Source organism: Solibacillus sp. FSL W8-0474 (assembly GCF_038004065.1).
Classification (GTDB): Bacteria; Bacillota; Bacilli; order Bacillales_A; family Planococcaceae; genus Solibacillus; species Solibacillus faecavium.
Genome location: NZ_JBBOQJ010000001.1, coordinates 2,821,687 through 2,879,357, shown reverse-complemented (window position 1 = coordinate 2,879,357; position 57,671 = coordinate 2,821,687). Strand labels below are relative to the sequence as shown.

Sequence of the window (57,671 nt, the reverse complement as noted above, 5' to 3'; positions counted from 1 at the left end):
TACAGGGGCATATACTTTAGGTGATATCGTTTATTCGACATTATTATCAAGTTTATTGCTCTACTTTCTTTCTACAGCTTTATCAGCGGGTGTTTTGACACTATCAGCAAAAGCATTCGGCGGGATAGGTAAGTTTAAAGAAATGTTCCGCATGATTAGTGTAACGATGATTCCTTATATTTGGATATTACCGATACTATTGTTTTGGATGCAATTTGCGCCGCAATCTTTTTTTAATATTACTTATATTGAAACATCATTAAGTGATTTAATCTTACAGTTTGTATGTGGTACGTTTATAATTATCGCCAGTTTATGGACATATGTTATTACAGTAGTTGGTATTTCAGAAGTGCACCGAATTTCAACATGGAAAGCATTTTTCGCTTCCTTTATTGTGATAATAGTATTAATGGTAAGCGCTGGTTATTTATTGTTTTAAAAAAAGACATTCACATTGTAGCATCTTGTGAATGTCTTTTTATTTTGTAAAGTAAAACATTAAGACGGGTTAATCACATCTGGATTATTGCCATTTTGAATATGACTATTTGATCCGGTAATGTCATAAGCAATTAATGTTACGTTCAACTTTTCTTCCAGTTGTTTGATTGCACTAAGTTTTTCACTATTCAGTTCGGCAAATTTTGCATCTTCCAAAAAAATCACATCCTTTATTAAATTATAAAATAAGTATGAGGGATATTTTAATATTTATCCGTTTGCAGAAATGTGTTATTGGGGTATACAAATAGTAACGCAAGATAAGTTATGTGAAGTAAATTATTCCCGCATCAATACAAAAGTTTGATGTTTTTCTCTGAAGTTGAATAAGAAAAAAGTAAACTTATCAGAGTAATAGCTTGTCCTTAGGTTTCTTATTTGCGTGCAATTGTAGGTAGAAGTTGGGAGGTGTAACAATGGAATCTTATAATGTTTCTATTTTAATAAATGAATCAGATAAAAAAGTTAAAGACAATATAAAACTTGATTATCAAACATTAGATTTAATAGTCAAATCTAATGGAGTATGGTTTGATGACAAAGGACATTCAGTTGTAAGTGTTCATATAGGTTTAGAAAATGATGCAACAATTTATATTTCTGAATAAAATATATTTCGTTCAGCTACTTAAGTAATATAAAAAGTACAATAAAAAAGCCCTAGAAACATTGATTTAACAAGTTTCTAGGGCTTTTTAAGTTACTCTTTGCAGAGTCAACTACTAATTAACGAGAGTAGAACTCGACGATTAATTGTTCGTTGATTTCAGCAGATAATTCAGAGCGCTCTGGCATACGTACGAAAGTACCTACTTTAGAGTCTGCATCGAATGATAAATATTCTGGTACGAAGCTGTTAACTTCTACAGATTCAGCTACTACTGAAAGGTTAGCTGATTTCTCACGTAATGAGATCGTTTGACCTGGTTTTACTGAGAATGATGGGATATCAACGCGTTTACCATCCACTAAAATGTGGCCATGGTTAACTAATTGACGAGCTGCACGACGAGTGCGAGCTAAACCTAAACGGTATACTAAGTTGTCAAGGCGAGTTTCAAGTAAGATCATGAAGTTTTCACCTTGTACACCTTGTAATTTACCAGCTTTAAGGTAAGTGTTTTTGAATTGACGTTCAGTCATACCATACATATGACGTAATTTTTGTTTTTCAGTTAATTGTAGACCGTACTCTGATTTTTTACCGCGAGAGTTCGGGCCGTGTTGACCTGGTGCGTAAGGGCGTTTTGCGATTTCTTTACCTGTGCCGCTTAATGAAATACCAAGACGACGAGATAGTTTCCAAGATGGACCTGTATAACGAGACATAATTGTGTCTCCTCCTTTAAATTTGGTTTTTGTTGTAAAAGAAAAAACCAGTTGTACCCGACATTAAACGGTATTCTATTTTCATGTATCTTCGCCCATGCAGCCGAGAGGGTTACACAATACACCATTCTAATAAGTTAGAAGGAACAAAATACACGATTAAGTTATACAACTACTGCATTCATTTTACACAAAGGCTATTGTATCTTTTTTTTAACAGCACGTCAACAATTAGTACTATTTCCGTGAAGTAGTAAATGTTAAGTATGAATTATTAGAAGAATAAAAGAAGTAAATGGGTGATAAAACATCAATTAGTAGAGGTAAACTACCGGAAAAATTAATGTTAGGTAATTATACATATAAGGGAAAATGGTGATGAGACAGAAAATAATCGTTTTTCTAATAAAAACGATACTATTAGGGGTGTTTATTAGAAAAATATTACATAAATAAATAGTCAAATAGGCACGATGAGTGTATACTTGATGATAAGTAATAAGAAACTGACAATGGCAATAGCGAAAGAAAAGGTGATTTAATGGTGGAAAATCAACTAAAGATTGATCAATTTAAATCTAATATCCTGAACCTTTGTATGAATTCAAATATACAGCAAAATAAACTTCATGACTATTTTCTGCTATTGGAAGAGAGCCTGGCAGATTTTTTCAAAATGGAAGATTGTTTTTTATTCCATTTGATTGATAACAACCTAAAGCCGGTAACCAACCTGAATTATTATAATATCGATTTTAATTTATTAGTCCCTTATCTAAATGGAAATAAGGTTGTAGAGTTACCCAAGTTTTTAAAGGAACTTTCGTATTTCAGAAACCATACAAATATAATGCCACTTATGAGTAACAATAAAATCGATGGAATCATTGTTTTTAAATATAAAAAAACAACTCCCCCTTTCGAAATACAATTAACAGAAGATATTATAATTAATATCTCCTCCGTTCATAAATATTTAGTGCAAAATTATGAAGTACATTCAAATGAGCAAAAATATCGTAAACTTTATGGAATGACTGACCTTTTTCACTCCACGATGGATATTGATGTAATTTTGCAAAATGTACTGATTACGATTGAAGATAACTTTTCAGATTTAGAAGTAGAACTGATATTATCAAATGATCAGGATCGTCAAACGAAAATCCAAATAAAACCTTTTGATTACTTGTCAGAGCGACCTTCAACAATCGAGGCGTTTGTATCTGGAGAGTTAAAAGAGGATATAGCCATAGAATTGGACTGTCGTTTATTAAACGTACCTATTAAAGGTAGGCAAGCAATTTACGGCATATTACAGGTAAAAGCACCTATTAATTATTCCTTTACCAATTCAGAAAAAGAGTTTATAAAAATGCTTGCCCAGGCATCAGGGAATGCATTGGAAAATGCCAAACTCTATCACCAATCACATCGACTAATCAGCGATTTGCAGTTAATTAACGAAACTTCTCATCGTTTGAATATGAAGTTGACGATTAACGAAATGCTTTTATTTTTACAAAAACAATTATTAAAGTCATTCCAACCGATGGAAGTCGGGTTTTTATTTAAAGGGAAAGATCATTATGAAATGACGGAAGTCTGTACTCCGTATTTTAATCAAGATAAATCTCTAGCATATATTCATTATGTAGAAAAGCACTTTAAAGTAAAACAGGATCCGTTATTTATCGCTGATTTTAGTCGTCTTATTGCGGAGGAAATTGAATATAAATCAGTGATGGCTATTCCAATGATTGTGGAAGAAAAGATTATTGGATTTAGCATTGTATTGCATCAGGAACCGTATTTCTTCTCCTTTGATAGTTTTAAGTTGATGCAATCGCTTATTCATCATTCTTCTTTAGCTATTTCCAACTCTGTTTTACGGGAGCAATTACAGGAAATGGTGGATCGTGATCATTTAACAAAGCTTTATGCCCGTAGTTACTCTGATACTTATGTAGAAAAATCAATTCAAAAAGATGACTCAGGTATGTTTCTTCTAATTGATATTGATAACTTTAAAAAGGTTAATGATACGTTTGGACATCAGGTTGGGGATAAAGTGCTCGTTCAAATTGCTGTTCAATTAAAAAAGAAAATTGGTTTAAGAGGGATCTGTTCAAGGTGGGGCGGTGAAGAGCTCGCAATTTATATTCCGAACATTCTAGAAGATGAGGCAATGAAAGTTTCGAAAGAGCTAGTGGATCTGATACCAAAAGTAACGAAACCTTCTGTCACAATTTCGGCCGGAATGGTTACATGGTATAAAGGAAAGCGACCGGATTTTCAACATATCTTTTTACAGGCGGATACAGCTTTATACAATGCTAAAAGTAACGGGAAAAATCGCGTTTGTGTGTTTGAAAGTTCAATGGAACTAAAATGTTAAAGGGAGAACCTGAAAATTAATTCAGGTTCTCCCTATTTTCTATTTAAATATGTTTTAAGAGCACACTGACAAATCGCTCTAATCCTGCTTTATCTTCCAATGAAAAACGAGCTTCATTCGGGCTATCAATATCCAAAACGCCAAATACTGTTCCATTTGCAGTTAAAGGAATGACGATTTCCGATTTAGATGCTGCATCACAGGCGATATGTCCAGGGAAAGTATGTACATCATCCACCATAATTGTTTCATTGTTTTCGACTGCAGTTCCACAAACACCGCGTCCAACAGGAATGCGCACACAAGCAGGTAATCCCTGGAATGGACCAAGAACTAATTCGCCATCCTTCATTAAATAAAAGCCAACCCAATTGATATCTTCTAAAAAGTAATTTAGTAAAGCTGACGCATTACTTAAATTAGCAATGAGGTCGTTTTCCCCATCCAATAATGCGTCAAGATGTTTTGCAAGTTGCTCGTACTGCTCTGTTAGCGTACCGCTGTAAGAAATATTAGCAAACATATAAACCTCCAATTAAAATATAATTTTTTGCTGTAAAGCCTCGTGATGCTGATGTAAATCCTGTGCAGTATGTGCATCAGATCCAAAAATAATAGGTATGTTTAATTCTTTTGCAAATTGTACAAATGGTAATGGCGGATAGGGCTCCTTGCAGAAAGGTTTACTTATACCGGCACTATTGAAATCAAGTTCATAATGATACTGCTTCATTAAAGTGAGGACTTCCTTAATACGCAAGGAGTCGTCGATTTGTTCTGAATGAGCAAGCTGAAATTTATGAATTAATGTTGGATGACCTATTCGTGTCGGCTTGTAAGGGCCCAGGTCTGCCAAAATCGATTTTTTAACCGTTTCGTAATAGAGTTCGTACATAGGGGCGATTCCGCCTACCTTATTAGCAAATTGTAAATAGACTTTGTCGGAAAAGTCAATGCATACATACTCGTCTGCTGCCTTTAAAAAGTGAACTGATAAAATGGCATCATCGAGGAAAGGACCAAACTCATTTAGAAAGTGACGAGTTTGATTCTCGAAACCAATAATATAATCAACTTCTAAACCGATATTAATAATAATTTTTGACTGGTAGCGTTCTTTAAGTCTTTTCAGTTGATGAATATAGTCTTTCAAATATGCTTTATCCATACCACTATCCTTGTCGGGTGTTGGATCGATAAAGCCATCAGGTAAAGGAGCATGTTCTGTAAAAGATATTTCTTTGAATCCACTTTCAATCGCTTTATCGATATATTCCTCGAATGAATCTGTGGAGCCATGTGGGCAAAAAGGGGTATGTATATGTCCATCGCGCATCAATTTATGCGACCTCCTTCAAAAATATGGGATTTGCAGTAAAAAAACCTGTAAATAGTTCAACAAATAGTATAAAACATGTTATTATTAATAAGACATATATAAGTAATTTATTGATTTTAATTGGGATTAGGGGGCTTACAATGATAAATTATATCATCATTGTTGTCGTCATACTATTAGCATTATTGATTGTAGGGTTGGTAGTACGACGCAAGCATAATGCAGAAATAGGACGATTAGATAAAGAAAAGTTACAAATCCAACACTATCCAATTTTTGAAGAGCTAGCTAAAGTAAAAGCGCTAAACATGAATGGTCAAACAGAAGAGCTATTTGAAAACTGGCGAAATCGATGGTTGGATGTTGTGGATAAACAAATTCCGAAAATTGACGAATTGTTATTTGATGCGGAAGAATTTATTGATCGTTTTAAATTCAAAAAAGCTACGCATACAGAACGAGAAATTGATCAGGAACTTACAAAGTGTGAGCAAGTTCGTGTGCAAATTATTACAGAGCTAGACGAATTAATCGGCAGTGAAGAAAAAAACCGTATCGAAATTGAACAATTGAAAGAGTATTACCGCTCAGCTCGTAAAACGATCTTGGCACATCAACATTCATTTGGTCCCGCTTTAGAGGAACTGGAAAAGAAACTAGAGCAGTTTGTACCAAAGTTTGAAGAGTTTGATGAGCTAACGAAAGACGGTAACTACCTACAGGCCCGTGAAATTGTACTCCAACTAAATGATGAAGCTCAAACAATCTTTAACCTACTAAATGAAGTACCAACATTACTTACAGAAATACAGACAAAAATTCCGACAGCGATTCATGAGTTACGAAATGGTCAGCGTGAAATGGAAGAGCAAAACTACTATTTGCGTCATTTAGAGCTGACAGAATACCTGGATGGGCTTGAAAACGAATTAGACGTATTGAAGGAAGCAATTGCCGAGTTGAATTTACAGACTGTATTGCCACGCATTCAAACGATTAATGATGAAATTGATCATTTCTATAATTTACTGGAAAAAGAAGTAATGGCAAGAAAATATGTCGAACGCAATTGTTCGGGTATGTATAGTACGATTAATGAAGTGATGCGATTAACAAAAGATATTAGTGATGAAGTGGCTTATATTCAGCATAGCTATCGATTGCAGGACAAAGAGGCTGAAATTCCAAAAGTCGGTTTGAAGCATTTAGAAGTTTTACAAAGACGCTATGAATTATTGTCTACGCGTGTACAGGAAGAAAAGTCCGCATATTCAAGCCTTCAGGAAGAATTGAAGGAAATTACAGATGAAATTGAGCGTATTGCAGAAGAACAAGAGAGCTTTTCAAATAAATTAAAGAATTTACGGATTGACGAGAATAAAGCAAGGGCTGAATTGGAAACTTTAAAGCGTTTGCTACAAAATACAGAACGCTTGCTAGGACGTGCCAATATTCCTGGGATACCAGAGGAAATGGATGCGCGATTGGAAGAAGCGGCAGAACGTATTTTTGTAGTAGTTCAAAGTTTACAGGAAGTACCACTAAATATTGTACAAGTAAACCAACATTTACTAAGTGCAAAGCAATCCATTGAAGAAACACATGAAAAAGCACAGGAAATGATTGAGAATGTTTTAATCATTGAACGTCTCATTCAGTTTGGTAACAGATATCGCGCCAATAATCGTCAAGTGCATGAAAGTTTACTTGAAGCAGAGGATGCATTTAAAAAGTTCCGCTACATAAAGGCATTGGAAGACGCAGCAAGGGCAGTTGAAATTGTTGATCCAAATGCTATTAATCGTATTGAAGAGCTTGTACAAGAACAACTGATTTCAAAATGATAAGCATAACGGTTACATGTTGAACGATTTAGCGTTATAATAAATAAGCAAATTAAAGAGGTTGTGGTAATGGTTTAATAGACTATTATCACAACCTCTCTGCTTGAGATGAAATTACCTATAAAGTATTGCTTTACGTTGGGGTAAGTGTTTTCACGCAACCTTGTCGCAAAGCTAAATAGTTAAAAAAGAAGGTAGAGTATAGATGATTTATTTAGATAATAGTGCGACAACAAAACCACACGAGGATGTTCTAAAAACATTCTTGGTAGTAAATGAACAGTATTTTGCAAATCCGGCTTCCATCCATCGTGCCGGTGTTGAGTCAAATACGTTATTAACAAAAGCTCGTGAGCAATTAGCAAGTATTCTCCATACTGAAGAAAAGAACATATTGTTTACTTCCGGGGGAACTGAGTCAAATAATGCTGCACTTTTTGGTCTTGCAAAATCAAGTAATTTTAGAGGAAAGCATATTATTACGACAGAAATAGAGCATCCATCGATTTTGGAAGCTGTTAAGCGTTTAGAGGAAGAAGGCTATGAAATCGACTATTTAAAAGTAAATAAGTCTGGGCTTATTTCTTTAGAGGAATTACAGCAAAAGCTTCGTAAAGATACTATTATCGTAAGTATTATGCATGTAAATAACGAAATGGGTGCAATACAGCCAATTAAAGAAGCAGCACAACTAATTCATAAACAATGCCAAGCAATGTTCCACGTAGATGCGATACAAAGTTTCGGTAAGCTGCCAGTATTGTTTGATGGCGATAATGGTCCGGATGTTATTTCTATTTCAGGACATAAAATTCATGGTCTGAAAGGGAGCGGTCTGTTAGCATTTCGTAAAAAACCACAACTGAAGGCATTTATCGTTGGTGGGGGACAGGAATTTGGTTTACGCAGTGGAACTGTTGCAGTACCACAAGCTGCTGCGTTGGCAAAAGCTGCGCGTTTAGCTGTTGAGAAAATGCCTGTACATGTCGAGAACTTTAAAAAATGGTCAGCAGAGCTGCATCATTTCTTTGAGCAATTTGATCAAGAGGTTTATATACTTTCCCCAAAAGACGGTGCACCACATATTTTATCGTTTAGTGTAAAAGGATTAAAAGGTGAAATTTTAATTAATGCATTACAAAAACGCGATATTATCGTTTCAACATCAAGTGCCTGTTCATCTAAACAAACGAAAACTAGCCATGTTGTGGAGGCAATGAATATCGATAGTCGCTACAAAAACGGCGTATTGCGTCTAAGCTTCGGCGCTAATAATACAGACGAAGATATTGCTGCATTTAAAAAGCAATTTTCAGTAGTTATGAAAGAGTTAAAAGGAGAAATTACACAATGATTTTTAAAGAAATTTTAGTTCGCTACGGTGAATTATCAACAAAAGGTCGTAACAAAAAAGATTTTATCAGCCGTTTACGTGATAATGTCCGTTATTCATTCAATGATATTGCACCACTGAAAATTCGTGCAGAACGTGATCGTATGTTTATCGAAATAGAAAACAAAGAGAAATTTGCTGTGTTAATGGAGCGTTTACCTAATGTATTCGGTATTCAATCTATCAGCCCTGTTGCATCATGTGAAAAAGACTTAGATGTAATGAAGGCGTTAGCTATGGATATTTTAGAAGACTACCGTGATCGAGGCGATTTAACATTTAAAGTGGAAGTGCATCGTACAGATAAAACGTTCCCACTGGATACACATGAATTGCAGCGTGAAATGGGTGCAACCCTATTACCAAACTTTCCTAACTTTAAAGTACAGGTGAAAAATCCGGATGTCGCACTTCGTATTGAAGTACGTGAAGATGCGATCTATATGATGGCACAAGTAATTCAAGGTGCTGGAGGAATGCCAATCGGTTCAAATGGCCGAACACTGTTAATGCTTTCCGGTGGTATTGATAGCCCAGTTGCTGGGTATTTAATGATGAAGCGAGGCGTTAGACTGGATGCCATTCACTTCTTCAGTCCACCATATACAAGCGATAATGCATTGCAAAAAGTAAAAGAACTTGCAAATGAATTAACTAAATTCGGTGCAAATATTCGCCTGCATGTCATTCCATTTACAGAATTACAAGTAGCCGTAAAAGATGCGGTTCCGGATAATATGTCTATGACATCCACTCGTCGTATGATGATGAAAGTTGCAGATAAAGTTCGCGAAGAAATTGGTGCACTAGGAATCGTTACAGGTGAAAGCCTAGGGCAAGTTGCGTCTCAAACATTAGAAAGCTTAACTGCTATTAATGATGTGACAAACACACCAATATTACGTCCGCTAATTTCAGCAGATAAAAATGACATCATTAAAATTGCCAAAGATATAGGCACCTATGAAACATCAATACAGCCTTTTGAAGATTGCTGTACGATTTTTACACCATCTAGTCCGAAAACTAAGCCAAAATTAGAAAAAGTACTGCATTTTGAAAGCTTTACGGAATTCGATGATTTAATTGAACGAGCAGTGAAACACCGCGAAGTTCATGTGTTTCCACAAAAGCAAGTAAAAGAAGATAAATTTGCTGATTTACTATAAGTTTAAACTCTAGAAATGATTTCCTAATGGAACTATAAATTACCTGCTTTTTTTGTGTATTAAACTTTTCTCCTGGTGCATTCTAATGTCACAAGGAGGTGAGCAACACATGGCAAACAACAATAGTTCTTCAAACAAATTACGTGTACCTGGTGCACAACAAGCGCTTGACCAAATGAAATACGAAATTGCACAAGAGTTTGGTGTACAATTAGGAGCAGAAGCATCATCTCGTGCAAACGGATCTGTAGGCGGAGAGATTACGAAACGCCTAGTTCAGATGGCTGAGCAACAATTACGTGGTGGAAACCAATAATTAAAATTTAAAAAAGGAACCGTTACTTTAAGTAGCGGTTCTTTTTTATTTTGCAGGTAATAAAATAATTTATCCATTAAAAATAGCGGAATATTTTGATATTAATGAACTTCATTATTATACTTAAATGGTAAGATCTTTTTAAACAAAGGGGAGATTTAAAAATGATTCAAGACTATTTAGTAGCACCAGCAAATTATAATATTGTGGATGAATTTGAAAAACACGAAAATAAAGCGAATAAAACTGCATTGATTTTTCAAGAGGAAAATGGAAAGGAAAGTCGCTATACATATGAAGAACTTTTGCTGCAGGCAAATCAGGCTGCAAATGCCTTTTATGCAAAAGGGTTAAAAAAGGGTGATGTAATTTTAATTATGCTACCACGCTGTTTGGAGGCATATGTGTCATATATCGGCGCATTAAAAGCAGGACTAGTAATAATTCCAAGTTCAGAATTACTAAGAGCAAAAGATATTGAATACCGTTTAATTCATTCTGAAGCAAAAGCAATTATCGTAATGGAGCAATTTGTAAAAGAATTTGAAAGTGTTGAAAGTTTATCCAATGTTGAACGATTTATTGTTGGGAACAACAAAGAAGGTTGGACATCGTTAATGGATCTTGCTCAGCAACAATTAAACGAATTTAATTCTGTAAATACAACATCAAATGATTTAGCGTTTTTAGCCTATACATCTGGAACAACGGGAAATCCCAAAGGCGTAATGCATTCACACGGTTGGGGATATGCGCATTTACGTACGACAGCCGCAGAATGGCTTGGCGTACAGGATGGAGATACGGTATGGGCAACAGCAGCACCAGGTTGGCAAAAATGGATTTGGAGTCCTTTTTTAGCGGTGTTGGGAAGTGGTGCAACAGCATTTGTATATAAAGGGAAGTTTGATGCAAAGCAATATTTGCAATTAATAGAGCAATATAAGATAAATGTTCTTTGCTGTACACCAACTGAATATCGCATGATGGCTAAATTGGACCAATTAGGCTCATTTGATTTAAATTCATTACGAAGTGCAGTATCTGCAGGTGAACCGTTAAATCGGGAAGTAATTGAAACATTTAAGCGAGAGCATAATTTAGTAGTGCGGGATGGATATGGGCAAACGGAAAACACATTGCTAATAGGAACATTGCTAAATACAGAATTACGTTCCGGCTCAATGGGAAAACCAACTCCAGGTAACATTATTGAATTAGTAAATGAGGATGGTGAGCCGGTTCCGGTAGGTGAAGTTGGGGATATTGCTGTACACAAATCAACACCAGCACTATTTAAAGGCTACTATAAAGATCCAGAGCGTACAGCAATTCAATTTCGTGGAGATTGGTATATAACAGGTGACCGTGCTACAAAAGATGACGAAGGTTACTTCTGGTTTGAAGGACGCAATGATGATATTATTATTTCCTCGGGCTACACAATTGGTCCGTTTGAAGTCGAAGATGCTTTAACGAAGCATCCTGCAGTCCAAGAGTGTGCAGTCGTTGCAAGTCCTGATGAAGTACGGGGAAATATCGTAAAAGCTTTTATTGTATTAAAAGACCAATCGTTGAAAGATAGCCCAACAATTGTTGAGGATTTACAAAATCACGTTAAACAACTGACAGCACCATACAAATATCCACGTGTGATTGAGTTTTTAGATGAGTTACCTAAAACAATTTCAGGGAAAATACGTCGTGTCGAACTGCGATCTAAAGAGTTGAAATAACAGTTTCCGACATTATTTCCTGGGGAATAAGGGAAAAAGGTGGCGAACTTTGCCGCCTTTTTTTGTGGGAAATGAGGATAAGATAAAACTGGTAAAATGAAATGCTTTTCATTGAAACTTTTTTAATATACCATCGTACATATAATAAGGAGGCGAAGGCATGAATACAAAACGAGTAGTAGCTTTAATAATAGCTGCCGTATTATTATTTTTCTCAATAGGGATTAATACGATTATTACAATTTTTAAAACGGATTTCTTTAGTAGCTTTGATATGCTAGGGTCAGATGCACTTACATATGAAAATGTAGTCGAAACAGGTGATTTTACGAAGCGTATTGCTAATCTAAAAGTTGATGGTGTAATTCAGGATGTTGGTGAACCAAGTATATGGGAAACTGTAGATTATAATCATCAAGTATTCCTTGAACAGCTGGACGCTGTTTTAAACGATGAAACAGTTAAGGCAGTTCTTTTAACGGTTAATACGCCAGGTGGTGGTGTAATTGAATCAGAAGAAATATATCAAAAATTATTACAGATTAAAGAAGAAAGACAAATACCGATTTATGTAACAATGGGGGCGATGGCTGCTTCGGGTGGCTATTATATTTCAGCACCAGCAGATAAGATTTTTGCTCAGCGTGAAACGATTACAGGATCAATTGGTGTAATTATGCAGTCGATCAATTATGAAAAATTAGCTGAAAAAATCGGCGTAGAATTTGAAACGATTAAATCCGGCGAACATAAAGATATGTTCGGGGGGCCACGTCCTTCTACTAAAGAAGAGCTGGCAATGCTTCAGGAGATGATTGATGAGTCGTATGAACACTTTGTTGATATTATTGAAGCTGGACGTAATATGTCAGAAGCAGAAGTGAAAAAAGTTGCCGATGGCCGTGTATTAGGTGGTACACAGGCATTAAGAGCTGGTTTAGTCGATGAAATTGGTAATGAAGAGGCAGCCATTAATGCATTACGGGCAGATTATGGTCTGGAAGATGCACAGTTGTTTGAATATACGAAAAATACAACGAGCTGGGGTTTATTTTTAGGGGCCAAATTAGGCTCAATGTTCAGCCCATCAGCAGAATCGCAAGTTTTATCTAAAATTATTTCATCAACGAATTCACCACGTATGATGTATTTATACGGTGACTATTAATAGGAGGGAAAGCAATGACTGAAGCAATCGAAGTAGTTGATACAACATCTGCCGAAGAGCTGCCTTCTATTAAACAAAAAACAGCAGGTTTTTGGATGCGTTTTTGGGCTTTTATACTGGATTCTCTAGTTGTTAGTGCAATAGTGGGGATATCTATAAAACCAATATTTGCGTTAATGGATTGGAACACAGCTAGCAATGTCTGGTATGCACCAATGACCATTATATCCGGAATCATTTTTTATGCTTATTTTGTCCTGTTGACGAAGTTCTTCAAGCAAACATTAGGGAAAATGGTTTTTGGTATAAAGGTAGAAAAAGAAAATGGCGAACCTTTGGACTGGATGACTATTCTTTTTCGTGAAGTAGTAGGCAGATTCATTAATGGTACATTATTGTACTTACCATATTTAATCGTCGCATTTTCGCCAAATAATAAAAGTATTGCAGATTATTTTGCGGATACTGTTGTCATTCATGAGAAGATTTATACTAAAGATGTTTAAGAAAAATTAGAAGGGGAAATGTAAACTATCGACACCTTCTATATAAAAGAAAAGGGTTGCTTCGTAATCAATTTTGATGCTGAGCAATCCTTTTCTTTATTTAGGAAGTGAATGTGAGTTCAGTTAGTTGCATTTTTCAAATCATGTTTAGTAATATTAGGGAATATAAAGGAGGCGTATAGTTATGGCACAAGTAACATTTAAAAACGGTCCGGTAACATTAATCGGCAATGAAGTAAAAGTAGGGGATCAAGCCCCGGATTTTAAAGTATTAGCAAATGATCTATCTGAGGTAACACTAAAAGACTCTGAAGGTAAAATTCGCTTATTTTCAGTAGTACCATCATTAGAAACAGGTGTTTGTGACAAGCAGACACGTACATTTAATGAAGCAGCAGCTGGTTTAGGTGAAAATGTAGTTATTTATACAGTTTCAATGGACTTGCCATTTGCTCAAAAACGCTGGTGTGGAGCAGCAGGTATTGACAATGTCGTTACAGTATCTGATCACCGTGATGCATCTTTTGGCGAAGCGTATGGCGTACATATGAAAGAATTACGCCTATTAGCACGTTCGATTTTTGTAGTGGATGAAGCCGGCAAAGTAACTTATGTAGAATATGTTCCAGAAGGTACAGACCACCCAAATTATGACGCAGCGATTGAAGCTGTAAAAGCTCTTTCAAAATAATTTCGTTTTTGACGATTTTGTTGTAAAGTAAATACATGATGATGGATACCCACTCAATAATTATTGAGTGGGTTGTTCATTTGTGGATTGAGAAATAGATTTCAACAAGGAATCCACAGATGAAAAGAGGTGGTGTCTCACTTTTTAGTGGGAATCGTTTCTTCGATGAATAGGAATGAGGGAGTTATTTTTATGGAGAAGTTTGAACAAATCTTTAAATACATTAATGACCATGCTGAAACAATTGTTGCCCAGGAAGAGCAGGATTATTTAGAAGCGTTGTTACAAACATTGGAAGAAACACTTGATGGGAAATTTGATTGGCAAGTAGAAGGTGCAACCAAGGAAGATATGCGTAAAGCTATCCAAATTGCGATTCTTAAAGGTATGCGTAAAAGTGCTCAGCCAAATCACCAAATGACCCCTGACACGTTAGGACTGATTGTGAGCCATTTTGTGGAGCGTTGCTTTGAACAGGAACTCACTGAGCGATCAATATCAATAGTAGACCCAGCCCTAGGGACAGGAAATTTACTGTTTACATTAATGAATGCGTTTGAAGGCAAAGTGGAAGCTACTGGGGTAGAAGTTGATGATGTGCTAATTCGATTAGCTGCAGCAACTGGAGACTTAGTAGAACAACCTGTAACACTATTTCGCCAGGATGCACTCGAGAAGCTACTAGTCGATCCGGTAGATGCAGTGGTATGTGACTTACCTGTAGGTTATTATCCGAACGAAGAGGTAGCACTTGATTATGAATTATGTGCAGCAGAAGGAATGAGTTATTCACACCACTTATTTATTGAGCAATCGCTGAATTACACAAAAGAAGGCGGCTTTGCATTTTTCTTAGTTCCATCTAACTTATTTGAATCTGATCAAGCAAAGCAATTGCATCAGTATATTAAGGGCCATGCGTGGATTCAGGCTGTCATTCAACTACCTGAAAATCTATTTGCTTCAAAAGCACATGAGAAAAGTATTTTAATTTTACAGAAGCAAAGTACACAACTAAAAGCACCACGCGAAGTATTATTGGCAAAAGTACCTAATATGTCCAATAGAGAAGCGTTGGCAATGTTTTTTGAAAAGGTACGTATGTGGAAAGAAAGCAATAATCAAAAACGTTAATTCACATTAAGACGTTAGTTTGGTTACTGCCTTACAACTGAAGAAACAGATATTATTGAACTAAAAAGCCATCTTCTCAATATGAGGAGATGGCTTTTTACTTTTAAATTATGAAATCATTCTGGAGTACGAATTACTAATACATCACATTTAGCAGTTCGAACGATCGATTCAGAAACGGATCCGATTAAGAAACGTTCTACAGCGTTTAAACCAGTAGCTCCACAAATGATTAAGTCTGCTTCAACAATATTTGAAAGGTCTTTTGTAATGATATTTTTAGGAGAACCATACTCGATGATAAGGTTTACATTCTCAACACCAGCTTCTTCTGCCTGCTTTTTATAGCCATTCAGTAATTCTTCAGAGTGTTGTTGAGCACGCTCAGCGATTGAACGGTCATAAGCTTCGATAGCTGCAAAAGAACGTGTATCGATAACGTTTACTAGATTAATTGTTGCACCTTCATTACGTTTTGCTACATCAATTGATTTTCGGAACGCATATTCAGCCTCTTTAGAACCGTCTACTGCTACTACAATGCTTTTATAATGATTTGCCATTTCCATTACCTCCTAATTTTTCTATGACTTTATTATAACAAATGATTATCGAATGGAAATAGCTAACACGGAAAATTAAAAAAATTACTATTATTATGTCATCTATTATGTGGAAAACGTACATAATTTGTTCAAATACTATGATAATATATTTTTATTACACTTTTAAATATTATTTTCGATTTTTAGCAGAGTTCACTATTCTGAATAAACTTTATATTTAAAATAAATCTACTATTTTTGTGTTAAAGTTGGTAGAATGGATTTGAATTATGTTAAGCATTTTTCTAAGCGATATTTATAGGGAGGAATTACGTTGAAAATCGGGGTACCGAAAGAGATAAAAAATAATGAAAATCGTGTGGCAATGACACCAGCAGGAGTATTGTCATTAATTGCTAATGGTCATGAAGTGTATATTGAAAAAGGTGCTGGCTTAGGTTCGGCATTTACGGATGATGACTATATTGCAGCAGGCGCAAAAATTGTTGATACAGCTGCAGATGCATGGAATGCGGAAATGGTTCTGAAAGTAAAAGAACCAGTTAAAAGTGAATATAATTATTTCCGTGAAGGTTTAATATTATTTACGTATCTACATTTGGCACCAGAACCAGAGCTTACAAAAGCATTAATTGAAAAACGTGTTACGGGAATTGCCTATGAAACCGTTCAATTACCAAACCGTTCATTACCACTATTGACACCGATGAGTGAAGTGGCAGGGAAAATGGCGACTCAAGTTGGTGCGCATTATTTAGAGAAATACCAAGGTGGAAAAGGAATTTTACTTGGGGGTGTCTCAGGCGTTCCACGCGGAAAAGTAACTGTAATTGGTGGGGGTATTGCTGGTACGAATGCAGCGAAAATTGCAGTTGGTATGGGTGCGGATGTAACAATAATTGATTTAAGTCCGGAACGTTTACGTCAGCTTGAAGATATTTTCGGTCGGGATGTACAAACTTTAATTTCAAACCCTTACAATATTGCTGATGCTGTTCGCTCAGCAGATTTAGTTATAGGTTCTGTTTTAATTCCTGGAGCTAAGGCACCAAAATTAGTAACAGAAGAAATGATTAAATCGATGTCACCAGGTTCAGTAGTAGTTGATATTGCGATCGACCAAGGTGGCTGTTTCGAAACTTCTGAAAAAGTTACAACACATGACAACCCAACATTTGTTAAACATGATGTAGTTCACTATACAGTTGCAAATATGCCAGGTGCAGTGCCACGCACATCTACACTGGCATTAACAAATAATACTGTGCCATATGCATTACAAATTGCCAATAAAGGATTCATTAAAGCATGTTTTGACAACCCAGCGTTAAAGCTTGGTTTAAACACGGTTGATGGGCATGTTGTCTATGAGGCGGTAGCAGATGCACAGGGATTACCTTATGTAGCTGTAGATGACGTTTTAGGCGTATTAACAGGATTAAACAGCTAAAAGTATGAATAATAAAACACTCGGATGTTATTAATAACGTCCGAGTGTTCTTTTATGAATGTTTATTTCACTGAAACAAGCTCTGTCGTAATTTCACCTTCGAAGTTAGTAACTCGAATTATACCGTAATCCTTTGCTAAATAAAGTTTAGATCCGTTTGGGTATTTGATGACTACAACATTTTTAAATGTCCCTGCTTTAGTCTTTAAAGTAGTCGAAGTACTTTCGACAGTTACCTCTGTTTTCGTATCCGATTCAATTCCATAATCCGTATCATAAATTGTCGATTTTTCCTTCATCGGATAACTTAAAGAAAAGAAGAATACATCGGAATAGGCAACACCAAGTTCGAAACTATTTTCATTTTCAATATATGTGTAGCCAATAAAGTCTTCTTCCATTAAGCTAACGGAATTTCTTATATCCGGATTCACGGAAGCTTTATACGTAGTTTTTGCTCCACCTTCTAATGAAGGTTCATAAGTATAGCTTCGATTAGCTTTAGGAAGTAAACCGTTTGTAATAACAGGCGCCTTTTTAGGTTCATATTTTTTCGGTTCTTGTGTTGTTAAAGTTTTTGAAAGAATATAACCCTTATTGCCATTATGTTTTATATAAGACCATTGACCTTCTTTTGAAAGAACAGTAACTTTAGACAAGTTTTCAAGAAGTGATAATTTTTTTGCACTAGGTGATGGAGCATCACGTAAAAAAATATTTTCTTCCGCATTAATAAACTGAGTCGACTCTGCATGTGCTGGCTGCGTTTGTAATAAGCTAAATGGCATTAGAAGCATGAGCAAGATGATTAGCATAAATAACGATAATTTTTTCATGATGCACTCCCTTTCTTCGTATTTATTTCCTCTTGTAAATTACCTATTCCTCAATTTTACCTATAGAAAACAAGTAAAGATTTGGGAATAGCCTTAAAAGTACATTAATCCTAGTAGGTGAATACTAGTTGTAAACGTTGATATACCTTCACTTAACATCTTATTCTCACAACGAAAATTTATATCATATCTCCTGGAAAAAATATTCTCAAGGACAAGTATATTACTGAGATTTTTCTTTATTCCTAATTATTAAATAAAGTTAAAAAATGCTCTAAACATGTAAATTTTTGAATTCTGATTAAACAACTTTATAAAATTCCCCTGCTATTCCAAACAAAAAAAGCTGTATGAAAGTTAAAACGCAACTTTCAATACAACTTTTTTTAATAAGTTAAAATATATTTTTAGGACTGTTAAAACAGACAGCCAGATTTAAAGGATAACTAATTCCTTAGTAAACTTCGTTAATACTTCTACGCCGTCATTTGTTACGACTACATCATCTTCAATTCGAACTCCGGCTGCATCTGATTTATAAATTCCTGGCTCGATAGTAAATACTGTACCAGGCTGTAACGTCATTTCGTTTGTTCCTGTAATCGATGGGAACTCATGAACAGAAATTCCAAGCCCGTGACCTAATCGGTGCGTGAAATATTCTCCGTAGCCTGCATCTGTAATAATATCGCGAGAGATTTTATCTAAATCCATTGCACGAACTCCAGGTTTTACTGCTTCGATTGCAGCTTCATTTGCGCGGCGTACTGTATTGTATACTTTCATTTGCTCCTCATTTGGCTGACCGAATGCTACTGTTCGTGTAATATCTGAACAATATCCTTCATAAATCACGCCTAAATCAAATAAGATGAAGTCACCTTTTTGGATTTTACGATCTCCCGGAGTACCATGTGGAGAAGCTGTTTTTTCACCGGCTAATACCATTGTATTAAAGCTCATCGCATGGCCTTTCGCTTTAATAGCAGATTCAATCGTATTTAAAATTTCCATTTCTGTTTTGCCTTCAGCGATTGCATTACAGCCAACTTCGATTGCGAAGTCTGCTAATTGCGCTGCTTTACGTAACTTCACAAGCTCTTCTTCGTCTTTGCAAATGCGGAGTGCATTTACCTTTTCATCGATATTTGTAAACTTCAACGTATCAAAACGTTCTTGTATTGCTTCTAAACGTTCAACAGTCAAATGGGATTTTTCGATTGCCAATGTATTGAATGATACGTTACGTGCTTTAACAGCGTTTGCCACAACATCCCATGCATTTTGAGTATCTTCATGTCCGATTACTTCATAAGACCATCCCGCTGCTACAACATCTGGTATTTCCATTTTCGGACAAATTAAAAAAGGCTCTGCGTCTTTAAATACCATGACACCGAGTAAACGTTCATGCGGATCACTTTTAAAATTAGAAAAGTAAAACACATTATCGGGAGTAGTGATAAAAGCAGCATCCCACTCATTTTCTACTAAATATTGCTGTAATTGATTTTGCTTTGACATATTAAAAATCCCCTTTTATTTCCTAAGAATGAATTCATAATTAAGCATATCAAAAAAAGGAGATTTATGCATAAATATCGAATATATTAGTGGTGACAATATATCTTTTAGGAGGGTAATTTTATGAAAGTTTCATATCATGGGCATTCAATTATAAAAATAGTAACGAATGGTACAACTATTTTAATAGACCCTTTTATAAATGGAAATGGTCTTACAGATTTAAAAGTTGAAAATGAAAATCCGGATGTTATTTTATTGACACATGGTCATAATGATCACGTAGGAGATACAGTGGAGTTGGCCAAAAAGAATAATGCGCTCGTTGTAGCACCAAATGAGCTGGCCGACTATTTAGGCTGGCAAGGGTGCAATGTGCATAATATGCATATTGGAGGCGCTCATGAATTCGAGTTTGGAAAAGTGAAATTTACACAAGCTTTTCATGGTTCTTCATATGTAACGGAGAATAAGGAAATTATTTATACGGGTATGCCTTCAGGGATTTTATTTACAGCAGAAGGAAAAACAATCTATCATGCTGGAGATACAGCATTGTTTGGAGATATGGAACTGATCGGAAAACGTCATCCAATTGACGTAGCTTTCCTGCCAATCGGCGACAACTTTACAATGGGACCAGAAGATGCTGCGTTTGCAGTATCATTACTAAAACCAAAAATCGTTGTACCAATCCACTACAATACATTCCCGCCAATTACACAAAATCCTGATGAATTTGCGAAACTTGTAGAAGGGGCGGAAGTCCAAATTCTACAGTCAGGAGAATTTGTTGAATTTTAATATGAAAAAAGCAAACTGCCCAACCTAGTAGACCAGGTTGGGCAGTTTGTCTTATTTTCTGCTGTTTTTTATAAGTAATAATGAGGGTATAGATATGGAAAATATATAATTGCAACGTTTAAATATGGTACACTAGGGACATAAATGAATGATGAGAAATAGGTGATGTAATTGTCAACGAAACACGAGAAGATTTTACAATACATTGAATCACTACCAGTTGGCGATAAAATTTCTGTTCGTCAAATTGCAAAAGAAATGCAAGTAAGTGAAGGGACAGCTTATCGTGCGATTAAAGAAGCTGAAAATCGCAGGCTAGTCAGCTCAATTGAACGTGTAGGAACAATCCGTATTGAAAAGAAAAAGAAAGAAAATATTGAACGATTAACATTTGCAGAAATTGTAAATATTATTGATGGTCAAGTGTTGGGTGGAAAGTCAGGCCTACATAAAACGTTAACTAAATTTGTAATCGGTGCGATGAAGCTTGACGATATGATGCGATATACAGATGCGGGAAGCCTTCTGATTGTCGGAAATCGTACACAAGCTCATGAATATGCATTAAAAACCGGTGCGGCCGTATTAATTACAGGTGGTTTTGATACGACGGATTCAAACAAAGCATTGGCTGATGAATTGGATTTACCGATTATTTCAACAAGTTACGATACGTTTACTGTAGCAACAATGATTAACCGTGCTATTTATGATCAATTAATCAAAAAAGATATTTTGCTTATTGAAGATGTATATGTACCAATGGAGGATACTGCTGTTTTAAGAAATAGTGATACGATTGCAGACTTCCATAAACAGAATCGCAGAACTACACATGGCGCATTCCCGGTTTTAACACATCAAAACAAGCTAGTTGGGATGATTACGAGTAAGGATGTTATTGGCAAAGAAGAGTCAGAGCCGATTGATAAGGTCATGACAAAGAGTCCAATTGCAGCTTCTATGAAAACAAGTGTAGCTTCTGCTGGTCACCGAATGATTTGGGAAGGGATAGATTTGCTTCCGGTCATAGATGAAGATGGCTTGTTAAAAGGTGTTATTAGCCGTCAGGACGTTCTAAAGGCGATACAATTAGCGCAGCGTCAGCCACAGCACGGAGAGACAATTGATGATTTAGTTAAAAATGAGATGCGTGTTATGGGCGAAGAAGATATCGCTGTTGAGTTTACAGTCACACCGCAAATGACGAATCAATTTGGTGCGATTTCTTATGGTGCCTTTACGATTTTACTTTCAGAAGTTGGGGCTTTTGCGTTGAAACGACGTAAACGTGGCGAAGCCGTTGTAGAAAATATGAATATTTACTTCATCAAGCCTGTGCAGATGGAGAGTGTATTAACAGTTCGTCCAAGAATTTTGGACATGGCACGTAAATTTGTGAAGATGGATTTTGAAGTATTCAGTGGAGCAAATCTTGTTGGTAAAGCAATGATGACATTCCAGCTTTTAGAAAGATAAATACAGCAGTAATATTGAATTTTAATAATAAAAAGGGTGTCCTCAAGGTAATACCTATAAAAACACCCTTCTCATTTACTTATTCAATTCATATTCTTCATGTACGTAACGACCTTCATGGCGCATACGTTTATAATTGTTTATACCTAAGCCGGCACCTAAAACGATAAATACAGCTGCAATGGCAAATCCAATGATATCAGGATATAAGATTATTGCATTAAGACCGAAGAAAATTAAAAATGCTGCAAGTGAAACACCTGCTTTTGCAGTATACCATTTTCGGCGAATAGGCAAAGTGGAGCGGAATTGCTTCGTTTTAAAATAAAAGTAAAATACAAGTGATGCTACAATACCAGCAACGAACAGAAAATTTAAATAGACCATAGTGAACCTCCTAGTAGCCAAACTACTAAATATTGTAACGATTTTTCTTGAAAAATGATATAGGTATTCACTATGTGCGAGGGGGAAATGTTGTGAAACGTCAAATAATTGACAAAATTAAACAATATGACACGATTATACTGCATCGTCATGTAAGGCCAGATCCAGATGCATATGGTTCTCAAATTGGCTTGGCAGAATTAATCCGTGCGAATTATCCGGAAAAAGAAGTATATACAGTCGGTGAACATGATCCGTCTTTATCGTTTTTAGCTTTCCCACAGCATATAGAAGATACGCAGTTTAATAATGCACTCATTATTGTGACTGATACAGCAAATACAGAGCGTATTGATGACGAACGCTATAAAAAGGGTAACTTTATTATTAAAATCGATCACCATCCAAATGACGATGCATACGGTGATTTACTGTGGGTGGATACTAATGCAAGCTCATGCAGTGAGATGGTTTATGAACTTTATGAAGAAGGCAGAGAATATGCCAATTGGCAAATGTCTGATGCAGCAGCACGTCTCTTATTTGCAGGCATTGTTGGAGATACGGGGCGTTTCTTATTCCCAAGTGCGAGTCCAAAAACATTTGAAACTGCAGGTCAACTAATCCAATATAATTTCGACCGCAATCAAGTGTTTGATGGTATGTACGAAATGGAACGCAAATTATTGAATCTTCAAGGTTATATATACCAGCATTTCGAAATGGATGAAAACGGAGCGGCTTCGATTAAATTGCCTACATCTGTTTTACAGCAATATGATGCAACACCTTCCGAAACATCTCTTTTAGTTGGCTCATTGGGAAATGTGAAAAATATTCGAGCATGGGTGATGTTTATCGAAGACAATGATACAATTCGTGTGCGTATACGTTCAAAAGGTCCGGTTATCAATGGACTGGCAAAAAAATATAATGGTGGAGGGCACCCATTGGCATCCGGTGCAACAGCCTATACTTGGGAAGAGGCAGATCAAGTAATTGAAGATTTAAAAGCTATTTGTAAAGAATATAAATAATATGTTGGAGGGATGAAGCGTGACTGTATATCCACAAATACGGACAAGTGCCGATTTATTAAAAAGTACAATTCGTCTTGAAGAGCTCATCCCTTTTTTACATCAACAAAAGGCAAAAAGCTGTGCAATCGTCAATACGAAATTGTACGGACTTTTGCCTTTTTGGTTTGAAATGAAAAGGGCTGGCATACACCCGGTAATTGGACTGACAGTACAGCTGGAATGGACGGAAGAACAGTCATTACCGATTATATTATACGCGAAAACAAATGAAGGCTATCAAAACTTATTGAAGATTTCCAGTAGTATTGCGATACGAACAGAACAGACAATTCCTTTAAGATGGCTGCTAGCCTATGGAAAAGGAATAGCCTTCATGATACCTGCGCTTGACTTACAAGGAAGATGGCTGCAGCAAACGGCAGAGAAAACAATGCTGGAGATTAAAAATGCATATTCAAATGAGCTGTATGTTGGAATTTCCCGTGGATCAAATGAAGCCCCTTATGAAAGACAAGCTGTAGAATTTGCAGTGAACAATGGGCTGCCTATTGTTGCAACGCATGAATCATTGTTTCTGAAAGAAGAGGACTTTTTTTCTTTTGAAGTAGCCCAGGCGATTGAAACGGGTGTGAAGCTCAATGAAGCAGCTAAAAGCAATAAAGAAGAAAGCTATGTATTAACTGCAGAGCAATGGCAAGAGAAATTCCATGATGAACCACAATGGCTTGTACAAATGGAAAATTTGTTAATGAGCTGTCAAGTTCAATTGACTACGGATGATGTATATATGCCGAAATATCCTCTTTCTGAAGGGGATACAGCAGAGAGTATATTGCAGCAGCAAGTAGTTGCTGGGCTGCAACGCAGACTAAATATGGAGACATTGCCGAATCTGTATTTGGAACGTATAAACTATGAGTTGGACGTCATTCAATCGATGGGTTATTCCGATTATTTTCTGATTGTTGCCGATTTTATGCGCTTTGCCAGAGAAGAAAACATATTAACAGGTCCTGGCCGAGGATCTTCTGCATCATCGCTTGTTGCCTATGCACTTGAAATTACACAAGTGGATTCTCTTCAATATGATTTACTATTCGAACGTTTTTTAAATCCTGAGCGTATTACATTACCGGATATCGATATTGATTTCTTGGATACGAGGCGTCATGAAGTAATTCAATATGTGGCGAAAAAATACGGGAAGCAGTATGTCGCGCAAATTATTACGTTTGGTACGCTATCGGCAAAAGCTGTTGCGCGGGATGTTGCCCGAATGTTCAATTTTGAAAGTGAAACATTGGAAATGATCTCTAAGCTTATCCCGAATAAACCTGGTATTACGTTACAGGAAGCGTATACGAAATCCGAAAATTTACGTTCATGGATAGCAGCAGAGCCAATCCGACATAAATGGTTTCAAACGTCATTACGCTTGGAAGGGCTACCTCGAAATGCTTCGACCCATGCGGCGGGTGTTGTTTTAAGCCCAGTCCCATTAGTCGATGTTGTTCCAATTGAAGAAGGGCATGATGGAATTTATTTAACACAATGGCCAATGCTTGAAGTTGAACAAACAGGATTGTTGAAAATTGATTTTTTAGGGTTGCGTAATTTAACGATTCTTGAACAAATTAGAAAATCCATTCAGTTTACACACGATATTCGACTGGATTTCAATCAAATCCCTCTTAATGATGGGAAGACGTTTGAACTGCTGCAGCACGGGGATACAGCTGGTATTTTCCAGCTTGAATCAGAAGGAATGAGAAATGCTTTACGGGAAATAAAACCAACGCACTTTTTAGATATTGTTGCGGTAAATGCATTATATAGACCAGGTCCAATGGAATTTATACCGCTTTATGCAAGAAGGAAGCATAAAAAAGAGCAGGTAATGATGCCGCATCGGGATTTAAAGCCAATTTTGGAAGAGACACATGGGGTTATCATTTATCAAGAACAAATTATGCGTATAGCCAATGTAATGGCAGGATTTTCATTTGGACAGGCAGATTTGCTTCGTCGTGCTGTAAGTAAAAAGAAGCGTGATGTGTTGGAACAGCAGCGCGCCTCTTTCGTGCAAGGTGCATTGGCGAAAGGCTATACAGAGCAAGTGGCAGAAGAGGTATATGCATTAATTGTACGCTTTGCCGATTATGGTTTCCCAAAAAGCCATGCAGTCGCATATAGTATCATTTCGTATCACATGGCATATTTGAAAGCAAATTACCCTGTTAATTTCTATGCAGCCCTTCTTACAAATGCAACGGGCAATTCAGATAAACTAGCACAAATTTTAATGGAGGCAAAAGCAAGGGGAATTGAAATTTTGCCGCCGTCGATTAATCGAAGTATGCGCCACTTTAAAGTAGAAGGTGGGAAGATCCGTTTTAGCTTTTCGGCGATTAAAGGAGTACCACAACCCTTTTTGCAAAAGTTGCTAACTGCCCGTGAAGAAAGACAAAAGCCGTTCGAATCCATATTTGATTTAGCGGTTACCATGACGACAGCGAATTTCACCCGTAAAATTATCGAACCGTTGATTAAGGCAGGGGCACTTGATGAATTTGGAAAAGATCGCGCAACCTTACTTGCCACAATTGAAGGGGCACAAAAACAGGCTGATTTTGTGCGGCCTGGTGGAGATGATTTATTTGAAGGCGCCTTACTTGCATTTGGAAAGCCGAAATACAACGAAACATCACCGATCCCTGAAAAAATTAAGCTGCAATACGAAAAAGAAGTACTCGGTTTTTATTTATCCGATCATCCAATTGTAAAAGTACGCAAACATTTCCCGGAGGTTACAGCGACAGTCCAAACTTTATCCCAGTTGAAAGATAATACTTACGTAAAAATGATTGGCCAAGTTCAGGAAATTCGTCAGCTCCGTACGAAGCGAGGAGAACTGATGGCATTTGTCCAATTAGAAGATGAATATGGAGCGGTCTCTTTAACACTTTTTCCAAAAGAATACGAGAAAGTTGTTGGTAAATTACAGGAGGATACTTTGCTTTATATTGAAGGGTTTTTCGAACATCGTTTTAATAAGTCCCAAATAAAAATTAAGGATATTATTATAAAATAAATAGTATTATAGAGCGTTTCTAATAAAATTAGAAACGCTCTTTTTATATTACTTCATCAAATTTTATCGAAAAAACATAAAAATAGTTATATATTCGCAAATTTTATTATATATAAGATTATAGTTTTATAATTTCCCTTTACAACTTCAAAAACATTTTGTATCCTTACTTTATAAACTGGTCTGACCACTTTTGATAAATTATAGAATGTTGGACTCGATGAGGTGAAAAGCGTGGAAGAAAAGCCCGCAAAAAAAAGATTCATACAAATTGTAAAGCAGTTGCATGATTTAATAGCTGAACAAAACATTCAGGAAGGGCAAAAGCTACCTTCAGAAAGAGTGTTAAGTGAACAGCTCCAAGTGGGAAGATCTTCTGTCAGGGAAGCTTTACGTAGTTTGGAATTGTTAGGCTTAATAGAAACAAGACATGGCGGAGGTACTTATTTAGCCAGCATGAAGCAACATCAATTCGTTGAGATTGTTGGTTCATTTATTTTGCAGGATGAGAAATCTATAGCTGATGTTCATGCGACAAGACAAATGCATGAAAAAGAAGCCATTCGCATCATTTGTCAGTCTCCTGTTTTCTACGCATTACCGATTTGGGAAAGTTTTTTTGTGAAGCTGGAGCTTGGAGAAGCATTAAAGCGAGAAGATATACTTCGTGAATGTATTGTTATTTCCGGGAACCGTCTTTCATTAAAAATTTGGCTGCAGCTTCTTGCGTTTAGCGATAAACTGCTTGCGACTGATATAACTGCCGAAGAGAAAAGGGAAGTAAAGACTTTACTAGCTTCTATGCAGATGGGGTATTCACAGGAAGCACTTGATGCATACGAAAACTGGATGGCCATTATAAAATAAACATTTTCAGATCAATTCAAAGGGGGATTACGATGTCAATTCGTGATTTATTTACAATTAGCCGCAAAAAAAATACAGATAATATAACAAAAAGAGAAGATGAAAAGGCCTTTCCAGAAGGCATCGTTACAAAATGTCCAAAATGTAAAATGATTCATGTAACAAAGGAAATAGAGAAGAACCTGAAAGTATGTACGAAATGCCAGCATCATTTCAGCTTAACAGCAGATGAAAGAATTGCCTGCTTTTTAGATAAAGGTTCATTTGTGTCGATGGATGATCATCTACAAACGACTAATCCTTTAAATTTCCCGGCTTATGTGGAAAAGATAGAGATCGACATAAAGAAAACAGGTTTGAATGAAGCAGTTTTAACAGGGGTAGGCGCATTAAAAGGAATGCAGGTCGTTGTTGCAGTAATGGATTCACATTTCCGTATGGGATCGATGGGGTCTGTTGTAGGGGAAAAAATCACTCGAGCTGTGGAGAAGGCAACAGAACTAAGGGTGCCATTTATTATTTTTACTGCTAGTGGTGGAGCTCGTATGCAAGAAGGCGTACTATCTTTAATGCAAATGGCGAAAACGAGCGTTGCATTAAAACGCCATAGCGAAGAAGGCTTACTTTATATTTCTGTTATGACACATCCTACAACAGGAGGCGTTTCTGCAAGTTTCGCATCGATTGGGGATTATAATATTGCCGAACCTCAAAGCTTAATTGGCTTTGCTGGACGTCGTGTTATCGAGCAGACGGTACGGGAAAAGTTGCCTGATGATTTCCAAACGGCAGAGTTTTTGTTGGACCATGGTCAACTTGATGCCATTTTTAATCGATTGGAAATGCGAGATAAAATTGCAACAATTGTAAAGTTACATGTACAAGGAGGCGTAACCCATGTCTAAATTAATGGCATTTGAAGAACCTGTAGTGAAGCTTCGGGAAAAAATTGTAGAATTAAAAACAATTGCTACTGAAGCGGAAGTCGATATGAGCGGTGAAATTGAGAAGTTGGAAACGAGATTGCAGGAGTTGGAAAAAAACGTTTACGCAAATATGGAGCCGTGGGACCGGGTGCAAGTAGCCAGACATGCGGAACGACCGACTACGCTTGAATATATTGAACGAATATTTGATGATTTCATTGAGCTGCATGGGGATCGTACGTTTAAGGATGATGCAGCAATTGTAGGAGGGATTGCCTCATTTAATGGGCAGGCAATAACGATTATAGGTCACCAACGCGGGAAAACGACGAAAGAGAATATTCGACGTAATTTCGGGATGCCACACCCGGAAGGATACCGTAAAGCATTACGACTGATGAAGCAAGCGGAGAAATTTAATCGTCCCATTATTTGTTTTATTGATACGAAAGGTGCTTACCCAGGTAAAGCAGCTGAAGAGCGCGGCCAAAGTGAAGCGATTGCACGCAACTTGTTTGAAATGGCGGGTATCCGGGTACCGATTATTAGCGTTGTTATAGGAGAAGGCGGTAGTGGTGGCGCACTTGCATTAGGAGTAGCAAACAAAATATTAATGCTTGAAAATGCGACCTACTCAGTTATCTCGCCAGAAGGAGCGGCATCGATTTTATGGAAAGATGCAAGCTATGCTAAACAGGCAGCAGAAGCTATGAAAATTACAGCCCTTGATTTAAAGCAGCTTGAAATAATCGATGGGATTATTCCGGAAGTTGCCGGTGGAGCGCATAAAGATAAGGAACAGCAAGCTATAATAATGAAAGAATACATTACAAATACGTTAAACGATTTAAATAAAGAAAGTGCAGAGCAATTAGTTGAGAATCGTTATACAAAATTTAAGAATATTGGTCAGTTTATTGAACAATAATATTGTTTAACTAATGATTGAAAAGCGAAGAATGCGTGAAAGCGCATTCTTTCGTTATTTTCAAATGCTTTGCATTTTTGTTTTCTAGAATAGTTACATATAAGTGGTTTTTCTGTTAATGTGGATAGTAACAGTCGTAATAGGAGGAAAGGTCGTATGAAGAAAATTGCGGTTTTAACGAGTGGTGGAGATGCACCGGGTATGAATGCTGCTATTAGGGCAGTTGTTCGTAAAGCACGTTTTCACGGAGTAGACGTTGTCGGAGTTTACCATGGCTACGAAGGCCTTTATAATGGCAAATTTGAGCTTTTAGATATAGGCTCTGTTGGCGATATTATACAACGAGGCGGTACGAAATTATACTCTGCACGTTTCCCTGAATTTAAACAGGACGAGTTCCAATATAAAGCAATCGAGCTTATGAAAGAAGAAGGTATAGAAGGCTTAGTAGTGATTGGTGGAGATGGCTCTTATCGTGGTGCAATGCAATTAACTGAAAAAGGGTTCCCTTGTGTCGGCATACCGGGAACAATTGACAATGACGTACCTGGAACAGAATATACGATTGGCTTTGATACCGCATTAAATACAGTTGTTGATTCTATTGACAAAATTCGTGATACTGCAACAAGCCATGAAAATACATTTGTTATTGAAGTAATGGGTCGTGATGCGGGTGATATTGCATTGTGGTCAGGTTTAGCAGCAGGCGCCGAATCTATTTTAATTCCTGAAGAGTCATTTGAAATAGAGGATATTGTAACCCGCCTTGAACGAGGGGCAGCACGTGGTAAGCGACATAGTATAATTATTGTAGCTGAAGGTGTAATGAATGGTCATAAGCTGGCAAAACAACTGGAGGATCGTACAGGTGTAAAAATACGTACATCTGTTTTAGGTCATATACAACGCGGTGGTTCTCCATCTGCCCGTGACCGTGTGTTAGCAGGCAGATTCGGTGCAAGAGCGGTTGAGCTATTATTGGAAAATAAAGGCGGAAGAGCAGTTGGCGTGAAAAATCATGAAGTAATAGATTATGATTTAAGGGAAGCATTTGAAACAAAGCACAAGGCAGATTTGAGTTTGTATACATTATCAAAAGAACTTTCAATTTAAAGTGCATAAAACGGAGATGACGAAACTATGAGAAAAACTAAAATTGTTTGTACGATTGGACCAGCAAGTGAATCACCAGAAATGTTAGATAAGTTAATCGAAGCAGGTATGAATGTAGCTCGCTTGAACTTTTCACATGGAAACCATGAAGAACATGCTGCTCGTATTGCAGCTATTCGCGATGCATCTGAACGCAAGAAACAACCGGTAGGAATATTATTGGATACAAAAGGTCCGGAAATTAGAACACATTCGATGGAAAACGGAGAGCTTCACCTAGTTTCAGGACAAGTTATCGATATTTCAATGACAGAAGTGTTGGGGAATGAATCACGCTTCTCGGTGACTTATGACCAGTTAATAGAAGACGTTGACCAAAATGATAAAATTTTATTAGATGACGGTTTAATTGAATTGCGTGTGTTGGCTAAAGACTTGGAACAAGGATTAATCCATACAATCGTTGAAAACGCCGGCGTTTTGAAAAATAAAAAAGGTGTTAACGTACCGGGCGTATCTGTCAAATTACCAGGTATTACGGATAAAGATGCAGCCGATATTCTATTTGGTATTGACCAAGGTATTGATTTTATCGCTGCTTCATTCGTACGTACAGCGAAGGATGTTCTGGAAATCCGTGAGTTACTGGAACAAAATGAAGGAAGCCATATTCAAATCATTCCTAAAATAGAAAACCAGGAAGGCGTAGATAATATTGATGAAATTATCGAAGTTTCTGATGGTTTAATGGTAGCGCGTGGGGATCTGGGTGTAGAAATTCCAGCAGAAGAAGTACCGTTAGTACAAAAATCATTAATTCGTAAATGTAACCAAGTGGGTAAACCTGTAATAACGGCTACTCAAATGCTAGATTCTATGCAACGTAATCCTCGTCCTACTCGTGCTGAAGCATCCGATGTTGCCAATGCAATCATGGATGGTACAGATGCAATTATGCTTTCAGGAGAAACGGCAGCAGGTTTATATCCTGTAGAGTCGGTAGCAACGATGAACAAAATTGCTAACCGTACAGAAAATGCGCTGGATTACCGAGCAATTGTAACACAACGTAGTCGCGAAAAAGAAGCGAACATGACGGAAGCTATTTCTCAAGCTGTTGCCTACACATCAATTAATCTTGGTGTAAAAGCTGTATTAGCTCCAACAGAAAGTGGAAATACTGCTAAAATGATTGCAAAATACCGTCCGGGTGTATCCATTATTGCTGTAACAAGCCAACCTTCGACAGCTCAAAAATTAACGTTAGTTTGGGGTGTAAGACCAATTTTAACGCAACGTGTTTCCACAACAGATGAAATTTTGGAGCTTTCTGTAGACGAAGCATTGCAATATGAATATGTTAGCCATGGAGATGTAGTTGTCATTACAGCAGGTGTTCCAGTTGGAGAAGCTGGTACAACAAACTTAATGAAAGTCCACGTAATTGGGGACCTATTGGCTCGTGGGCAAGGTATTGGGAGATCTTCTGTAGTCGGTAAGGCAATTGTCGCAAAAAATGCAGGCGAAGCTTTAACTTATGATACAGAAGGTGCAATCATTGTAACAGTTGGTTCAGACCGTGAAATGATGCCAGCAATAGAAAACTGTGCAGGTATTATTACAGAAGAAGGCGGCTTAACATCGCACGCAGCTGTAGTTGGTCTAAGCCTGGGAATTCCAGTAATTGTTGGCGTGAAAGAAGCTACTTCGTTAATTCGCCATGGTCAGGAAATTACTATGGATGCTGAAACAGGTGTTATTTACAAAGGACATGCAAGCGTTCTGTAATAAAATGAATGAAAGCTACTCTGATAAGTGTAAACTTGCAGAAGTAGCTTTTATTTTGAAACTTTTTCACTCCTTAAACGTATTAAATAGTAGAAGAGGGGGCTTTTTTAATGAAGAAATTTTTATTTGGATTACTCGCACTTGTATTCGCTGAAATTGCCTTGTTTATCGTAATTGGGAAAGCAATCGGTGTTTTATATACTTTACTTTTGATTATTTCCACTTCTATAGTTGGACTGCTTATTGCAAAACAACGTGGAACAAAATCTGTACAGGATATTCAGAAAAGTTTGCAGCAAGGACAACCTCCTGCAGTTGCGATGATTGAAACATTCATGATTTTTATAGGTGGTGCCTTATTAGCATTACCAGGGTTTATTACAGATATTATTGGTTTGCTTTTCATATTGGGCATTACAAGAAAGTTATTTAAACCTGTAATTTTCTATTTTTTACGCAAAAGAATGAAAAAAGGACAGGTTGTCATCTTGCAAAGGTAGGATGCTGCTTTAATTTAATAGCAATCATCAAAAGTATTGGGCTGACGATAATTCCATAAAAACCAAATAATAAGACTGAGGCAGCGCTGATTAAAAATGTGTGGATCATACGTAAATGCAATGTATGTGACCAAAGCATCGATTCAGTTAGCTGTCTTATTGTTTGTACAATAAAGTAAATGCCTATAATAGTTGCTCCCATAAGTGGATTACTGATAATAAAATAATAGATGGCGACCGGTATTAAGAAAATACCGATACCTAAAAAAGGCAAGCAGTCTGCTACAGCAATTAAAAATGCTTTTATAATAAATGATTCAAAATTTAAAAAGTAAAAAGAGCCACAAAGAAGCAAAAAAGTTATAGTAAATAACTGCAATTCTACCACGATAAAGCTTCCAATAAGCTCCATGCCTTTTTGGAAATACCGTGACCAGGCATCCCGATATGCTTTAGGAATATAAGCAAAAAACCAGAGCCTACTTTTATAGCTTTCAAATAAAGCAAAATAAAATGTTACAACGAATATAAAAAATTCAAACAACGATTGAAAACTATTCTTCAGCATAGTAACAATCAAAAATAAAAATTCATTTAAAAAATTTTGAAGTTTTTCTATAATAAACGGAAGCAGGGGATGTTTAATATAATTGTCCTCCAAAGATAGAAGTGTTGATTGGATTACAGGTAGTAATGTTATGAAGCTATGGATAAGCAATAAAATAATAGATACAACTACTGCAAATATTAAAACAGATAAAATAATTACGACAAGAAAAAACGGTAGTTTAAACTGTTCCTTAAAAAAGAGGAAAACAGGAAATAATAAATAAGCAAAAAATAGTCCGAAAATTATAGGCGGTATGAAATAAAAAAGGATAAAATAAAGTAGAAGAATGATAATATTCCTACTTTTCACTAGCAATTGATTTGGTTTATTTGTATAATCCACTTATACCACTCCTAAATTATGCCATATATATCTCGTTGTTAACGATAAATTCTCTCTCATACGCTAAATCTATCATCTATGTTAATTTTTCTTAAAATCCGAGTAATTCATTCACAAAGACGTCAAAATTTATTATAATGAAATATGTAAGCGATTTACTTATAGGTTCAACTGAGCAGAACGATATGAGTGTGCCTCTTTTTAATAGACTGAAAAGAAAGCACTTACAAAATTAATTTATTAAGTGAAGGAGCGATTTTTATGTCAGCAACTAAAGGTTTAGAAGGTATCGTAGCAGCAGAATCAAAAATTTCTTCAATTATCGATGATACACTTACATACGTAGGGTATGGAATCGACGATCTTACTAACAATGCAACTTTTGAAGAAGTAGTATTCTTATTATGGAACACACGTTTACCAAACGCTGAAGAATTAGCTAACTTAAAACAAGAATTAGCTAACAACATGGATATCCCGGCGGCAATTACAGATTTATTCAAATCTATGCCATTAAACACAGTACACCCAATGGCTGCATTACGTACAGCTGTATCAATGCTTGGTGCATTTGATGAAGAAGCAGACGTTATGGATGCGGAAGCTAACTACCGTAAAGCGATCCGTTTACAAGCAAAAATTGGTACAGTAGTAACTACTTTTGCACGTGTACGTCAAGGTAAAGAACCAGTTGCTCCAAAACCAGAATTAGGTTATGCAGCAAACTTCTTATATATGCTGAAAGGTGAAGAACCAGCAGCAATCGAAATTGAAGCATTCGATAAAGCGTTAATTTTACACGCTGACCACGAATTAAATGCTTCTACATTCACAGCTCGTGTATGTGTTGCTACATTATCTGATGTATACTCAGGTGTAACTTCAGCAATCGGCGCATTAAAAGGTCCATTACATGGCGGTGCGAACGAACAAGTTATGAAAATGTTAACTGAAATCGGTTCTATCGATAAAGTTGAATCTTGGGTACAAAACAAATTAGATAATAAAGAAAAAATCATGGGCTTCGGTCACCGCGTATACCGTGGTGGAGACCCACGTGCACCTCACTTACGTGTAATGTCTGAAAAGTTAACTAAGTTAACTGGTAAACCAGAATTATATGATATGTCAGTTAAGATTCACGATATGATTGTTGAACAAAAGAAATTACCTGCAAACGTAGACTTCTTCTCAGCATCAGTATATGATTCTTTAGGTATCGAGCATGACTTATTCACACCAATCTTTGCAGTTTCTCGTACTTCAGGTTGGGTAGCGCACATTTTAGAACAGTATGCAAACAACCGCTTAATCCGTCCTCGTGCGGAATATGTTGGTCCAGATATGCAAAAATACGTACCAATTAACGAGCGCTAATCAAAAAAGTATGTTAAAATATCTAGGACTGTGAATTGACACAGTCCTAGATTTATGATTATTAGGAGGCAAATTTCCAATGACTAACAAAATCGTAGTAGAAAACGGTTCTTTAATCGTTCCAAACAATCCAGTAATCCCTTTCATCGAGGGTGACGGTATCGGTCCAGATATCTGGGCAGCAGCATCTCGCGTAATCGACGCAGCTGTAGAAAAAGCTTATAACGGTGAAAAGAAAATCGAATGGTTAGAAGTTTTAGCTGGTGAAAAAGCATTCAACCAAACTGGTGAATGGTTACCAAAAGAAACTTTAGAAAAAATTAACGAATACTTAATCGCTATTAAAGGTCCTTTAACAACTCCAATCGGTGGCGGTATCCGTTCACTTAACGTAGCATTACGTCAAGAGTTAGACCTATATGTATGCTTACGTCCAGTTCGTCACTTCGACGGTGTACCTTCACCAGTTAAACGTCCAGAAGACGTAAACATGGTAATCTTCCGTGAAAACACTGAAGATATCTATGCTGGTATCGAGTACAAAGCTGGTTCTGACGAGCAAAAGAAATTATTAGCATTCTTACAAAACGAACTAGGTGTTAAAAACATCCGTTTCCCAGAAACTTCTGGTTTAGGTATCAAACCTGTATCTAAAGAAGGTACTGAGCGTTTAGTACGTTCTGCTATCGAGTATGCTATCCAACACAACAAACCATCTGTAACTTTAGTACACAAAGGTAACATCATGAAGTTCACTGAAGGTGGATTCAAACAATGGGGTTACGATGTAGCTGAAGCTGAATTCGGCGACAAAGTATTCACTTGGAACCAATACGATGCAATTAAAGCTGAAAAAGGTGAAGCTGCTGCTAACGAAGCACAAACTGCTGCATTAGCTGCTGGTAAAATCTTAATTAAAGATTCTATCGCTGATATCTTCTTACAACAAATTTTAACTCGTCCAAATGAGTTCGACGTAGTAGCTACTATGAACTTAAATGGTGACTACATCTCTGACGCATTAGCTGCTCAAGTTGGTGGTATTGGTATCGCTCCAGGCGCTAACATTAACTACTTAACTGGACACGCTATTTTCGAAGCTACTCACGGTACTGCACCTAAGTATGCTGGTCAAGATAAAGTAAACCCATCTTCAGTATTATTATCAGGCGTATTAATGCTTGAGCACTTAGGATGGCAAGAAGCTGCGGACTTAATTACAAATTCTGTAGAGAAAACAATCTCTTCTAAATATGTAACTTATGACTTCGCACGTTTAATGGATGGCGCTACAGAAGTTAAATGTTCTGAATTCGCTACAAAATTAATCGAAAACTTCTAATTAAAGCTTAATTTTTTACCTTTATATGTGAAATTATGAACAAATTGTTTAGTAATGAATAATATTAACTTTATAATTTCAGATTTGTAGAGGTAATTATTGACTTTATAAGTTATTCGTTCCAAAATTAATAGTAGTTACAAAAGGGAGAGAGCGTAATGTTTTCTCCCTTTTTTGTACATATTTTTATGATGCTAAGATTATTATTCTAAAGGAGCGATTCATAATGACACTTAAACGCAAAAAAATCTCAGTAATTGGTAGTGGATTTACCGGAGCAACAGCAGCATTTTTAGCTGCACAAAAAGAATTAGGCGATATAGTAATTGTAGATCTTCCAGCAGCTGAAAATCCCACAAAGGGAAAAGCATTGGATATGTGGGAAGCAGCGCCTGTTCAAGGATTTGATTCATATGTGACAGGTACATCATCTTATGAGGATACAGCTAACTCGGATATCGTTTTAGTTACTGCAGGTGTTGCGCGTAAGCCGGGTATGAGTCGTGATGATTTAGTTCAAATTAATCAAGGTGTAATGAAAACTGTAGCAAAGGAAATTGCGAGCACTTCTCCAAATGCAATCATCATCGTTTTAACAAATCCTGTAGATGCGATGACTTATACAGTGTTTAAAGAATCGGGATTCCCGAAAAATCGTGTCATCGGTCAATCGGGTGTATTGGACACAGCTCGTTTCCGTGCGTTCGTTGCAGAGGAATTAAATGTTTCGGTAAAAGACATTTCGTCTTTAGTATTAGGCGGTCATGGTGACACGATGGTTCCATTAACGCGATATGCTTCCATTGGAGGGGTACCTTTACATAGCTTGATTCCAGCGGATCGTTTAGAGGAAATAGTACAGCGTACACGTGTTGGTGGAGGAGAAATTGTTAACCTATTAGGAAACGGTTCTGCTTACTACGCACCAGCTGCCGCTATGGTGGAGATGGCGGAAGCGATTTTAAAGGATCAAAAACGCATTTTGCCAGCAATCGCCTACTTAGAAGGTGAATATGGTTATAATGGTATTTACTTAGGCGTACCAACATTATTAGGTGCCGATGGAATTGAAAAAATTTATGAGCTGGAACTGACAGATGATGAAAAAGCAGCGTTGGATCAGTCTGCGGATGCAGTTGTCGACGTTATGAAGGCATTAAAATAATATAAAGTAATAAGGGCTTTCGGTAGTTTATACCGAAGCCCTTAAATTTTTTATTGGTACACTGGATTCCATTTCAGTAATTTTTTCTCTAATAGTTTTGCAATAGAATCTGCAATTTTTCCTAAAATGGCATATAAAATAATTGCCAATACAACGATATCAAGTTGCATATATTCACGTGCATTCATTGACATATAACCGATACCTGAACTTGCCGCTACTGTTTCTGCAACTATCAAAGTAAGCCACATTATTCCTAATGAATAGCGAATACCGACTAATATCGATGGCATTGCTCCTAAAATAATTACTTTAAAAAAGAGCTTATACTTTGAAAGATTATATATTTTCCCCATTTCGATTAACCGCGGATCTACATTACGGATTCCATGGTACGTATTGACGTAAATCGGAAAAAATACACTTATCGCGACTAAAAAGATTTTTCCTTCTTCGCCTACACCAAACCAAATAATAACTAATGGAATGAGTGCCAAATTCGGAATGTTTCGCAGCATTTGAATAGTTGTATCCAAATACCGCTGTGCGAATGGAACAATCCCATTTAAAATACCGATAATAAAAGCAATACTTCCGCCAATCAGAAACCCGATTAAAGCACGCGTTGTACTAATTTGAAGATGTTCAAACAGAATACCTGAAGCTGCTTGTTGATAGCCTGCTGCTATTACATCGGAGGGGGCAGGTAATATTGTATTAGCAAGGATGCCTGTTTTATTCGATACTTCCCAAATGACAATAATTAAAATAGGAATGATCCACGGCTCAATCAAATGAATCCATTTTTTCTTCTTCATTTTTCTCACCTCTTATGGTTTCCAAATATAGTTTTCGAGATTTTCTATAAGGTCAGTCGTTAATTTAATTTCGTAAAGATCTTCGTTTAACCTTTGTAAATCTGCCTGTGCGGATTCATCCATATAGGTTGCGACTGATGAACGGCGGCCTAGGCTTGTTATCCAAACATCTGCTGTAATACCTGTATTTTCTTCAAGAATCTCCGCTGCCTCACTTGAATCATTATCAATGGCTTCCCCGACTTTTGTTAGCTCTTCAACATAAGCAATAACTGCATCTTCGTTCGATTTGATAAACTTGTCGGATGCATAGTAGAAACTGCGATGCTCCACAATGCCCTCTGCTGTAGTTAATATTTTATTGCCTTTACTTTCGGAAACTGTCATATACGGGTCCCAAATAACCCAAGCATCTACATCACCGTTTTCAAACGCAATATTCGCATCGGCAGGACTTAAAATTACGGATTGTACATCATCCAGTGTTAAGTTAACCGTTGCTAATGCGGAAACTAATAAATATTCTGAGATGGAGGCTTTATTATAAGCAACTTTTTTTCCTTTTAATTGTTCAATTGATTGGATGGCTTCATTATTTTTTACTAAAATACCTTCCATTTGGGGAGTTGAATTTTCGGCAGCTATGTACTTAAAATTCATCCCTTTTGATAATGCCATTACAGAAGGGGCATCGCTTGCATTTGCAAAATCGATGGCTCCAGAATTTAGTGCCTCGAGTATTGAACTGCCGGTATTAAATTCTGACCATTCGACTGAATAACCTAATTCCTTTAAACGTGATTCAAGTTCACCATTCGCTTTTAATAATAATGTTGTACCGTTTTTTTGGTAGCCGATTCGCACCTTTTTATTTTCTGCATTCGATGCTGAGCACCCGACTAAAATAATGGATAGCGTTAAGAGAAAAAAGATAGAGAATAGTTTTTTCATTTGTAATACCTCCTTAAATAATTGCTTGTAATTGTTTTTGTTTAGTTAATGATTCTGTTTTTATTTGTTGTCCTAATAACTGTTGAAGCAGTATTTCCTCTAGCTCCGCAAATTTTGGATTTGAGCGTGTTCTAGGGCGGGGAAGGTTAACTGGCAAATCCAGTGCTACAATCCCGTCTTCTATTAGAATAATTCGATCAGCCAATGTAATCGCTTCTGCAACATCATGTGTCACGAGCAAGGAAGTGTATTTTTGGTTTAACCATAATTGTTCGATTAGATTTTGCATTTCCAATCGTGTTAGAGCATCCAATGCCCCAAGCGGCTCATCCAATAACAAGAGTCTTGGTTTTGCACTAAGCGCACGTGCTAGTGCAACCCTTTGTTTTTGCCCACCTGACAATACATGTGGCCACTCTTTCGCGCGGTCCTTTAACCCAACATGTTCAAGCGCTTCTAATGCGAGCGGTTGCCAATTCTTTTTCAACTCTGTGCCGACCCCGACATTTTCTAATACAGACAGCCATGGGAGCAATCGATCCTCTTGAAACATGACGCGAACGCCTGAGAAATCGTCTTGCTGAATACCGTTCTTTAAAGATTCGCCAGCTGTTTTTTGTTCTAAATTTGCGATGATTCGTAGAAGCGTACTCTTTCCGCAACCACTTTTCCCGACAATTGCGACAAATTGTCCAGCGGGGATTGTTAAGTTAATATCTTTTAATACTTCTTTTTCACCGAAACTTTTCGTTAAATTTATTAACTCAATATTGATTCCATTTGCCATGGAAGCACCTACTTTCTATTATTATACTTAACATATTGAAATACTAGGAATTAATATTAAAAAAAATTTACATGCGTTTGCCTTCCGTACGCGTATAAATAATTTTCTAAATGTTAACATAATAACGAATATTCGGTCAATAATAAATATTATTTTACCTATCGAAATAATAAGGTAAATGAAATTCTAGTCCGTAAAATGATGTCTTCACATATGAATAATTGTACTTTTCAAAAAAAGTTGCTACTATGAAGATAGTGTTTCTAAGCAGTACATAATTATAGAAATAGTTGATAGTCAACCACATGGAAAATTGATTTTGAGATGGGGGTTTCAAATCGATTTGGAGGAACTTAAAATGGTTAAAACGGTTTTAGTAGTAGAAGATGAAATGCCAATCGCAACATTATTGAAATATAATTTGGAGCAAGCTGGCTTTGAAGTTCTTTTAGCACATGATGGTCAGGCTGGGCTTGATACGGCAGTTCAGCAAGCACCAGACTTAATATTACTGGATTTAATGCTGCCGAAACTGGATGGTGTGGAAGTATGTAAAGAATTACGACGTTTACGCATAAATATACCAATTATTATGTTAACAGCCAGAGATGATGAATTCGACAAAGTATTAGGTTTAGAGCTGGGTGCAGATGACTACATGACTAAGCCTTTTAGCCCTCGAGAAGTAATCGCACGTGTTAAGGCCGTACTGCGACGTTTTTCAGGGCCAGTTGTAGAAGAGACAATTGAGACAAATGAAGTCGTATACTCGTTTGGAAATTTAAGAGTATTCCCTGAGCGATTTGAAGCATTTATTGATGAAGAATCTTTGGAGTTCACACCGAAAGAATTTGAATTACTAGTATACTTACTTGAAAATAAAAATCGGGTATTAACACGTGATCAATTACTTAGTGCTGTTTGGAACTATGATTTTGCAGGAGATACACGTATTGTAGATGTCCATATTAGCCACCTTCGAGATAAAATTGAAGAAAATAGTCGTAAACCACTTTATATTAAAACAATTCGTGGTTTAGGATATAAATTTGAGGAGCCAAAAAAATAATGAACGGAATGAAAAATCGTTTGTTTTATTCGTTTATTTTTGTTATTGGATCAAGTTTAGCTGTTCTAGGGCTGTTCATAGGGCAGCTTTTTCCTTTTTTTATTGATGAATATATTAACGAAGCGACAAATGTCTCAGAAAACAAATTAGCACAGATAGTAGAGGAACAGCAGATTGAGCTGACGGCAAGTCAAAAACAAGCTATTATAGATGCCTCTATGATTGATGTTGAGGCAGAGTCTTTAATAGATATTAAGCAAAAAATGTATGTCCTTATAGCAGCCATGTTATTAGGTGGATTTATTATAACCGGTTTTATGGCTCATCGTGTTGCTAGTAATTTTATAACACCGATTATCAATATTACAAAGACAGCACGGGAGTTATCAAAAGGCAACTATCGTGCGCGTGCTTTTGCAAATGGACCAAAAACAATTGTGGAATTACGAAACTCAATAAATATTTTAGCACGCAATTTACAGGATATAACGAAGACACGGGCAATTGAGGAAGAGCGTTTAAAGACATTAATTGAAAATATGGGTAGTGCGCTAATGATGATAGACCGTGAAGGGAACATTTCTATTGTTAATAAAAAGTTCCAAACACTTTTCGAGCTCCCAAAAGAACAGCTTATCGGTAAAAATTTCATGATGCTTGGATTACCGAAGGAACTGGAGGAGTTTATCGACCATGTGTTCTTAACGGAATTGCCTTATCGTCAGCAGCTCGTAATGGAAATTGCTGCCGAAGAATATTATGAGCAAGTATATGGGGCTCCTGTTGTTGGAGAGCACGGTCGTTGGCTAGGTGTAGTTATAGTAATGCATGATGTAAGTGAACTTGTAAGATTGGAGCAGATTAGAAAAGATTTCGTGGCGAACGTATCCCATGAGCTACGTACACCGATTACATCGATTAAAGGTTTTTCGGAAACCCTTCTGGATGGAGCATTTAAAGATGAGAAGATGTTGCTTTCTTTCTTGAATATCATTTACGATGAAAGTAATAGAATTCAGGTTCTTGTTAATGACTTACTCGAGCTATCCAAAATTGAGCGCCACGGCTTTACGCTTGATGTGACACCAACGAAGCTTCAGGATATTCTAGTGCGGGTTGTTGATTTAACGAGTTCGCAGCTGGAAAGTAAAGATATGCAATTTGACGTAAAAATAGAGCAGGATGCGGTTATTTTGGGTGATGTTAATCGATTGATGCAGATTTTTACGAACTTAATTAATAATGCCATTGCATATTCAAAAGAAGAAACTACCGTGACACTATGTATTAGTGCGAATGAACAATACGGGATATTTGAAGTGAAGGACGAAGGAATTGGGATTGAAAAAGCAGAGATTTCACGTATTTTTGAACGCTTTTACAGAGTGGATCGTGCACGTAGCCGAAATTCTGGTGGGACAGGGCTTGGATTATCCATCGTGAAACATTTAATAGAAGCTCATCATGGGAAAATTCAAGTAGCAAGTGAAGTTGGAAAGGGTACAAGCATAAAAGTATTTCTGCCATTGCAACGATAAAGCTTAACAGTAGCTTTACAATTATTTTATATAGCCTTTATATTGGGGTGATATATTTCTTATAGAAACCCCCGTTTCAAAAAAAGGTAATATGCCACAATGGTACACGCGACCATGCAAAAAGCTTTGCGCTATTTGCATGGTTTTTTGATTTTCTTCTATCTTTTTATGTTTCTCAAAAAATATGAAACTTTTACAATAGATGGAGCGTAGAATAAAAGGAAAATAAAAAAGGAGGTTCTTTACGATGAGTGTAAAAAGAACATTACTATGGGTAGCACTTGCCTTGTTTGCCGTTGTGGCAATTATTGTTGTTACGACATCGTGGTATACAGTAGATGAATCGGAACAGGCAGTAGTAATTACATTTGGTCAAGCGGATGAGACAATACAAGATTCAGGACTTCATTTTAAATTACCATGGCCAGTACAGGCAGTAGAGATTTTATCAAAGGAAACATACAGTTTACAGTTCGGCTATAAGCAAAATCCGGACGGTACGGTGGAAGCATTCGATAAAGAAACAAAAATGATTACAGGTGATGAAAATATTGTTTTAACAGATCTTGTTGTTCAATGGCGAATAGTTGACCCGAAAAAATACTTATTTAGTTCACAGGAGCCGCGAGCGATTTTACATAATGCGACATCCAGTGCGATTCGTTCAATCATTGGCAGCTCAACAATCGATGAGGCATTAACGGATGGTAAAGCGGATATTGAAGCAGAAACACGTGAGTTGCTTGTATCGTTAATCGATAAGTACGATATCGGTATTGGGGTTGTAGGCGTAAAGCTGCAAGATGTAGAAGTACCAAATCAGGAAGTACGTGCAGCATTCACAGATGTTACCGATGCGCGTGAGACAAAAAATACAAAGATTAACGAAGCAGAAAAGTATGAAAACCAGCGTGTAAGTGAAGCGGTTGGTGAAGCAGCGGCAATTCTTTCAAAAGCGGAAGGGGAAAAGGCTTCGCGTATTGAGCAAGCTACAGGTGAAGTGGCATTATTTAATCAGCTTTATGAAGAATATCGCCTGAATAAAGATATTACACGTGAACGATTAGTGCTCGAAACATTGGAGGCAGTTTTACCGAATGCCCAAATTTATATAATGAATGATGATGGCAGCGGTACGATGAAGTACTTGCCGATTCAACCAATGCAAACGACACCACCTTCTACAGAAGAGAAAAAAGAAGGGAGCAAAAGTGAATGAGTAACGACAAAAATAATTTTAACGGCGATTTAGATGAATTTGTGAAAAAACTATTCGGCAATAAAAACGGATCGAAAGAAGTAAAGAAAGTCCCGAAAGCGAATGATCCAGATCAACAAGTAAATAACGGTGATTTAAATACAAAAAAAGCACCAACACCATTAAAAAAAGATAAAAAGCCTTTAAATGTTAAGCAATGGGTTACTTCTGCTATTGTATTAACGGTTGTGTTTGCTGCATTAATTGTCGTAGTTGCGAACTTGTATATTGTAAAAGAAAATGAATATAAAGTAGTTCGTCAGTTCGGGGAAGTAGTGAAGTACGAAAGGGAACCGGGACTTCATATGAAAATCCCATTCATCCAAAGTGTGACGACTCTTCCAAGAAATTTAATGACGCATGATATGACAGAAGAAGAGATCAGCACGAAGGATAAAAAGCGGATTATTATCGACAACTATACAGTATGGCGTGTTACGGATCCAAAAGCGTTAATCTCAAATGCAGGACAGTTGCTCAATGCGGAAAATCGTATGGAGGAGTTTATTTATTCGGCACTTCGTACAGAATTCGGTCAAACGGAGTACGGAGATATTATTAATGAAAAAGATTCGAAACGCGGGAACATTAATGACCGTGTTACACAACGTGTCAATGAATTAATTGAATCTGCCAATTTCGGTATTGAGGTAATTGATGTGCGTATTCGCCGTACTGATTTACCTGAGGAGAACGAACAGTCTGTTTATACACGAATGGTTTCGGAACGTCAATCGATTGCGCAAAAGTATCTGTCTGAAGGGGATGCGGAAAAGCGTAGTAAAGAGGCAAAGACTGATCAGGAAGTACAGGTAACACTTGCAAAAGCAAATAAGGAAGCGTCTGTAATCCGTGCAGAAGGGGAAGCACAGGCAGCTCAAATTTATAATGCCGCTTACTCGAAAGACCCGGAGTTCTACAGTTTATTCCGAACATTGGAATCATACAAGAAAACAATTGGTAATGAGACAATGATTATTATTCCATCTGATTCACCATATGCGAAATTACTATCAGGTCAATTAGATTAAAAGCAGAAAAAAGCTATTTAGAATGTAAACCCATTCTAAATAGCCTTTTTTATTGATGGATTTATTTTACAATATTTACCTTCACTGAAAATTTGAATTATATTATTTCAAATTATTATTTTATTGTTATAATAAGTGAGTAATATAATTAAGGGGGAGCACATTTGAGTAGAAAAATACAAAATAGTTTAATTGCTTTCATTATGGCAACATCAGTGACAGCACTATTTTATCAAACGAATTTAAGTTTCATGAAAGTGGAAATTTATCATATACCTATTTTATTTATTGTGATTTTATTGTTAAGTGCCTTTATAGCAGAAGATGTCCGTAATTCGTTTAAAAAAGTACTATGGTTTGAAAAACGTGAGGACAAGCGGCCGATTTGGCAGGTTGGAGTAGGAATGATTTTTTACTTTTCCCAAATCGGTTTTGTTGAAGTATTTGCACGTGGATTAATGCAATACGATTTAGGTGGTATGCCAATGTACATCATCATTCCATTTTTAAATGCATTTTTACTAACAGTTATTTTTGAAGAGATTTTTTATAAAGAAGAGAAAAACAGTGTACATGTTGTGAAGTTCAAAAATAAAATTAAATAGATATTTAGACCGCGCGGGATTTTATTCCACGCGGTTTTTATTATAGCAAGATTATTTAAATAAAATGGAAAAATTTAAGGAAGTGTGTATAATATAACAAGCGTAGTCTTTTTTGCATATATTGTAATAATTTTTGTAGGGTATAAATGCTTATATATTCAGAAAAATTAGGTAATAATGCGCGTTGTTTAATTAATGCTCTATACATATAAGGAAGTGAAAGTTTTGATTCTATTAGATACAGCTTATGTATCCCCGCTCTTAGCAGAAACATTGATCGAAAAGAAAGTAAAGATTTTGGATATTGAACAACAGTTGATTCTAAATGACAAATCAGAAGATGAGCAAAATCTGGTGAAAGTATTTCAACAAGAGGATTTAATCATTATGAATTCTGAAGAAGCCATTCAGATTCTAAATGAATATTATGCAGAATCGCATGTAACAAAAACAGCGAATTTATTTAAAAATAAATTTGCATTCAGAAAGCGTTTAGCTGAGAGTTATCCTAATTTCTTCTTTTTAGAAACTACTTCAGGTGAATTAGGGCAACTTGATCTATCCTCACTACCCTATCCGTTAATCTTTAAGCCGACAGTCGGATACTCAAGTGTTGGGGTTTACAGAGTAGAGAATCCACAAGAATTCCAAAGTATAATCGATAAGATGGAAGAAACGATGGAACAGTCGAGTGAAGAAGATTCAAAGGATATTTTGGGTAGTGAAACCTTTATCATTGAAAGTTATATTGAGGGGCAGGAATTTGCAATCGATCTTTTCTTCGACGAAAAGAATGATCCGGTTGTGCTCAATTTATTTGCGCGTATGTTCAAAGACGAAAAAGATATGAGTGATCGTATTTATTATACGAGCAAGCAAGTGCTGCAAAATTTCTTAACTCCGATTACCGAGTATCTGCGAGGACTTGGGGAAATCTTCAATTTGCGGAAAATGCCACTGCACGTAGAACTGCGCATGGATGATGAAGGAACAATTGTACCAATTGAAGTGAATCCATTACGCTTTGCAGGTGCAGGTACGACCGAATTGGGAAGTTTTGCATATGGGGTTAACTCATACGACTATTTCTTCGAACAGAAAAAACCGGATTGGGCTGCCTTAATAAACACAATGGACAATAAAATTTACAGCTTTACTTGTGCCGAGTTTGAAGGTGAGATAAAGATTGATGACGGGCTTGTGATACACCATGAGTTATTGCAAAAACAATTCCACCATATTTTAGAATATCGTCATATTCCGTACGAGCAGGGTGCGACGTTTGCTGTCATTTTCTTTAGTAGTGACTCATTGGCGCAAAATGACCATATCTTATCGTTGGACTTTATGGAATATGTAGAAAAAGAAAAAAACTTGTATGTGAATAACTAAATTTGGGGGGACGCTTGGCTAAAACAATTTCATAATTGTTTTAAAGAGCAATGTAAATGTTAAAAAAATTTAATTCAGTAAAAACTCGGATTTTATTAGGGATTTTAGTTCCTATTTTTTTATTAAGTGTTGTTTTTAGCTCAATTCTATTCTTGGTTTCCAGCAACTTAATTAATAACCAGATCATTCCGCAGCACAATCAAAACTTATTGTTGAGTATGGAGAAATTCAGTACGCTTTTTGACGCGGATATAGTGAATGATGCTAAGAAAAACAAGGCTTCATATGAAAAATTACTGGAGGTCATAACCGATTTCCAAAGTGATTTTGATTTGGAAAATGCCTATATTATGAGTAAAGTCGATGGAGATGAAGTTATTCTGGTATTGGGGAATTCGGAAGATTACCTTACACCGCTTGCTTTTACAGAAGATCAGACAGCGGCACTTTCCACAACGAAAATAGTGGCGAGCGATATTTATGAAGATGATTATGGTAAACATCAATCAACCTTCCTTCAAATTCCTGGGACGGAATCTGTTCTGGGATTGGATGCGGATGCGGATTTTATTGATGAATTGAATAGCTTGTTAATTAAAATTATTTTTGCTTCACTGCTTGTTGCATTGATTATAGGCTCAATTATAGCGGTTATCATATCAAAAAAAATTGTGAATCCTTTAAATCAGCTTTTAAACCACACTGAAATTGTGGCACAGGGTGATTTATCAAAACAATTGGAAGTCTCCAGTCATGACGAAATCGGGCGCTTAACAACTAGCTTCTCGAATATGCAATCGCAATTGAGAGAGACTATCTACCATGTAACCGACACATCCGACCATGTTGAGGAAGGTTCTTCGATATTAAAAGAAACGGTTGAACAGTTAACAATTACATCGAATCAGGTATCGGGCGCGATTCAGGAAATTGCTTCTAGCACTGAGCTAATTACAGAAGGTGCTGTGCAAAACCGGGTGGCAGTGGAACAGATCGCATTCAAAATTGAAGAAATTTCTAATGTTACGAAATTAGTGGCGCAGGAGGCGGTAGATACCAATACTGTTGCAACACAAGGAATAGAAGTTATTCATAAGTCTGTTGCAGGAATCGAAACAATTAACGAAACGGCGAAAATGTCATTAATGAAAACAGAACAAATGAATAGCCGTTCTTTAGAAGTTGGTCAAATAACGAAAATTATTTCAAGTATTTCAGATCAAATCAACTTACTTGCTTTAAATGCAGCAATCGAAGCGGCAAGAGCTGGGGAATACGGGAAAGGTTTCGCAGTAGTAGCGGATGAAGTTCGTTCATTGGCAGAACAATCGGCGAATTCGGCGAGCGATATTACGACATTGATTAATGAAATGCAAAAAGATTCAAATGAATCTGTTGTTGCAATTAATAATGTAGTAACGAAAATCGAGCAGGAAAGCGTGACGATCTATTCGGCTGTTGAAACATTTAATACAATTTCTAAGTTAGTGGATAATATGAAAAATGAAATTCAAAATGTAACAGAAGCATTCCAAGGCATCGCAACAGACTCTAATCGGATACTTGAAACAACGGATATAACGGTTCAGTCATTGGAAGAATCTAATGAGCATTCTCAAAGTATTGCTGCATCAATAGAAGAACAGACAGCATCGACTGAAGAAATGCTAAGCATCGCACACGAATTGAATGAAATGATTATTAAGTTAAAAGGACAAATTAATCACTTCAAAATATAAAGATTTTCTTTAGTTATATAAATAACTTCTAAACTAATATGAACTTAATTCAATGATGGAAAAATCCAGATTATGCTATATTGCATTCATCTGGATTTTTTCTTTTTAGGCGGGGAATACATGTTGCGGAAGGTTTCTGTTTGCATAAGGATTATAAGATGGAGTTTGAGATGAATTGCGAATAGAGGGTATTGCCAGCTGATGTTAAGTTCTTGGGAGGGACATTCACTTTGGCGTCCTGCATAATTTGGCGAATAAGAATTTTATTGCAGAAGAGTTTGCGTTTATGTTGGCAATTCATCGCAATAATCGCTAAAGTAGAAGGAGAACATACAATCGTAACTTAACTTCTTACAGTGCGTTTTGAACACACGCCAGAAGTTAATGCCTCTGGGTGGAGCAACAGATTCGGCAAAGAGTGTTTAAAAGAAAATCAGGTTAAAAGCGTCGGGTGACTGATCCGTATCCTGTGAACCTGACCCGAAACCGGGCATAATCACCCCGAGGTGAAATTGATTAATGGAGGAACGCGCATGACAAAACAAAAATTACTTTTACTAGATGGAAACTCATTGGCTTATCGTGCTTTTTTTGCATTGCCGCTGCTGACAAATGACAGTGGGATTCATACAAATGCTACTTACGGATTTACAACGATGCTGCAAAAAATTATCGGTGAGGAAAATCCGACACAAATGCTTGTTGCGTTCGATGCCGGGAAAACGACTTTTCGTCATGAATCGTTCGGTGAATATAAAGGTGGACGTCAAAAAACTCCGCCAGAGCTTTCCGAACAATTCCCCTATATTCGTAAGCTGATTGATGCATACAACATTAAACGCTATGAACTGGAAATGTACGAAGCAGATGATATTATCGGAACATTAGCGAAACAGGCTGCCGGAAAAGGTATAGAAGTTATCGTTGTTTCGGGAGACAAAGATTTAACGCAGCTAGCAACAGAAGATGTCACAGTCTATATAACTCGTAAAGGGATTACCGATATCGAAAAATATACACCGGCACATATTGAAGAAAAGTATGGACTGACACCGGAGCAAATTATCGATATGAAAGGGCTTATGGGCGATCAATCGGATAATATTCCGGGAGTTCCGGGCGTTGGTGAAAAGACAGCGATTAAATTATTGAAGGAACACGGTACAATTGAAAAACTATATGAAGCGATGGATTCATTGAAAGCATCGAAAATGAAGGAAAAGCTGGTAGATAATGAAGAAATGGCACACTTATCAAAAAAGCTTGCGACAATTCATACAGATGCACCGCTAACAATTTCACTGGATGATTTAGCTTATTCAGGTCCGGATGAGGAATCACTTCTTAATGTATGGCAAGAGCTTGGGTTTAAATCTTTAATCGAAAAGAGCGATTTTGAAGCAGTAGAAACTGAACAAGCTGAATTAGTATTTGAAAATGTGCAGTCTATTAAAGCTGACATGTTAAAAGATACGATGGCAATTCATCTGGAGTTGGAAAATGAACATTACCATAGCTGTAATGCCCTCGGTTTAGCCTTGACAGACGGGGAACGCACGGTATATACAGCGATTGATAATGTAGTGGATAATGCAGATTTAAAAGCATGGATCCAAGATGAAACAAAGAAAAAATATATGGTAGACAGTAAAGCGACACAAGCAATGCTCCATCGTTTAGGGATTGAGCTAAAAGGTGTGGAGTTCGATTTATTGTTAGCTTCGTACATTTTAAAGCCGTCGATTTCAGGTGATGATGTTGCAACACTTGCAAAAGAATTCGGTTATCAGGATGTACAATCCAATGAAGCGATTTACGGAAAAGGGGCAAAGTGGATTGTTCCGGGGGCAGATCATGTAGCAGAACATGTAAGCCGAAAAGCAGTAGCAGTATGGAAGCTGCAGCCAGTTTTAGAGCAAACACTTAAAGAAAATGAACAGTTTGAATTATATAAAGAGCTGGAGCTGCCGCTTGCACATATTTTAGGGAAAATGGAGAGCGAAGGGATAACAGTCAATATCGATACATTGCGTCAAATGGGTGATGAACTGAAGACAAAGCTCGAAGTAATGGAAGTGACAATTTATGAACTGGCAGGCGAGAAATTCAATATTAATTCACCGAAACAGCTTGGTGTCATTTTATTTGATAAACTAGGCTTACCTGTCATTAAAAAGACGAAAACAGGTTATTCGACAGCAGCCGATGTACTGGAAAAACTGCAGTCCGAGCATGATATTGTAAAGCATATTCTGGAATACCGAACACTCGCGAAACTTAAGTCAACTTATATTGAAGGGTTGATTAAAGAGGTACATGAAGCGGATTCCAAAGTGCATACTCGCTTCCAACAAGCATTAACATCAACGGGACGATTAAGCTCAACAAACCCGAACTTACAAAACATCCCGATTCGTTTGGAAGAAGGACGCAAAATTCGAAAGGCATTTGTTCCTGCAAAAAAAGATTGGATTCTGTTTGCTGCAGACTATTCTCAAATCGAGCTGCGCGTATTAGCACATATGTGCGGTGATGATGCGCTTGTAGAAGCATTCCAGCAAGGAATGGATATCCATACACGTACGGCAATGGATGTGTTTAATCTTGAAAATCCAGATGAAGTGACAAGCTTAATGCGTCGCACAGCAAAAGCTGTAAACTTTGGTATTGTATATGGAATCAGTGATTATGGCTTATCACAAAGCCTTGATATTACACGTAAAGAGGCGGCAATTTTTATCGAAAACTACTTGCAAAGCTTCCCGGGTGTAAAAAACTATATGGATACAAGTATTGAAGAGGCCAAGAAAGCCGGCTTTGTTACAACGATTTTAAATCGCCGCCGCTACTTGCCGGACATCACAAGCTCGAACTTCAATTTAAGAAGTTTTGCGGAGCGTACGGCGATGAACACGCCGATTCAAGGAAGTGCAGCGGATATTATTAAAAAAGCAATGATTGACATGGATGCACGCCTTGAACAAGAAGGGCTGCAGACGAAGCTGTTGTTACAAGTACACGATGAGCTTATTTTTGAAGCACCAAAAGAAGAAATTGAAATTTTAGAACGTATCGTACCTGAAGTTATGGAAAATGCAATTAAGTTAAGTGTGCCGTTAAAAGTTGAGTTTTCATATGGTCCTACATGGTACGATGCGAAATAAGGAGTACCAGTTATGCCGGAATTACCAGAAGTAGAAGGGGTCGTACGTGATTTACGACCAATAGTAGAAGGGAAAACGATTGTTTCAGTCTCTTTATCGGATGTCGTGTATACATCGCATGAAGAAGGGAAACAGGCGATTGTAAAAAATGCGAAGCCTTCACAGTTTGAACTAGTAGTACGGGACATGATAATCGATAAATTGGAGCGCAGGTCAAAATATATATTCTTTCATCTCAAGAAAAGTGATGAACGTTTTATTTTAGTAAATCATTTAGGGATGAGTGGTGCCTGGTTTGTTGTTAATGATGTGCTGGAGATTGCGGAAGAAAAATTTCGGAAGCATATTCATGCAGTATTCACTTTAGCAAGTGGAGAATTACTTGTCTATGCAGATATTCGCCGTTTTGGTGAATTACGCTTTATAAAAGAACTAGCAGACCATCCACCTTTACTGAAAATGGCACCGGAGCCTTTTGATGAAAGCGCATGTGATTTTTTCCTAACGCAAAGTGAAAAGCCGAAATTTGCGAAAAAGGCAATTAAAGAAGTCATTATGGACGGTCAAGTTATCTCAGGCTGCGGGAATATATATGCAACTGAAGCTTTATTTAAATTATTCATTCATCCTGGCCGTGTGACAAGTGACTTAAATAGAGAGAAAAAAATGGAGCTCTTTCAAGTGATTTGTGATGTACTTCAGGAAAGCATCGACTCAGGCGGCTCTACAATATCTGACTATCGGAGTATTAACGGTGGGGCAGGTACGATGCAGCATCGCTTAAAAATGTACGGAAAAAAACAATGTGTAATATGTGAAGCAAATACAGAATCCATCGTTATCGGGGGAAGGACGTCAACATATTGTCCTCAATGTCAAAAGTAAAGGGGAATTACTGTGATTATAGGTTTAACAGGAAGTATTGCAAGTGGAAAAAGTACAGTCGCAAAAATGATTCAGTCATATAACTTACCAATTGTTGATGCCGATCAAGTTGCACGACAAGTCGTAGAGCCAGGAAGTCCAACGCTTTTGAAAATCGCAGAAGTATTTGGACAGGATGTCATTTCTGAAGATGGTACAATGAACCGCGCAAAAGTAGGGAATCTTATTTTTCATGATGAAACGAAGCGTCAACAACTAAATGCCATCATTCACCCAGCTATTCGTGAAGAAATGATTCGCCAGCGTGATGAGTTTATTTCCTACGGTGAAAAAAACGTATTTATGGATATTCCATTATTATTCGAAAGCAAGCTCGAGCATTTTGTTGAAAAGATTATCGTAGTTTCTGTAACGGAGGATGTTCAACTAGAACGCTTAATGGAACGAAATGGCTTGACCGAAGAAGAAGCAAAAGCACGTATTGCTACGCAAATTCCTGTTAAAGATAAAGAAGCGCTAGCTGATGTAGTTATTTATAATAATGGCTCTTTGGAAGATACTGCCCTTCAATTGCAAAATGTTTTATTTGAATGGAATGTTTTGAAATAAAATAATGCCTTGCCCGTTTTTGTTTGAAGTGGGTTAAGGCATTTATTTTTAGGGTATGTATTATCTGAAAATAACAACTTTTTTTATGTGCGTTAAATATGTTCACCTTTTTAGAATATGTGTTATACTAATCAACGAATAAATAAAACGAATGAATCGTACTTTTAGGAGGATTTAAATAATATGACAGTTTCTATTGCAATTAATGGTTTTGGCCGCATTGGTCGTATGGTATTCCGACAAGCGATGATGCGCGGTGATGTTAATATCGTAGCAGTAAATGCAAGTTACCCATCTGAAACGTTAGCACATTTAATTAAGTATGACACAAATCATGGTGTATTCCCAGGTACTGTTGAAGCGGTTGAAGGTGCATTAATCGTAAACGGTAAACGTGTTGAGCTAGTTAGTGAACGCGATCCTTTAAAATTACCATGGGCTGAAATGGGTGTAGATATTGTTATTGAAGCTACTGGTAAATTCAATGACCGTGAAAACGCTGCAAAGCATATAGAAGCTGGCGCGAAAAAAGTTATTTTAACAGCTCCAGGTAAAAATGAAGATATTACAGTAGTGTTAGGTGTAAACGATGATAAATTAGATTTATCAAAACACGATGTCATTTCAAATGCTTCTTGTACTACAAACTGCCTAGCTCCAGTAGCAAAAGTATTAAATGATGAATTTGGTATTGTAAATGGCTTAATGACAACTGTACATGCTTATACAAATGATCAAAATAACATTGATAACCCACATAAAGATTTACGTCGTGCTCGTAACTGTGCATCGTCAATTATTCCAACTTCAACTGGTGCAGCTAAAGCTTTACGCTTAGTGTTGCCAGAATTGGATGGTAAAATTCACGGTATGGCCTTACGTGTACCTACACCAAACGTATCATTGGTGGACTTAGTTGTAGATTTAGAAAAAGATGTAACAGTAGAAGAAGTAAATGCTGCATTTAAAGCAGCTGCTGAAGGCAAAATGAACGGTATTTTAAACTTCTCAATGGAGCCATTAGTATCTTCAGACTACAATACAACAACATATTCTTCTACAGTTGATGGATTAACAACAATTGTTTTAGGTGACCGTAAAGTAAAAGTAATTGCTTGGTATGATAACGAATGGGGTTACTCTGCACGTGTAGTAGACTTAGCAAATAAAATTGCCAAAGAATTAGTAGCGGTTAATGCATAATTTAATTTCTTTTTACGAGTAAAAAGATTGAAAAGTCTTGATTCGAAATTCGGTAAGTGATTCTTTCGGCATGTATAGTGCCGGGATATAACTAAACTATTGCCTTTTGTAGAATATTTATTTTTACAAAAGGCATTTTCTATTGTGTGAAACGATAGGGCACTATATAATTGAATCACTTTCCTTTTGGAAAATTTCGACGCGCATGAAGAACTATTTCACGCGCGTTGTTTTTGTTATAATATAGATAAACTAACATTTAGGAGAAATAAAATATGAGATGTCCAGCTTGTCAATACAACGGTACACGTGTTGTAGATTCAAGACCTGTTGATGATAATAAAGAAATTCGAAGACGTCGTGAATGTGAATCGTGTGCTTTCCGTTTTACGACATTTGAAAAAATAGAAGAAACACCTTTAATTGTTGTGAAAAAGGGTGGCTCGCGTGAAGAATTCAGCCGTGAAAAGGTATTGCGAGGACTAATACGGGCATGTGAGAAGCGACCGGTTGCTTTAGATCAATTGGAAGAGATAGTATTATCAATTGAAAAGGAATTACGTCGACTTGGCAATGCAGAAGTACGCTCGGAAGAAGTGGGTGAAATGGTAATGGATCGTCTTGCAACAGTTGATGAAGTTGCATATGTACGATTTGCATCCGTTTATCGACAATTTAAGGATATTACTGTATTTATCGAGGAATTAAAAGAAATTATGACACGCCAGTCAAGTGACAAATAAGTTTTAGGAGGGGGACAAAATGGTTCACTTTAAAGAAATACAGCCAACAGATCATTTTGAAATAACGCTCCCTCACGCATTATCTACAAATGAACGTCAATTATTAACGCTATTTTATCAGCCCCTAACAGGACCGGAGCCGATAAGTTTATTTTTAACGCTATGGGCGGAAGCTGAAAATCATACACCTCAGCAATATAATCATTATTATTTGATGCATGTATTGTCGATGCCTTTGAAAAAGATTTTTGAAGCGCGAATTGCATTGGAAGCGATTGGTTTAATGCGTACTTGGCGAAAGGATACTGCTAATGAACGTCATTTTATATATGAATTAGTAAGACCACTCGATGCACCGAGCTTTTTTAAAGATCCGCTTTTATCGATGTTCTTATTTAGTAAAATTGGCGAGGGAGCTTATCGAAAATTACGTCAGCGCTTTTTGACTCAGCCAAATAAAGAACAGTATGAAGAGGTTACACGTACATTTATGGATGTGTACCGTCCGATTAATCAAAATCTGCCTCAGGATGAGTTGGAAACAATGACACCGAAGCAAATTGATTATCCATTTTATTATGAGCAATTTGATTTTAAGCTACTGCAGGCTGGCTTATCTGAGCAGTTAATACCGAGTGCTGCATTAACTGTGAAAGCAAAGGAAACAATTGCAAAGCTTGCCTTTTTGTATCATCTCACACCATTGCAAATGCAAAAAGTGGTAATACAAGCATTGGACGAGCAAAATAAACTAACGACAGATCGTTTAAAACGTTGTGCAGCAGATTATTATAAATTGACCGTTTCTACAGAAGCCCCTGTCATGACAAAAGTATTCGAGGGGAAAAGTAATGATACTTTACACGCGGAAAACTTGACGAAAGAACAAGAACTTCTGCATTATTTGGAAACAACACCGCCTGTTCAAGTGTTGCGTGACATCAATAATGGAAAAGAACCAATTCCTTCCTCAATTCAACTTGCAGAAGATTTAGTTGTAAAGTATAGCATGCCTATAGGAGTGGCTAATGTACTGCTCGAATATGTCATGTTATCGACAGATATGAAATTACCGAAAAGCTATGTAGAAAAAATCGCAGATCACTGGAATCGTAAGCAATTGAAGACGGCTAAAGAGGCGATGGATTTAGCTCGTGAAGAACGCGATAAATATACGAAATGGAAACAGGAAAGTTCAGTGGTCAAACAACCGGCTACTTCCCAAAAGAAGCCTTCGTACAATCGTAAAAGTGGACGAGATGAACAAGTTCCTGACTGGTTTTACAAGCGCAATGAGCAGCAGCAACCAGAAAAAGACAGTACAGTGGATTTCGAGCAGGAGCGCCTAAAAATATTACAAAAGCTTGATAGGGCAGGTGAATAACAATAGAACCGATTAATAATCAATTAAATCAAATCAAGAAAAAAATGCCCTCTTTTAAAGAACGTTTTGAAGCGATGCGCAGAGAGACGATCGAACATCCGAAAGTTCAGCAGTTTTTACGTGAACATGAACAGCAAGTGACGAAAGAAATGGTTGAAATTAGTTTACCTAAATTATACGAATTTATTTCACAGTCAACAGGATGTTGCGGAAATGGACATACAGGACAATGTACAAATTTATTGCAAGGTTATCTTCCGAAACTATTTATAACGCATAATGTCATTGATATTACGTATGTTCCTTGTGAGCAAAAGCTTCGTGAAGATGAACGACGTGATGTAGCCAATATGATTTCGAGCATGCATATGCCAAAAGATGTATTAAAGGCAACATTAAAAGATTTGGCAATCGACAATCATTCCCGACTTAGTATTGCAGAACAAGCAGCTGAATTTGTCGCGACTTATAAGCGAACGGGAGAATTACCGAAAAAAGGATTTTACTTGTACGGTAAATTCGGTGTAGGAAAATCCTTTGTACTTGGAGCGATTGCAAATGAGCTTGCAACACTAAAGGTAAGAACAGTTGTCGTATTTGTTCCTGAGTTTTTACGAGAAATGAAAAATGCGATTAGCGACAATACTTTGAATGAAAAAATAGACTATGTCAAAAAGGCGCCTGTATTAATGTTGGATGATATCGGTGCAGAGACGATGTCGGCATGGACACGTGATGAAATACTTGGGACGATTTTACATTATCGAATGAGTGAAGAATTACCAACATTTATTACATCGAACTTTGATTATAAAGGGCTGGAGCATCAT

52 protein-coding genes (2 of these 52 only partly in view) are annotated in these 57,671 nt (G+C 36.8%); 40 read left to right on the top strand and 12 right to left on the bottom strand.

Annotated elements, in window-relative coordinates; genetic code table 11:
* Positions 1-442, top strand: partial view of a YIP1 family protein gene (locus NYE67_RS14515; protein WP_340728693.1) — the 3' portion only. It extends 176 nt beyond the left edge of the window; only the last 442 of its 618 coding nucleotides appear in the window; the start codon falls outside the window, past its left edge; its stop codon occupies positions 440-442.
* Positions 443-501: 59 nt separating this feature from the next.
* Here NYE67_RS14515 and NYE67_RS14510 read toward each other — a convergent pair whose 3' ends face one another.
* The gene (locus tag NYE67_RS14510) at positions 502-669 is read right to left on the bottom strand and encodes a uroporphyrinogen-III decarboxylase (protein WP_340728692.1); all 168 of its coding nucleotides are present in this window, start codon (positions 667-669) and stop codon (positions 502-504) included.
* A gap of 251 nt (positions 670-920) precedes the next feature.
* Here NYE67_RS14510 and NYE67_RS14505 point away from each other — a divergent pair, with 251 nt between their 5' ends.
* Complete coding sequence (locus NYE67_RS14505; RefSeq protein ID WP_340730335.1) at positions 921-1,112, top strand: hypothetical protein; 192 nt, start codon at positions 921-923, stop codon at positions 1,110-1,112.
* 118 nt (positions 1,113-1,230) lie between these two features.
* On the opposite strand, the gene rpsD is transcribed toward NYE67_RS14505, so the two are convergent.
* Positions 1,231-1,833: a 30S ribosomal protein S4 gene (rpsD, locus tag NYE67_RS14500; RefSeq protein ID WP_191700593.1), complete on the bottom strand. Its 603-nt coding sequence runs from the start codon at positions 1,831-1,833 to the stop codon at positions 1,231-1,233.
* A gap of 541 nt (positions 1,834-2,374) precedes the next feature.
* Between rpsD and NYE67_RS14495 the strand changes: the two genes are divergently transcribed.
* Positions 2,375-4,231 (top strand): sensor domain-containing diguanylate cyclase, encoded by a 1,857-nt coding sequence (locus tag NYE67_RS14495; RefSeq protein ID WP_340728690.1) that lies wholly within the window; start codon positions 2,375-2,377, stop codon positions 4,229-4,231.
* Between the two features lie 43 nt (positions 4,232-4,274).
* Here NYE67_RS14495 and NYE67_RS14490 read toward each other — a convergent pair whose 3' ends face one another.
* Both NYE67_RS14490 and hisJ read right to left on the bottom strand, forming a co-directional pair.
* Positions 4,275-4,754: a GAF domain-containing protein gene (locus NYE67_RS14490; protein ID WP_340730334.1), complete on the bottom strand. Its 480-nt coding sequence runs from the start codon at positions 4,752-4,754 to the stop codon at positions 4,275-4,277.
* A 12-nt stretch (positions 4,755-4,766) separates the two neighbouring features.
* Complete coding sequence (gene hisJ, locus NYE67_RS14485) at positions 4,767-5,570, bottom strand: histidinol-phosphatase HisJ (RefSeq protein ID WP_340730333.1); 804 nt, start codon at positions 5,568-5,570, stop codon at positions 4,767-4,769.
* A gap of 140 nt (positions 5,571-5,710) precedes the next feature.
* On the opposite strand from hisJ, the gene ezrA reads away from it, so the two are divergent.
* From ezrA to NYE67_RS14440, 9 genes are all read left to right on the top strand, one after another.
* On the top strand, positions 5,711-7,414 hold the full coding sequence (gene ezrA, locus NYE67_RS14480) for a septation ring formation regulator EzrA (RefSeq protein ID WP_340728687.1): 1,704 nt from the start codon (positions 5,711-5,713) through the stop codon (positions 7,412-7,414).
* A 205-nt stretch (positions 7,415-7,619) separates the two neighbouring features.
* On the top strand, positions 7,620-8,768 hold the full coding sequence (locus NYE67_RS14475; protein ID WP_340730332.1) for a cysteine desulfurase family protein: 1,149 nt from the start codon (positions 7,620-7,622) through the stop codon (positions 8,766-8,768).
* Complete coding sequence (gene thiI, locus NYE67_RS14470) at positions 8,765-9,976, top strand: tRNA uracil 4-sulfurtransferase ThiI (RefSeq protein WP_340730331.1); 1,212 nt, start codon at positions 8,765-8,767, stop codon at positions 9,974-9,976. The genes NYE67_RS14475 and thiI overlap by 4 nt, the downstream gene beginning before the upstream one ends.
* A 109-nt stretch (positions 9,977-10,085) precedes the next feature.
* Positions 10,086-10,292, top strand: a complete 207-nt coding sequence (locus tag NYE67_RS14465; RefSeq protein ID WP_191700586.1) for an alpha/beta-type small acid-soluble spore protein — start codon at positions 10,086-10,088, stop codon at positions 10,290-10,292.
* A 164-nt stretch (positions 10,293-10,456) separates the two neighbouring features.
* The gene (gene mbcS / locus NYE67_RS14460) at positions 10,457-12,028 is read left to right on the top strand and encodes an acyl-CoA synthetase MbcS (RefSeq protein WP_340730330.1); all 1,572 of its coding nucleotides are present in this window, start codon (positions 10,457-10,459) and stop codon (positions 12,026-12,028) included.
* A gap of 160 nt (positions 12,029-12,188) precedes the next feature.
* Positions 12,189-13,196, top strand: coding sequence for a signal peptide peptidase SppA (gene sppA, locus NYE67_RS14455; protein WP_340730329.1), 1,008 nt, complete (start codon positions 12,189-12,191; stop codon positions 13,194-13,196).
* Between the two features lie 14 nt (positions 13,197-13,210).
* Positions 13,211-13,702, top strand: coding sequence for an RDD family protein (locus NYE67_RS14450; RefSeq protein ID WP_340728683.1), 492 nt, complete (start codon positions 13,211-13,213; stop codon positions 13,700-13,702).
* Positions 13,703-13,886: 184 nt separating this feature from the next.
* Complete coding sequence (gene tpx, locus NYE67_RS14445; RefSeq protein WP_340730328.1) at positions 13,887-14,393, top strand: thiol peroxidase; 507 nt, start codon at positions 13,887-13,889, stop codon at positions 14,391-14,393.
* Between the two features lie 192 nt (positions 14,394-14,585).
* Entirely contained in the window at positions 14,586-15,527 is a 942-nt protein-coding gene (locus tag NYE67_RS14440; protein WP_340728681.1) for a class I SAM-dependent methyltransferase, read from the top strand.
* 116 nt (positions 15,528-15,643) lie between these two features.
* On the opposite strand, the gene NYE67_RS14435 is transcribed toward NYE67_RS14440, so the two are convergent.
* Positions 15,644-16,090, bottom strand: a complete 447-nt coding sequence (locus NYE67_RS14435) for a universal stress protein (protein WP_191700580.1) — start codon at positions 16,088-16,090, stop codon at positions 15,644-15,646.
* Between the two features lie 316 nt (positions 16,091-16,406).
* Between NYE67_RS14435 and ald the strand changes: the two genes are divergently transcribed.
* The gene (gene ald, locus NYE67_RS14430; RefSeq protein WP_340730327.1) at positions 16,407-17,543 is read left to right on the top strand and encodes an alanine dehydrogenase; all 1,137 of its coding nucleotides are present in this window, start codon (positions 16,407-16,409) and stop codon (positions 17,541-17,543) included.
* A gap of 62 nt (positions 17,544-17,605) precedes the next feature.
* Here the strand turns inward: ald and NYE67_RS14425 are convergent, their stop codons facing one another.
* Positions 17,606-18,379 carry an SH3 domain-containing protein gene (locus NYE67_RS14425; protein WP_340730326.1) on the bottom strand — a complete coding sequence of 258 codons (774 nt, stop codon included), beginning with the start codon at positions 18,377-18,379 and terminating at the stop codon, positions 17,606-17,608.
* Positions 18,380-18,814: 435 nt separating this feature from the next.
* Positions 18,815-19,903, bottom strand: coding sequence for a M24 family metallopeptidase (locus NYE67_RS14420; protein WP_340730325.1), 1,089 nt, complete (start codon positions 19,901-19,903; stop codon positions 18,815-18,817).
* A 123-nt stretch (positions 19,904-20,026) separates the two neighbouring features.
* Here NYE67_RS14420 and NYE67_RS14415 point away from each other — a divergent pair, with 123 nt between their 5' ends.
* Positions 20,027-20,707, top strand: coding sequence for a metal-dependent hydrolase (locus NYE67_RS14415; RefSeq protein WP_340730324.1), 681 nt, complete (start codon positions 20,027-20,029; stop codon positions 20,705-20,707).
* Between the two features lie 171 nt (positions 20,708-20,878).
* Positions 20,879-22,186, top strand: a complete 1,308-nt coding sequence (locus tag NYE67_RS14410; protein ID WP_340728676.1) for a DRTGG domain-containing protein — start codon at positions 20,879-20,881, stop codon at positions 22,184-22,186.
* Positions 22,187-22,261: 75 nt separating this feature from the next.
* Here the strand turns inward: NYE67_RS14410 and NYE67_RS14405 are convergent, their stop codons facing one another.
* Positions 22,262-22,573, bottom strand: a complete 312-nt coding sequence (locus NYE67_RS14405; RefSeq protein ID WP_191700574.1) for a YtpI family protein — start codon at positions 22,571-22,573, stop codon at positions 22,262-22,264.
* A 92-nt stretch (positions 22,574-22,665) separates the two neighbouring features.
* On the opposite strand from NYE67_RS14405, the gene NYE67_RS14400 reads away from it, so the two are divergent.
* From NYE67_RS14400 to NYE67_RS14365, 8 genes are all read left to right on the top strand, one after another.
* Entirely contained in the window at positions 22,666-23,610 is a 945-nt protein-coding gene (locus tag NYE67_RS14400; protein ID WP_340730323.1) for a DHH family phosphoesterase, read from the top strand.
* 19 nt (positions 23,611-23,629) lie between these two features.
* On the top strand, positions 23,630-26,704 hold the full coding sequence (gene dnaE, locus NYE67_RS14395; protein ID WP_340730322.1) for a DNA polymerase III subunit alpha: 3,075 nt from the start codon (positions 23,630-23,632) through the stop codon (positions 26,702-26,704).
* A 234-nt stretch (positions 26,705-26,938) separates the two neighbouring features.
* The gene (locus NYE67_RS14390) at positions 26,939-27,571 is read left to right on the top strand and encodes a FadR/GntR family transcriptional regulator (protein ID WP_340730321.1); all 633 of its coding nucleotides are present in this window, start codon (positions 26,939-26,941) and stop codon (positions 27,569-27,571) included.
* A 32-nt stretch (positions 27,572-27,603) separates the two neighbouring features.
* Positions 27,604-28,476: an acetyl-CoA carboxylase, carboxyltransferase subunit beta gene (accD, locus tag NYE67_RS14385; RefSeq protein WP_340730320.1), complete on the top strand. Its 873-nt coding sequence runs from the start codon at positions 27,604-27,606 to the stop codon at positions 28,474-28,476.
* Positions 28,469-29,425 (top strand): acetyl-CoA carboxylase carboxyltransferase subunit alpha, encoded by a 957-nt coding sequence (locus NYE67_RS14380; RefSeq protein WP_340728671.1) that lies wholly within the window; start codon positions 28,469-28,471, stop codon positions 29,423-29,425. The genes accD and NYE67_RS14380 overlap by 8 nt, the downstream gene beginning before the upstream one ends.
* A 156-nt stretch (positions 29,426-29,581) precedes the next feature.
* Positions 29,582-30,541 carry a 6-phosphofructokinase gene (gene pfkA / locus NYE67_RS14375; RefSeq protein ID WP_340730319.1) on the top strand — a complete coding sequence of 320 codons (960 nt, stop codon included), beginning with the start codon at positions 29,582-29,584 and terminating at the stop codon, positions 30,539-30,541.
* Positions 30,542-30,568: 27 nt separating this feature from the next.
* Positions 30,569-32,329: a pyruvate kinase gene (gene pyk, locus NYE67_RS14370; protein ID WP_340728669.1), complete on the top strand. Its 1,761-nt coding sequence runs from the start codon at positions 30,569-30,571 to the stop codon at positions 32,327-32,329.
* A gap of 110 nt (positions 32,330-32,439) precedes the next feature.
* Positions 32,440-32,829 (top strand): FxsA family protein, encoded by a 390-nt coding sequence (locus NYE67_RS14365; RefSeq protein ID WP_340730318.1) that lies wholly within the window; start codon positions 32,440-32,442, stop codon positions 32,827-32,829.
* Here the strand turns inward: NYE67_RS14365 and NYE67_RS14360 are convergent.
* Entirely contained in the window at positions 32,813-33,781 is a 969-nt protein-coding gene (locus tag NYE67_RS14360) for an AI-2E family transporter (protein WP_340730317.1), read from the bottom strand. The two genes, NYE67_RS14365 and NYE67_RS14360, sit on opposite strands and share 17 nt — an antisense overlap.
* A gap of 261 nt (positions 33,782-34,042) precedes the next feature.
* Here NYE67_RS14360 and citZ point away from each other — a divergent pair, with 261 nt between their 5' ends.
* The 3 genes from citZ (at position 34,043) to mdh (ending at position 37,665) form a co-directional block, all read left to right on the top strand.
* Positions 34,043-35,158 (top strand): citrate synthase, encoded by a 1,116-nt coding sequence (citZ, locus tag NYE67_RS14355; protein WP_191700564.1) that lies wholly within the window; start codon positions 34,043-34,045, stop codon positions 35,156-35,158.
* Between the two features lie 79 nt (positions 35,159-35,237).
* Positions 35,238-36,500: an NADP-dependent isocitrate dehydrogenase gene (gene icd / locus NYE67_RS14350; RefSeq protein ID WP_340728665.1), complete on the top strand. Its 1,263-nt coding sequence runs from the start codon at positions 35,238-35,240 to the stop codon at positions 36,498-36,500.
* Positions 36,501-36,726: 226 nt separating this feature from the next.
* Positions 36,727-37,665: a malate dehydrogenase gene (mdh, locus tag NYE67_RS14345; RefSeq protein WP_340730316.1), complete on the top strand. Its 939-nt coding sequence runs from the start codon at positions 36,727-36,729 to the stop codon at positions 37,663-37,665.
* 50 nt (positions 37,666-37,715) lie between these two features.
* Here the strand turns inward: mdh and NYE67_RS14340 are convergent, their stop codons facing one another.
* The 3 genes from NYE67_RS14340 to NYE67_RS14330 are packed head-to-tail and all read right to left on the bottom strand — an operon-like array spanning position 37,716 to position 40,221.
* Complete coding sequence (locus NYE67_RS14340) at positions 37,716-38,483, bottom strand: ABC transporter permease subunit (RefSeq protein WP_340730315.1); 768 nt, start codon at positions 38,481-38,483, stop codon at positions 37,716-37,718.
* A 12-nt stretch (positions 38,484-38,495) separates the two neighbouring features.
* A complete protein-coding gene (locus tag NYE67_RS14335; protein ID WP_340730314.1) occupies positions 38,496-39,434 on the bottom strand; it encodes a sulfonate ABC transporter substrate-binding protein in 939 nt (312 codons plus the stop codon).
* Positions 39,435-39,447: 13 nt separating this feature from the next.
* Positions 39,448-40,221 (bottom strand): ATP-binding cassette domain-containing protein, encoded by a 774-nt coding sequence (locus NYE67_RS14330; protein ID WP_340730313.1) that lies wholly within the window; start codon positions 40,219-40,221, stop codon positions 39,448-39,450.
* Positions 40,222-40,579: 358 nt separating this feature from the next.
* Here NYE67_RS14330 and NYE67_RS14325 point away from each other — a divergent pair, with 358 nt between their 5' ends.
* The 14 genes from NYE67_RS14325 to dnaI all read left to right on the top strand — a co-directional run.
* Positions 40,580-41,290, top strand: a complete 711-nt coding sequence (locus tag NYE67_RS14325; RefSeq protein ID WP_340728660.1) for a response regulator transcription factor — start codon at positions 40,580-40,582, stop codon at positions 41,288-41,290.
* Positions 41,290-42,828: a two-component system histidine kinase PnpS gene (gene pnpS / locus NYE67_RS14320; protein ID WP_340728659.1), complete on the top strand. Its 1,539-nt coding sequence runs from the start codon at positions 41,290-41,292 to the stop codon at positions 42,826-42,828. Before NYE67_RS14325 ends, pnpS begins: the two co-directional genes overlap by 1 nt.
* 247 nt (positions 42,829-43,075) lie before the next feature.
* Positions 43,076-44,047, top strand: coding sequence for an FtsH protease activity modulator HflK (gene hflK / locus NYE67_RS14315; RefSeq protein WP_191700556.1), 972 nt, complete (start codon positions 43,076-43,078; stop codon positions 44,045-44,047).
* Entirely contained in the window at positions 44,044-45,117 is a 1,074-nt protein-coding gene (gene hflC, locus NYE67_RS14310) for a protease modulator HflC (RefSeq protein WP_191700555.1), read from the top strand. Before hflK ends, hflC begins: the two co-directional genes overlap by 4 nt.
* A gap of 164 nt (positions 45,118-45,281) precedes the next feature.
* Positions 45,282-45,722 carry a DNA polymerase I gene (locus NYE67_RS14305; RefSeq protein WP_191700554.1) on the top strand — a complete coding sequence of 147 codons (441 nt, stop codon included), beginning with the start codon at positions 45,282-45,284 and terminating at the stop codon, positions 45,720-45,722.
* 225 nt (positions 45,723-45,947) lie between these two features.
* Positions 45,948-47,114, top strand: a complete 1,167-nt coding sequence (locus NYE67_RS14300; RefSeq protein ID WP_340730312.1) for an ATP-grasp domain-containing protein — start codon at positions 45,948-45,950, stop codon at positions 47,112-47,114.
* A 56-nt stretch (positions 47,115-47,170) separates the two neighbouring features.
* Positions 47,171-48,853, top strand: a complete 1,683-nt coding sequence (locus NYE67_RS14295) for a methyl-accepting chemotaxis protein (protein WP_340730311.1) — start codon at positions 47,171-47,173, stop codon at positions 48,851-48,853.
* Between the two features lie 533 nt (positions 48,854-49,386).
* Positions 49,387-52,017, top strand: coding sequence for a DNA polymerase I (polA, locus tag NYE67_RS14290; protein WP_340730310.1), 2,631 nt, complete (start codon positions 49,387-49,389; stop codon positions 52,015-52,017).
* 12 nt (positions 52,018-52,029) lie between these two features.
* Entirely contained in the window at positions 52,030-52,902 is an 873-nt protein-coding gene (mutM, locus tag NYE67_RS14285; protein ID WP_340730309.1) for a bifunctional DNA-formamidopyrimidine glycosylase/DNA-(apurinic or apyrimidinic site) lyase, read from the top strand.
* 12 nt (positions 52,903-52,914) lie between these two features.
* Positions 52,915-53,511 (top strand): dephospho-CoA kinase, encoded by a 597-nt coding sequence (gene coaE / locus NYE67_RS14280; RefSeq protein WP_340728654.1) that lies wholly within the window; start codon positions 52,915-52,917, stop codon positions 53,509-53,511.
* Positions 53,512-53,694: 183 nt separating this feature from the next.
* Positions 53,695-54,714, top strand: coding sequence for a glyceraldehyde-3-phosphate dehydrogenase (locus NYE67_RS14275; RefSeq protein ID WP_339213430.1), 1,020 nt, complete (start codon positions 53,695-53,697; stop codon positions 54,712-54,714).
* Between the two features lie 275 nt (positions 54,715-54,989).
* Entirely contained in the window at positions 54,990-55,457 is a 468-nt protein-coding gene (gene nrdR, locus NYE67_RS14270; protein WP_340728653.1) for a transcriptional regulator NrdR, read from the top strand.
* A 19-nt stretch (positions 55,458-55,476) separates the two neighbouring features.
* Positions 55,477-56,841, top strand: coding sequence for a replication initiation and membrane attachment family protein (locus NYE67_RS14265; RefSeq protein WP_340728652.1), 1,365 nt, complete (start codon positions 55,477-55,479; stop codon positions 56,839-56,841).
* Positions 56,842-56,843: 2 nt separating this feature from the next.
* On the top strand, positions 56,844-57,671 hold the 5' portion of the coding sequence (gene dnaI, locus NYE67_RS14260) for a primosomal protein DnaI (RefSeq protein ID WP_340728792.1). Its footprint extends 114 nt past the window's final position; 828 of the gene's 942 nt are visible here — the first part of the coding sequence; its start codon is at positions 56,844-56,846; the stop codon falls past the right edge of the window.

What these genes read in the sequence shown, in the direction of transcription:
- NYE67_RS14505 (WP_340730335.1), top strand. Translation starts at nt 921, where the DNA reads ATGGAATCTTATAATGTTTCTATTTTAATAAATGAATCAGATAAAAAA.
- rpsD (WP_191700593.1), bottom strand. Translation starts at nt 1,833, where the DNA reads ATGTCTCGTTATACAGGTCCATCTTGGAAACTATCTCGTCGTCTTGGT.
- NYE67_RS14495 (WP_340728690.1), top strand. Translation starts at nt 2,375, where the DNA reads ATGGTGGAAAATCAACTAAAGATTGATCAATTTAAATCTAATATCCTG.
- NYE67_RS14490 (WP_340730334.1), bottom strand. Translation starts at nt 4,754, where the DNA reads ATGTTTGCTAATATTTCTTACAGCGGTACGCTAACAGAGCAGTACGAG.
- ezrA (WP_340728687.1), top strand. Translation starts at nt 5,711, where the DNA reads ATGATAAATTATATCATCATTGTTGTCGTCATACTATTAGCATTATTG.
- NYE67_RS14475 (WP_340730332.1), top strand. Translation starts at nt 7,620, where the DNA reads ATGATTTATTTAGATAATAGTGCGACAACAAAACCACACGAGGATGTT.
- thiI (WP_340730331.1), top strand. Translation starts at nt 8,765, where the DNA reads ATGATTTTTAAAGAAATTTTAGTTCGCTACGGTGAATTATCAACAAAA.
- NYE67_RS14465 (WP_191700586.1), top strand. Translation starts at nt 10,086, where the DNA reads ATGGCAAACAACAATAGTTCTTCAAACAAATTACGTGTACCTGGTGCA.
- mbcS (WP_340730330.1), top strand. Translation starts at nt 10,457, where the DNA reads ATGATTCAAGACTATTTAGTAGCACCAGCAAATTATAATATTGTGGAT.
- sppA (WP_340730329.1), top strand. Translation starts at nt 12,189, where the DNA reads ATGAATACAAAACGAGTAGTAGCTTTAATAATAGCTGCCGTATTATTA.
- NYE67_RS14450 (WP_340728683.1), top strand. Translation starts at nt 13,211, where the DNA reads ATGACTGAAGCAATCGAAGTAGTTGATACAACATCTGCCGAAGAGCTG.
- tpx (WP_340730328.1), top strand. Translation starts at nt 13,887, where the DNA reads ATGGCACAAGTAACATTTAAAAACGGTCCGGTAACATTAATCGGCAAT.
- NYE67_RS14440 (WP_340728681.1), top strand. Translation starts at nt 14,586, where the DNA reads ATGGAGAAGTTTGAACAAATCTTTAAATACATTAATGACCATGCTGAA.
- NYE67_RS14435 (WP_191700580.1), bottom strand. Translation starts at nt 16,090, where the DNA reads ATGGCAAATCATTATAAAAGCATTGTAGTAGCAGTAGACGGTTCTAAA.
- NYE67_RS14425 (WP_340730326.1), bottom strand. Translation starts at nt 18,379, where the DNA reads ATGAAAAAATTATCGTTATTTATGCTAATCATCTTGCTCATGCTTCTA.
- NYE67_RS14420 (WP_340730325.1), bottom strand. Translation starts at nt 19,903, where the DNA reads ATGTCAAAGCAAAATCAATTACAGCAATATTTAGTAGAAAATGAGTGG.
- NYE67_RS14415 (WP_340730324.1), top strand. Translation starts at nt 20,027, where the DNA reads ATGAAAGTTTCATATCATGGGCATTCAATTATAAAAATAGTAACGAAT.
- NYE67_RS14405 (WP_191700574.1), bottom strand. Translation starts at nt 22,573, where the DNA reads ATGGTCTATTTAAATTTTCTGTTCGTTGCTGGTATTGTAGCATCACTT.
- accD (WP_340730320.1), top strand. Translation starts at nt 27,604, where the DNA reads ATGTCAATTCGTGATTTATTTACAATTAGCCGCAAAAAAAATACAGAT.
- NYE67_RS14380 (WP_340728671.1), top strand. Translation starts at nt 28,469, where the DNA reads ATGTCTAAATTAATGGCATTTGAAGAACCTGTAGTGAAGCTTCGGGAA.
- pfkA (WP_340730319.1), top strand. Translation starts at nt 29,582, where the DNA reads ATGAAGAAAATTGCGGTTTTAACGAGTGGTGGAGATGCACCGGGTATG.
- pyk (WP_340728669.1), top strand. Translation starts at nt 30,569, where the DNA reads ATGAGAAAAACTAAAATTGTTTGTACGATTGGACCAGCAAGTGAATCA.
- NYE67_RS14365 (WP_340730318.1), top strand. Translation starts at nt 32,440, where the DNA reads ATGAAGAAATTTTTATTTGGATTACTCGCACTTGTATTCGCTGAAATT.
- citZ (WP_191700564.1), top strand. Translation starts at nt 34,043, where the DNA reads ATGTCAGCAACTAAAGGTTTAGAAGGTATCGTAGCAGCAGAATCAAAA.
- icd (WP_340728665.1), top strand. Translation starts at nt 35,238, where the DNA reads ATGACTAACAAAATCGTAGTAGAAAACGGTTCTTTAATCGTTCCAAAC.
- mdh (WP_340730316.1), top strand. Translation starts at nt 36,727, where the DNA reads ATGACACTTAAACGCAAAAAAATCTCAGTAATTGGTAGTGGATTTACC.
- NYE67_RS14340 (WP_340730315.1), bottom strand. Translation starts at nt 38,483, where the DNA reads ATGAAGAAGAAAAAATGGATTCATTTGATTGAGCCGTGGATCATTCCT.
- NYE67_RS14335 (WP_340730314.1), bottom strand. Translation starts at nt 39,434, where the DNA reads ATGAAAAAACTATTCTCTATCTTTTTTCTCTTAACGCTATCCATTATT.
- NYE67_RS14330 (WP_340730313.1), bottom strand. Translation starts at nt 40,221, where the DNA reads ATGGCAAATGGAATCAATATTGAGTTAATAAATTTAACGAAAAGTTTC.
- NYE67_RS14325 (WP_340728660.1), top strand. Translation starts at nt 40,580, where the DNA reads ATGGTTAAAACGGTTTTAGTAGTAGAAGATGAAATGCCAATCGCAACA.
- pnpS (WP_340728659.1), top strand. Translation starts at nt 41,290, where the DNA reads ATGAACGGAATGAAAAATCGTTTGTTTTATTCGTTTATTTTTGTTATT.
- hflK (WP_191700556.1), top strand. Translation starts at nt 43,076, where the DNA reads ATGAGTGTAAAAAGAACATTACTATGGGTAGCACTTGCCTTGTTTGCC.
- hflC (WP_191700555.1), top strand. Translation starts at nt 44,044, where the DNA reads ATGAGTAACGACAAAAATAATTTTAACGGCGATTTAGATGAATTTGTG.
- NYE67_RS14295 (WP_340730311.1), top strand. Translation starts at nt 47,171, where the DNA reads ATGTTAAAAAAATTTAATTCAGTAAAAACTCGGATTTTATTAGGGATT.
- polA (WP_340730310.1), top strand. Translation starts at nt 49,387, where the DNA reads ATGACAAAACAAAAATTACTTTTACTAGATGGAAACTCATTGGCTTAT.
- mutM (WP_340730309.1), top strand. Translation starts at nt 52,030, where the DNA reads ATGCCGGAATTACCAGAAGTAGAAGGGGTCGTACGTGATTTACGACCA.
- NYE67_RS14275 (WP_339213430.1), top strand. Translation starts at nt 53,695, where the DNA reads ATGACAGTTTCTATTGCAATTAATGGTTTTGGCCGCATTGGTCGTATG.
- nrdR (WP_340728653.1), top strand. Translation starts at nt 54,990, where the DNA reads ATGAGATGTCCAGCTTGTCAATACAACGGTACACGTGTTGTAGATTCA.
- NYE67_RS14265 (WP_340728652.1), top strand. Translation starts at nt 55,477, where the DNA reads ATGGTTCACTTTAAAGAAATACAGCCAACAGATCATTTTGAAATAACG.